This is a genomic window from Neorhizobium sp. R1-B, from assembly GCF_004368875.1.
Lineage (GTDB): Bacteria > Pseudomonadota > Alphaproteobacteria > Rhizobiales > Rhizobiaceae > Neorhizobium > Neorhizobium huautlense.
On sequence record NZ_SOEM01000016.1, the window covers coordinates 1 to 57174 of the forward strand.

General features: G+C 60.1%; 52 protein-coding genes (1 of these 52 only partly in view). 21 read left to right on the forward strand and 31 right to left on the reverse strand.

What is annotated here, in order from left to right:
* Positions 1–149: 149 nt before the first annotated feature.
* The 3 genes from EDE05_RS19300 to EDE05_RS19310 form a co-directional block, all read right to left on the reverse strand.
* Positions 150–629 (reverse strand): GNAT family N-acetyltransferase, encoded by a 480-nt coding sequence (locus tag EDE05_RS19300; protein WP_132412903.1) that lies wholly within the window; start codon positions 627–629, stop codon positions 150–152.
* A 75-nt stretch (positions 630–704) separates the two neighbouring features.
* On the reverse strand, positions 705–1289 hold the full coding sequence (locus tag EDE05_RS19305) for a J domain-containing protein (protein ID WP_105373851.1): 585 nt from the start codon (positions 1287–1289) through the stop codon (positions 705–707).
* 123 nt (positions 1290–1412) lie between these two features.
* Entirely contained in the window at positions 1413–2567 is a 1155-nt protein-coding gene (locus EDE05_RS19310) for an MFS transporter (RefSeq protein WP_165924253.1), read from the reverse strand.
* Positions 2568–2836: 269 nt separating this feature from the next.
* On the opposite strand from EDE05_RS19310, the gene EDE05_RS19315 reads away from it, so the two are divergent.
* Positions 2837–3262: a DUF4864 domain-containing protein gene (locus EDE05_RS19315; RefSeq protein WP_132412899.1), complete on the forward strand. Its 426-nt coding sequence runs from the start codon at positions 2837–2839 to the stop codon at positions 3260–3262.
* Positions 3263–3286: 24 nt separating this feature from the next.
* On the opposite strand, the gene tgt is transcribed toward EDE05_RS19315, so the two are convergent.
* The 5 genes from tgt to coaD form a co-directional block, all read right to left on the reverse strand.
* The gene (gene tgt, locus EDE05_RS19320) at positions 3287–4417 is read right to left on the reverse strand and encodes a tRNA guanosine(34) transglycosylase Tgt (protein WP_132412897.1); all 1131 of its coding nucleotides are present in this window, start codon (positions 4415–4417) and stop codon (positions 3287–3289) included.
* A complete protein-coding gene (queA, locus tag EDE05_RS19325) occupies positions 4414–5499 on the reverse strand; it encodes a tRNA preQ1(34) S-adenosylmethionine ribosyltransferase-isomerase QueA (RefSeq protein WP_132412895.1) in 1086 nt (361 codons plus the stop codon). The genes tgt and queA overlap by 4 nt, the downstream gene beginning before the upstream one ends.
* A 66-nt stretch (positions 5500–5565) precedes the next feature.
* Positions 5566–6075 carry a peptidylprolyl isomerase gene (locus tag EDE05_RS19330; protein WP_105373775.1) on the reverse strand — a complete coding sequence of 170 codons (510 nt, stop codon included), beginning with the start codon at positions 6073–6075 and terminating at the stop codon, positions 5566–5568.
* 58 nt (positions 6076–6133) lie between these two features.
* On the reverse strand, positions 6134–6706 hold the full coding sequence (locus tag EDE05_RS19335) for a peptidylprolyl isomerase (RefSeq protein ID WP_105373776.1): 573 nt from the start codon (positions 6704–6706) through the stop codon (positions 6134–6136).
* Positions 6707–6733: 27 nt separating this feature from the next.
* Positions 6734–7228 carry a pantetheine-phosphate adenylyltransferase gene (gene coaD, locus EDE05_RS19340; RefSeq protein WP_112798067.1) on the reverse strand — a complete coding sequence of 165 codons (495 nt, stop codon included), beginning with the start codon at positions 7226–7228 and terminating at the stop codon, positions 6734–6736.
* A gap of 432 nt (positions 7229–7660) precedes the next feature.
* Between coaD and EDE05_RS26935 the strand changes: the two genes are divergently transcribed.
* Together EDE05_RS26935 and EDE05_RS26940 are read left to right on the forward strand one after the other, a co-directional pair.
* Complete coding sequence (locus EDE05_RS26935; protein ID WP_157949089.1) at positions 7661–7816, forward strand: hypothetical protein; 156 nt, start codon at positions 7661–7663, stop codon at positions 7814–7816.
* Between the two features lie 21 nt (positions 7817–7837).
* Positions 7838–7987 (forward strand): hypothetical protein, encoded by a 150-nt coding sequence (locus tag EDE05_RS26940; protein ID WP_166675481.1) that lies wholly within the window; start codon positions 7838–7840, stop codon positions 7985–7987.
* Positions 7988–8105: 118 nt separating this feature from the next.
* Here EDE05_RS26940 and gyrA read toward each other — a convergent pair whose 3' ends face one another.
* Positions 8106–10922: a DNA gyrase subunit A gene (gene gyrA / locus EDE05_RS19345; protein ID WP_134102429.1), complete on the reverse strand. Its 2817-nt coding sequence runs from the start codon at positions 10920–10922 to the stop codon at positions 8106–8108.
* Positions 10923–11148: 226 nt separating this feature from the next.
* On the opposite strand from gyrA, the gene EDE05_RS19350 reads away from it, so the two are divergent.
* Together EDE05_RS19350 and EDE05_RS19355 are read left to right on the forward strand one after the other, a co-directional pair.
* Complete coding sequence (locus EDE05_RS19350; protein ID WP_105373780.1) at positions 11149–11778, forward strand: MarC family protein; 630 nt, start codon at positions 11149–11151, stop codon at positions 11776–11778.
* Between the two features lie 82 nt (positions 11779–11860).
* Positions 11861–13033, forward strand: a complete 1173-nt coding sequence (locus tag EDE05_RS19355; RefSeq protein ID WP_132412891.1) for an HPP family protein — start codon at positions 11861–11863, stop codon at positions 13031–13033.
* A 53-nt stretch (positions 13034–13086) separates the two neighbouring features.
* Here EDE05_RS19355 and EDE05_RS19360 read toward each other — a convergent pair whose 3' ends face one another.
* Positions 13087–13629 (reverse strand): single-stranded DNA-binding protein, encoded by a 543-nt coding sequence (locus tag EDE05_RS19360; RefSeq protein ID WP_105373781.1) that lies wholly within the window; start codon positions 13627–13629, stop codon positions 13087–13089.
* 245 nt (positions 13630–13874) lie between these two features.
* On the opposite strand from EDE05_RS19360, the gene uvrA reads away from it, so the two are divergent.
* On the forward strand, positions 13875–16796 hold the full coding sequence (uvrA, locus tag EDE05_RS19365) for an excinuclease ABC subunit UvrA (RefSeq protein ID WP_132412889.1): 2922 nt from the start codon (positions 13875–13877) through the stop codon (positions 16794–16796).
* Positions 16797–16822: 26 nt separating this feature from the next.
* Complete coding sequence (locus tag EDE05_RS19370) at positions 16823–17641, forward strand: DUF72 domain-containing protein (protein ID WP_132412887.1); 819 nt, start codon at positions 16823–16825, stop codon at positions 17639–17641.
* On the opposite strand, the gene EDE05_RS19375 is transcribed toward EDE05_RS19370, so the two are convergent.
* The gene (locus tag EDE05_RS19375; RefSeq protein ID WP_132412885.1) at positions 17631–19112 is read right to left on the reverse strand and encodes an NAD(P)H-hydrate dehydratase; all 1482 of its coding nucleotides are present in this window, start codon (positions 19110–19112) and stop codon (positions 17631–17633) included. The two genes, EDE05_RS19370 and EDE05_RS19375, sit on opposite strands and share 11 nt — an antisense overlap.
* Positions 19113–19454: 342 nt before the next feature.
* Between EDE05_RS19375 and EDE05_RS19380 the strand changes: the two genes are divergently transcribed.
* The 3 genes from EDE05_RS19380 to hspQ all read left to right on the forward strand — a co-directional run bounded on the left by EDE05_RS19380 (position 19455) and on the right by hspQ (position 21895).
* Positions 19455–19793 carry a P-II family nitrogen regulator gene (locus EDE05_RS19380; protein WP_003515720.1) on the forward strand — a complete coding sequence of 113 codons (339 nt, stop codon included), beginning with the start codon at positions 19455–19457 and terminating at the stop codon, positions 19791–19793.
* Between the two features lie 57 nt (positions 19794–19850).
* Positions 19851–21260, forward strand: a complete 1410-nt coding sequence (gene glnA, locus EDE05_RS19385) for a type I glutamate--ammonia ligase (RefSeq protein WP_105373783.1) — start codon at positions 19851–19853, stop codon at positions 21258–21260.
* 305 nt (positions 21261–21565) lie between these two features.
* Positions 21566–21895 carry a heat shock protein HspQ gene (hspQ, locus tag EDE05_RS19390; RefSeq protein WP_105373784.1) on the forward strand — a complete coding sequence of 110 codons (330 nt, stop codon included), beginning with the start codon at positions 21566–21568 and terminating at the stop codon, positions 21893–21895.
* Positions 21896–21997: 102 nt separating this feature from the next.
* Here the strand turns inward: hspQ and EDE05_RS19395 are convergent, their stop codons facing one another.
* On the reverse strand, positions 21998–22651 hold the full coding sequence (locus tag EDE05_RS19395; RefSeq protein WP_105373785.1) for an invasion associated locus B family protein: 654 nt from the start codon (positions 22649–22651) through the stop codon (positions 21998–22000).
* Between the two features lie 288 nt (positions 22652–22939).
* Here EDE05_RS19395 and EDE05_RS19400 point away from each other — a divergent pair, with 288 nt between their 5' ends.
* Positions 22940–24745: an extracellular solute-binding protein gene (locus tag EDE05_RS19400; protein WP_165924256.1), complete on the forward strand. Its 1806-nt coding sequence runs from the start codon at positions 22940–22942 to the stop codon at positions 24743–24745.
* A 35-nt stretch (positions 24746–24780) separates the two neighbouring features.
* On the forward strand, positions 24781–25452 hold the full coding sequence (locus EDE05_RS19405) for a DsbA family oxidoreductase (RefSeq protein ID WP_132412881.1): 672 nt from the start codon (positions 24781–24783) through the stop codon (positions 25450–25452).
* An 82-nt stretch (positions 25453–25534) separates the two neighbouring features.
* On the opposite strand, the gene mfd is transcribed toward EDE05_RS19405, so the two are convergent.
* Together mfd and EDE05_RS19415 are read right to left on the reverse strand one after the other, a co-directional pair.
* The gene (gene mfd / locus EDE05_RS19410) at positions 25535–29041 is read right to left on the reverse strand and encodes a transcription-repair coupling factor (RefSeq protein ID WP_132412879.1); all 3507 of its coding nucleotides are present in this window, start codon (positions 29039–29041) and stop codon (positions 25535–25537) included.
* Complete coding sequence (locus EDE05_RS19415) at positions 29038–29367, reverse strand: succinate dehydrogenase assembly factor 2 (protein ID WP_112798080.1); 330 nt, start codon at positions 29365–29367, stop codon at positions 29038–29040. Before EDE05_RS19415 ends, mfd begins: the two co-directional genes overlap by 4 nt.
* Before the next feature lie 90 nt (positions 29368–29457).
* On the opposite strand from EDE05_RS19415, the gene recG reads away from it, so the two are divergent.
* On the forward strand, positions 29458–31566 hold the full coding sequence (gene recG, locus EDE05_RS19420; RefSeq protein ID WP_132412877.1) for an ATP-dependent DNA helicase RecG: 2109 nt from the start codon (positions 29458–29460) through the stop codon (positions 31564–31566).
* A gap of 1 nt (position 31567) precedes the next feature.
* Here the strand turns inward: recG and EDE05_RS19425 are convergent, their stop codons facing one another.
* The 4 genes from EDE05_RS19425 to EDE05_RS19440 form a co-directional block, all read right to left on the reverse strand.
* Complete coding sequence (locus EDE05_RS19425; RefSeq protein WP_112798084.1) at positions 31568–32263, reverse strand: DUF502 domain-containing protein; 696 nt, start codon at positions 32261–32263, stop codon at positions 31568–31570.
* Between the two features lie 93 nt (positions 32264–32356).
* Positions 32357–34183, reverse strand: a complete 1827-nt coding sequence (glmS, locus tag EDE05_RS19430) for a glutamine--fructose-6-phosphate transaminase (isomerizing) (protein WP_132412875.1) — start codon at positions 34181–34183, stop codon at positions 32357–32359.
* Positions 34184–34305: 122 nt separating this feature from the next.
* Positions 34306–35667, reverse strand: a complete 1362-nt coding sequence (gene glmU, locus EDE05_RS19435) for a bifunctional UDP-N-acetylglucosamine diphosphorylase/glucosamine-1-phosphate N-acetyltransferase GlmU (protein WP_132412873.1) — start codon at positions 35665–35667, stop codon at positions 34306–34308.
* A 214-nt stretch (positions 35668–35881) separates the two neighbouring features.
* A complete protein-coding gene (locus EDE05_RS19440; RefSeq protein WP_132412871.1) occupies positions 35882–36292 on the reverse strand; it encodes a helix-turn-helix domain-containing protein in 411 nt (136 codons plus the stop codon).
* A gap of 152 nt (positions 36293–36444) precedes the next feature.
* On the opposite strand from EDE05_RS19440, the gene EDE05_RS19445 reads away from it, so the two are divergent.
* The 3 genes from EDE05_RS19445 to EDE05_RS19455 all read left to right on the forward strand — a co-directional run bounded on the left by EDE05_RS19445 (position 36445) and on the right by EDE05_RS19455 (position 39132).
* Positions 36445–37329: an SDR family oxidoreductase gene (locus EDE05_RS19445; RefSeq protein WP_132412869.1), complete on the forward strand. Its 885-nt coding sequence runs from the start codon at positions 36445–36447 to the stop codon at positions 37327–37329.
* Between the two features lie 80 nt (positions 37330–37409).
* Positions 37410–38126 (forward strand): aspartate/glutamate racemase family protein, encoded by a 717-nt coding sequence (locus EDE05_RS19450; RefSeq protein ID WP_132412867.1) that lies wholly within the window; start codon positions 37410–37412, stop codon positions 38124–38126.
* Between the two features lie 58 nt (positions 38127–38184).
* Positions 38185–39132 (forward strand): helix-turn-helix domain-containing GNAT family N-acetyltransferase, encoded by a 948-nt coding sequence (locus tag EDE05_RS19455; protein ID WP_132412865.1) that lies wholly within the window; start codon positions 38185–38187, stop codon positions 39130–39132.
* On the opposite strand, the gene EDE05_RS19460 is transcribed toward EDE05_RS19455, so the two are convergent.
* Positions 39129–39881, reverse strand: coding sequence for a pyridoxine 5'-phosphate synthase (locus tag EDE05_RS19460; RefSeq protein ID WP_132412863.1), 753 nt, complete (start codon positions 39879–39881; stop codon positions 39129–39131). The genes EDE05_RS19455 and EDE05_RS19460 overlap by 4 nt on opposite strands.
* A 333-nt stretch (positions 39882–40214) precedes the next feature.
* Between EDE05_RS19460 and EDE05_RS19465 the strand changes: the two genes are divergently transcribed.
* Positions 40215–40901, forward strand: a complete 687-nt coding sequence (locus tag EDE05_RS19465; protein WP_132412861.1) for a MerR family transcriptional regulator — start codon at positions 40215–40217, stop codon at positions 40899–40901.
* Here the strand turns inward: EDE05_RS19465 and EDE05_RS19470 are convergent, their stop codons facing one another.
* The 5 genes from EDE05_RS19470 to EDE05_RS19490 form a co-directional block, all read right to left on the reverse strand.
* Positions 40902–42026, reverse strand: a complete 1125-nt coding sequence (locus tag EDE05_RS19470) for an ATP-dependent RecD-like DNA helicase (RefSeq protein WP_105373800.1) — start codon at positions 42024–42026, stop codon at positions 40902–40904.
* A 130-nt stretch (positions 42027–42156) separates the two neighbouring features.
* Positions 42157–42528 carry a nitrile hydratase accessory protein gene (locus tag EDE05_RS19475; RefSeq protein WP_132412857.1) on the reverse strand — a complete coding sequence of 124 codons (372 nt, stop codon included), beginning with the start codon at positions 42526–42528 and terminating at the stop codon, positions 42157–42159.
* Positions 42515–43174 carry a nitrile hydratase subunit beta gene (gene nthB, locus EDE05_RS19480; RefSeq protein WP_132412855.1) on the reverse strand — a complete coding sequence of 220 codons (660 nt, stop codon included), beginning with the start codon at positions 43172–43174 and terminating at the stop codon, positions 42515–42517. Before nthB ends, EDE05_RS19475 begins: the two co-directional genes overlap by 14 nt.
* Complete coding sequence (gene nthA, locus EDE05_RS19485) at positions 43171–43797, reverse strand: nitrile hydratase subunit alpha (protein WP_132412853.1); 627 nt, start codon at positions 43795–43797, stop codon at positions 43171–43173. The genes nthB and nthA overlap by 4 nt, the downstream gene beginning before the upstream one ends.
* Positions 43798–43808: 11 nt before the next feature.
* A complete protein-coding gene (locus EDE05_RS19490) occupies positions 43809–44402 on the reverse strand; it encodes a LysE family translocator (protein ID WP_132412851.1) in 594 nt (197 codons plus the stop codon).
* Between the two features lie 170 nt (positions 44403–44572).
* Here EDE05_RS19490 and EDE05_RS19495 point away from each other — a divergent pair, with 170 nt between their 5' ends.
* Entirely contained in the window at positions 44573–45415 is an 843-nt protein-coding gene (locus EDE05_RS19495; RefSeq protein WP_132412849.1) for an aldo/keto reductase, read from the forward strand.
* A 6-nt stretch (positions 45416–45421) separates the two neighbouring features.
* On the opposite strand, the gene EDE05_RS19500 is transcribed toward EDE05_RS19495, so the two are convergent.
* Genes EDE05_RS19500 through EDE05_RS19510 form a run of 3 tightly spaced genes read right to left on the reverse strand, consistent with a single transcriptional unit; the run spans position 45422 to position 48886 of the window.
* Positions 45422–46426: a capsular biosynthesis protein gene (locus tag EDE05_RS19500; protein WP_245505217.1), complete on the reverse strand. Its 1005-nt coding sequence runs from the start codon at positions 46424–46426 to the stop codon at positions 45422–45424.
* Between the two features lie 44 nt (positions 46427–46470).
* Positions 46471–47043 carry an acetolactate synthase small subunit gene (gene ilvN, locus EDE05_RS19505; RefSeq protein WP_105373805.1) on the reverse strand — a complete coding sequence of 191 codons (573 nt, stop codon included), beginning with the start codon at positions 47041–47043 and terminating at the stop codon, positions 46471–46473.
* Between the two features lie 49 nt (positions 47044–47092).
* Positions 47093–48886, reverse strand: a complete 1794-nt coding sequence (locus tag EDE05_RS19510; protein ID WP_132412847.1) for an acetolactate synthase 3 large subunit — start codon at positions 48884–48886, stop codon at positions 47093–47095.
* A 395-nt stretch (positions 48887–49281) separates the two neighbouring features.
* Between EDE05_RS19510 and EDE05_RS19515 the strand changes: the two genes are divergently transcribed.
* Positions 49282–51375: an ATP-binding protein gene (locus tag EDE05_RS19515; RefSeq protein ID WP_132412845.1), complete on the forward strand. Its 2094-nt coding sequence runs from the start codon at positions 49282–49284 to the stop codon at positions 51373–51375.
* Here the strand turns inward: EDE05_RS19515 and miaA are convergent, their stop codons facing one another.
* Positions 51376–52266, reverse strand: a complete 891-nt coding sequence (gene miaA, locus EDE05_RS19520; protein WP_132412843.1) for a tRNA (adenosine(37)-N6)-dimethylallyltransferase MiaA — start codon at positions 52264–52266, stop codon at positions 51376–51378.
* Between miaA and serB the strand changes: the two genes are divergently transcribed.
* Both serB and EDE05_RS19530 read left to right on the forward strand, forming a co-directional pair.
* On the forward strand, positions 52267–53157 hold the full coding sequence (gene serB, locus EDE05_RS19525) for a phosphoserine phosphatase SerB (RefSeq protein ID WP_132412841.1): 891 nt from the start codon (positions 52267–52269) through the stop codon (positions 53155–53157).
* Positions 53154–53747 (forward strand): GNAT family N-acetyltransferase, encoded by a 594-nt coding sequence (locus tag EDE05_RS19530; RefSeq protein ID WP_132412839.1) that lies wholly within the window; start codon positions 53154–53156, stop codon positions 53745–53747. The genes serB and EDE05_RS19530 overlap by 4 nt, the downstream gene beginning before the upstream one ends.
* 4 nt (positions 53748–53751) lie before the next feature.
* Here EDE05_RS19530 and EDE05_RS19535 read toward each other — a convergent pair whose 3' ends face one another.
* From EDE05_RS19535 to hflK, 3 genes are all read right to left on the reverse strand, one after another.
* Positions 53752–55386: a Do family serine endopeptidase gene (locus EDE05_RS19535; RefSeq protein ID WP_132412837.1), complete on the reverse strand. Its 1635-nt coding sequence runs from the start codon at positions 55384–55386 to the stop codon at positions 53752–53754.
* 225 nt (positions 55387–55611) lie between these two features.
* Positions 55612–56550, reverse strand: a complete 939-nt coding sequence (locus EDE05_RS19540; protein ID WP_105373811.1) for a protease modulator HflC — start codon at positions 56548–56550, stop codon at positions 55612–55614.
* Positions 56547–57174, reverse strand: partial view of an FtsH protease activity modulator HflK gene (hflK, locus tag EDE05_RS19545; RefSeq protein ID WP_105373812.1) — the 3' portion only. It continues 467 nt past the right edge of the window; 628 of the gene's 1095 nt are visible here — the last part of the coding sequence; the start codon falls outside the window, past its right edge — the gene reads right to left on this strand; its stop codon occupies positions 56547–56549. The genes EDE05_RS19540 and hflK overlap by 4 nt, the downstream gene beginning before the upstream one ends.

A 57174-nucleotide genomic window follows, 5' to 3' on the forward strand; every position in this document is an offset into this window, starting at 1 on the left:
CGGCCCAGCCGGCCGGATCGGGGGCTGATCATCAGAGCCAGTGTCGCGCTTCTAACTGGATAACAGCGTCGCAGCCCTATTCAGCTTTGACATTGTATCATGCAGCGAGTGCGCGGCGAATGGCTTGCCCTCCTCGGGTTACAACGCTCTCAGCTGTTTGCGAAAGACCTCAGCCTGTCGCCGGTCAGCCGATAGCGAATCCACTCGTTCATCGGATCGGCGCCGATCGCTTCGTAGACACGGATCGCCGGCTCGTTCCAATCGAGCACGCTCCATTCGAAGCGGCCGCAGCCGTTCTCCAGTGCGATCTGCGCCAGCCGCTTCAGCATGGCCTTGCCGGCACCCAAGCCACGGGCCTTGGGCGTGACATAAAGGTCCTCGAGGTAGAGTCCGTTCCTGGCCTGCCAGGTGGAATAGCTGTAGAACCAAATGGCCATGCCGACCGGTTTGCCATGGTGTTCACATATCAAAGCGCGCGTCACCGATTTTGGTCCGAAGATCGATTCCTGGATTGTTTCGACGGTCGCGGCAACTTCGTGTTCGGCCTTCTCGTAGATCGCCAGTTCGCGAATGAAACCGAGAAGCGTCGCCGCATCTTCACGGACTGCCTCACGCAAGGTCAGCGTCATGGAAAATCCTTTGGAAATAACCAGCTAAAACTGTTTTTGGAAGCAAGGCACGATGTCAGGTCCGCCCGGCGAACATTACTCGGCGGCACTCTTGATCTCCGGCGCTTCGAGTTCGTAGGAATATCCGTCGAGCATGCCATAAGCCTGCTCGATATTCCCGATTTCCGTCTCCGCCTTGCTAATCGCATCGTCGATGGCTTCGCAGCGCGATTTCAGCATGCGCCCGAGGACGTCCGCATCCGGTTTTCTGCCGATACGGTCGATGTGGTTGCGGATTCTCGCCCTGTGCCGCTCCATTTCGAGAATATGGAAGCGCGCATTGACGATCTTGTCGGTCAGCTTTCGGCGCATGGCCGCGACCGGATCGAAACTGCCCGGTTCGCGTTCGTCCAGGATGATCTCATTGACCAGCGTCTCCAGGATCACAAGCCCCTGCAGGTCTTTGGTATCTGCAAGTTCAGGATCGTAGCCGGTATCGTCATAGACTTTGCGCCGGACCGGGTCCGACAGCAATTCATAGGACATGGTGAGCTTACTGAAGGCGTCGACGTCGCCGCCGGTATCGGGGTGGACGCTTTTCGCACGTCTGCGATAGGCCGATTTGATGGCAGCGCCATCCGCCTCGCGGGAAACACCAAGCATCTCATAAGGGTCGATCACAGTGTCACCTGCTTTCGGCAATCAATTTCATCGTCGTAACGGCTAAGGCCCACGGGCTCAACCCATTATCCATTCTTGTGGCCAATTTAGGGGCACCCGCGCCCTGCCCGCTTTTCCCACACTCTATTTGAACCGCCAAAGCCGCGATGGACGCCGGCCGTCAGAAACGGGTGCCATTAGGAAGCTTACGACAACGCAGGGCAACAGGACCAGGAATGTCGCGACGAGGCTGACGTGCTCGGCAATGAATCCCAGAAGCGGCGGGACACCGATGGTCGAGAGCATCAATGTCAGCGATAGCGCCGCGAGATTTTCCGAGGGCTTCCCCTTGCCGAGCGTGATAGTCGCCGAGACGGCCAAAGGAAAGGCGAGTGCCACACCGCAACCGATCAGAAAAAGCGCTATTCCTGCGGATATAGGGCCGAGCGCGGTCACCAGAAGCGCGATGCCCATGGCAACCAAAACAGCCGACGCCCGCACCAGGATGATGGGGCCGAAACGGTCCCTCAGCATATCCCCCGAGAGCCGGGTCAAGCCCATGCCGATCGTGAAGGCGGCGTAGAGCACGCCCGCGACTGCCGGATCGGCGCCAAGCTCCTCCCGGAGGAAGAATATCCCCCAATCGTAAATCGCGCCTTCGACGATGCAGAGACCGAACACCATCACGCAGATCAGCAGGATTGTACGGTCCGGCAGGACGTAAGCCGATCGTTTTCGGTCCGGTTGGGTTTCGGGAGAGACGTCTCTTGGCGTAACAGCGAATACCAGCAGACAGGCTACGATCACGAACCCAGCCGCCAGCGTCTGCTGGACAAAGGGCGTTATCGCCTTCTCGGCCAGAAAGCCTGAGCACAGGGAGCCGACCAGAAGCCCAACCGACCAGAAGCCGTGGGAGCGCGCCAGCACCTTCGTCCCGCTGCGCTGCTCTATACCCGCCGAAATCATGTTGGCCGCAACATCGAAAATCGTGCGAAAGAACCCGAAGAGAAAGAAGCACAGAACGAAACCGCCGACCGGCAGAATGGTCAGCGCGGGCGTCAGCAAGGCGCAAAGCGGCAAAGTGGCGAGCGCCGTCAGCCTCGGGGTGAATCTATCCGTGACGCGACCGGCGATCGGCAGCGCCAGAAACGTCCCGACGGGCGCACTCAACAAGGCAAATCCGAGAATAGCCTTGTCGATGCCCATCGAAGCCTGGATGGCCGGCAGCCGCGTAAAGAGCGAAATGAACAATATGGCGTTGCTGAAATAAAGCAGCGCGGGAGGCAAAAGAAACTTCATGAAATTGCTGTCCGGGCGAATCACAGATCCCGAACCATTCCTGCCAGCGGCGGAGGAAGCCGACAAGAACTGATAACGGAAGGCAGCCTTGCATCGGCAAGAGAAGAGGAAAATCGGCGAGAGGCTGATTAAGACTCCCTCGCCCGCAGCGGCCATCGTTTTGGGTTCGGCTGCTGTTTCCAAGGCTCTGCTTGAAAAATTTGCAGGCGCCATCTTCCCCTTCCACGGAAAGGCGCTACGCTTCTTATACCCGCACCTGGAGAGAGCCGATGTCCGTTCGATTTCTTGCCGTCGTTCTGAGTTTCGTTTTCTTTTCCTCCACCTCTCCCAGAGCGGAAGACCCAGTTGCGGAAGCTCAGGCCGTTATTTCCAACCAGATCGATGCATTGAAGAAAAATGACGCGGAGAAAGCCTATTCTTTCGCCTCACCCGGCATCCGCAGCCTTTATCCGAGCCAAGATCAGTTCCTGAATATGGTGCGCGAGACTTACGAGCCCGTCTATCACGCGGGCAACTATGCTTTCGGCCGCTCGAAAATGATCGGCGGCGGCGAGGTCGTGCTGCAGGAGGTGATGATCAGCGCCAAGGAAGGCAAGGACTGGACCGCCATCTACGAGATGCGGTTGATGGATGACGGAAGCTACAAGGTCAATGGCGTGCGGATGATCCGCAATACCGCAAGCCAGGGCATCTGATCCTTCCGTTCCTTGCCCGCAGCCTCACACCGGGTCGATATCGCCCTTTGCCCAGGTTTCCTGGGTCTCCGCATAAAAATCGCCAAAACGGCCTTCTGCAATCGACTGGCGAATGCCCTTCATCAGATCCTGGTAATAATGCAGGTTGTTCCAGGAGAGCAGCATGCCGCCGAGGGCTTCGTCGGAACGGACCAGGTGGTGCAGATAGGCGCGGGAATAGTCGCGTGCAGCCGGGCAGTCCGACTCCTCGTCCAGCGGGCGCAGGTCTTCCGCATGACGGGCATTGCGGATATTGACCTTGCCCCGCCGCGTGAATGCCAGCCCATGACGGCCGGAGCGGGTCGGCATGACACAGTCGAACATGTCGATGCCGCGGGCCACGGATTTCAGGATATCATCGGGAGTACCTACGCCCATCAGGTAACGCGGTTTTTCCGCTGGCAGCACTGGCAACGTGGTTTCCAGCATCTTCAGCATGACATCCTGTGGCTCTCCGACAGCAAGGCCGCCGACCGCATAACCCTTGAGATCCAGCTGCTTCAATCCCTCTGCAGAGCGGATGCGAAGGTCCGGCTGATCGCCGCCCTGCACAATGCCGAACATTGCCTTGCCTGGCTGGTCCCCAAAAGCGACGCGGCAACGCTCCGCCCAGCGCAGGGACAATTCCATAGCCCTTTCGATCTCCTTGGGCTCCGCCGGCAGGGCCACGCATTCGTCGAGCTGCATCTGGATGTCGGAGCCCAGCAGACCCTGGATCTCGATAGAACGCTCCGGGGACATATGATGCAGGCTGCCGTCCACATGACTCTTGAAGGTGACGCCCTTCTCATCGAGCTTGCGCAGGCCCGAAAGGGACATGACCTGAAACCCGCCGCTATCGGTCAGGATCGGATGGGACCAGCGGATAAGGTTGTGGAGGCCACCCAGACGTGCGACCCGTTCCGCGCCCGGACGCAGCATCAGGTGATAGGTATTGCCGAGTATGATATCGGCGCCGGTATCGCGTACCTGGTCCAGGTACATCGCCTTCACAGTGCCGACAGTCCCAACCGGCATGAAGGCCGGTGTCCGTATCGCGCCGCGAGGATTGGTGATCTCGCCGAGACGCGCGCCGCCATCGGTAGCCTTGAGATTGAACTGAAACGTCTCGGTCATTTTGAGGCCCGGAAAAGAAGGCTTGCGTCGCCGTAGGAATAAAAGCGGTAGCCGGATTGGATTGCGTGGGTATAGGCCGAGCGCATGGTCTCGAGCCCCGAAAAAGCCGACACCAGCATGAAAAGCGTCGACTTTGGCAGGTGGAAATTGGTCATCAGAATATCTACGGCCTTGAAGCGATAACCGGGCGTGATGAAAATATCCGTCGCTCCGCTCCAGGCGTGAATTTGGCCATCTTCACTCGCGGCGCTTTCGATGAGACGCAACGAGGTCGTGCCGACGCAGACGATCCGACCGCCCCTCGCCTTTACGGCATTCAGCCGCGCCGCCGTCTCGGCGCTTACGTGACCGATTTCCTCATGCATCTTGTGATCAGCCGTATCATCGGCTTTGACCGGCAAAAATGTACCGGCGCCGACATGGAGCGTCACGAAATGTCGCTCGATACCTGCAGCGTCCAGCACCGCAAACAGCTCCGGCGTGAAATGCAGGCCAGCGGTAGGAGCTGCTACGGCGCCTCTCTCCCTGGCATAGATGGTCTGGTAGTCCTTCCGGTCGCGATCGTCCTCGGGCCGCTTGTCAGCGATATAGGGCGGCAGCGGGATGTGCCCTACGGCCATGATCGCCTCGTCGAGCGCAGGTCCGGTGAGATCAAACAGCAAGGTGATTTCACCCCCCTCGCCCTTTGCCTCGACCGTTGCGTTCAAAGTCCCGAGCAGACAGGCATTGCCGGTATGGCCGAAGGCGATGCGGTCGCCGACCTTGATACGCTTGCCAGGTCTGGCAAATGCCTTCCAGCGTTCGGGGCCGGCACGCATGTGAAGGGTCGCAGACACCGGAAGTTCGTTGCCACCCTCCCTGATCCGCTGGCCTTCGAGCTGCGCCGGGATCACTTTCGTGTCGTTGAAAACCAGCGCGTCGCCGGCCCTGAGGAAGCGCGCCAAGTCGGACACGCAGTGATCGGCAAGCAGCGGCTCGCCATCGGGCCGGACGACGAGCAGCCGTGCACTGTCGCGAGGGCTGGCAGGCCGCAGCGCAATATTCTCCTCCGGCAGATCGAAATCGAACAGATCAACGCGCATTGAAAAATCCAGAAAAGCGAAACCCGCCCCGCCGAAAAGGCAGAGCGGGCCTTCGTTCGATTGATATCAGACGTCTGCAGCGACCCGCAGCGAAACGATCGAATCCGGATCCTTGACGGGCTCGCCCTTCTTGATCTGGTCGACGAAGTCCATGCCTTCGATAACCTGCCCCCAGACCGTGTACTGCTTGTTGAGCCACGGAGCATCCGTAAAGCAGATGAAGAACTGCGAGTTTGCCGAGTTCGGGTTTTGCGAGCGAGCCATGGAGCAGGTGCCGCGGACATGAGGCACGGCGGAAAACTCAGCCTTCAGATCCGGCTTTTCGGAGCCGCCCATGCCGGCACGTGCCGGGTTGAAGCTCTCGCCCCCCTGCTTGCCGAACTTCACGTCGCCGGTCTGGGCCATGAAATCCGGGATGACGCGGTGGAATACCACGCCGTCATAGGCATTTTCGCGAGCAAGCTCCTTGATGCGCGCGACATGGCCGGGAGCCAGATCCGGCAGGAGCGAGATGACGACCTTGCCCTTGGTCGTTTCCATGATGAGAGTGTTTTCCGGATCCTTGATCTCGGCCATGTGCCTTCTCCTTTATACGGCGCCCGGGACGTTCGTCCGCGACTGGGCGACCTTTTGCTTACTTCTTGCCGACGGTGACCTTGATCATCTTGTCGGGGTTCGTCACCTCGCCGTTGCGGCCCTGGCCACGCTTGATCTTGTCGACGAATTCCATGCCGGACACGACCTTGCCGACCACCGTGTACTGTCCGTTCAGGAACGAACCCTCATCGAACATGATAAAGAACTGCGAATTGGCGGAATTGGGATCCTGTGAACGCGCCATGCCGACGGTTCCACGCTGGAACGGCACCTTCGAGAATTCGGCCGGAAGGTCCGGAAGGTCGGAGCCGCCGGTGCCGGCGCGCGCCGGATTGAAGTTCTTGCCATCCTGCTTGCCGAACTCGACGTCGCCGGTCTGCGCCATGAATCCGTCGATCACCCGGTGGAACACGACATTGTCGTATGCTCCCTTGGCAGCAAGCGCCTTGACCTGGGCCACATGTTTGGGCGCCGTTTCCGGCATCAGCTGGATCACAACCGGCCCGTCCTTGAGTTGGACGGTCAGAAAGTCGTCAGGTGCTGCCGAAGCCGGCAGGATCATCGAAGCAAAGGCGAAAGCGCCGGCGATAGCGAGACGAAACAGTTTCATGACAAATACTCCGGATTTCGGAAACGATCAGCGTTTCAGCTTGTTGTTCAGCGCGTTAAGGACCGCCGCGGGAACGAAGGCACTCACATCGCCGCCCATGGAGGCGATCTGCCGGACCAATGTGCCGGTAATGGGGCGAGTGGCGACGCCAGCCGGCAGAAAGACGGTCTGGATATCCGGCGCCATCTGGCGGTTCATGCCGGCCATCTGCATTTCATAATCGAGATCAGTGCCATCACGAAGGCCGCGGATCAGGAGCCCCGCACCGTTGGTGCGGGCAGCATCAACGACCAGCCGGTCGAAGGAGACGATGGACAGGCTGTCGGCACGCCCCGGCAACACCTCCTCGAGTGAGGCCCGGATCAGGTCCGCTCTTTCCTCGAAGGAGAACATCGGCGCCTTGCCCGGATGAATGCCGATCGCGACAATGAGTTTATCGGCAACGTTCAACGCCTGCACAAGCACGTCCAGATGGCCGTTCGTCATCGGATCGAAGGAGCCGGGATAAAAAGCGGTCGTCATGCTTTACGTCTTGGCCTGTTTCAACAGAATTTCCTGCGCCTTTTGTCATGGAAGCGGGGCATCCGCAAGCGCCTCCCCCTTTCTGAACAGGAGATGAATGGCCCGTTCAAGCGCGTTTCACAGCGAGTATGGTCTATAGGCATCGTGACGGAGACAATCCGTCCATACCGAGGGAGAAACGAAGGGAATGCTGGCAGTCATGGTATTGACCGCGGTTGTTCTTGCCTTGGCTGCGGAAGCCATAGTCGTTGCTTACGAGACGAGCTGGGCCTGACGAACCCAATTCTGAACGCCAGATGAACAGAGCGTTCAAGGATGCTTCAGAGCGGCCTAGGTAAGTTTCTCTCAAAATGCCGTGGAACCTGTTTGCGCCAGGCGCGTTCAGGCAAACGAGAAGGACAGACGGAGATGATCGCGAAAAGGAAAACGGTCATGCCTGACAAGATCACCATGATCAACCTGGTGTGGACGGCAATGATCGCTGTAATGCTGACGGCAACAGTCACCCTTTATCAAGATAAATCCGATTTGGCAGATCTGAACTATCCGCAGGTGACCGGTCGTTACAACGACCTCTCCTATTACTGAGCGATACGCTCGCGAGAAAGGATGACCATGTTCGTGACGTTGACTGTACTTGCAGGCTTGATCAGCATCATGTTCGTGGCATCCGTGGCCTCCACGATTTCCGAGCTTCGCCGCGAGCGCGACGATATGAAGGATTTTCGGGACTTCGCAAAACGACACAGCGCGTTCTGACGATTTGACAGTAGCGAACTGAGCTTTAGCAGACTCCCGTCGCAGTCGGTTCAAAGAAAAGCCGGAGGATCCTTGATCCTCCGGCTTTTACTTTATTCACTTTCCGGGACGGGCCGGCCTATTCGGCCGCACCCTCGTCATTTGCCGGATTTTCATCCGCAGCGGAGCCGAGATCGCCGGTTTCGGCGGTTATCTCTTCCGGCAGGCCGTTGCCATTTTCGTCGTCGCTTTCCGGCTCGCTGATGCGCTCGACCGAGACGACCTTTTCATCCTTGGCGGTCGAGAAGATTGTCACGCCCTTGGTCGCACGGCTGGCGATACGGATGCCGTTGACCGGCACGCGGATCAGCACACCACCATCGGATACGAGCATGATCTGATCGGCGTCCTCGATCGGGAAGGCAGCCACGAGCTCGCCGATCTCCGCCGTCTTGGAGGTATCGGTGGCGCGGATGCCCTTGCCGCCGCGGCCCGAGGTGCGGAAGTCGTAGGAAGACGACCGCTTGCCAAAACCCCTCTCCGAGACCGTGAGCACGAACTGCTCGCGCGCCTTGAGCTCCTCATAACGCTCGTCGGAAAGCTGCCCTTCCTCAGTGACTTCCTCGCCCACGAGAGCGATATCCTCTTCATCCACACCAGCGGCGCGACGTTCGGCTGCAGAGCGCTTGAGATAGGCGGCACGCTCCCAGGGCTCTGCGTCCACATGGCCGACAATGGTCATGGAGATGATGCGGTCGTTATCGCCGAGCGTGATGCCGCGTACGCCGATCGAGTTGCGGCCGGCAAAGACGCGCACATCGCCGACGGGGAAGCGAATGCACTGGCCGAGAGCGGTGGTCAGCAGCACGTCGTCCTGATCGGTACAGGTCTCGACCGAGAGGATTTCGTCGCCCTCTTCCTCGAGCTTCATGGCGATCTTGCCGTTGCGGTTCACCTGAACAAAATCCGACAGCTTGTTGCGGCGAACGGTGCCGCGAGTCGTCGAGAACATCACATCCAGGTTATCCCAGGTGGATTCATCCTCAGGCAGCGGCATGATCGTCGTGATGCGTTCGCCGGGTTCCAGCGGCAGCATGTTGATCAGCGCCTTGCCGCGCGATTGCGGTGTACCGATCGGCAGACGCCAGACCTTTTCCTTGTACACGATGCCGCGCGAGGAGAAGAACAGAACCGGTGTATGGGTGTTCGCGACGAACAGGCGCGAGACGAAATCCTCGTCGCGCGTCGCCATGCCGGACCGGCCTTTGCCGCCGCGGCGCTGAGCACGATAAGTGCCTAGCGCCACGCGCTTGATGTAACCAAGATGGGAAACGGTCACGACCATGTCTTCACGGGCGATGAGATCCTCATCGTCCATGTCCGGACCGCCTTCCATGATTTCAGTGCGGCGCGGCGTGCCGAATTCGTCGCGCACCTCGGCCATTTCGTCCTTGACGATCTGCTGGATGCGCAGTCTCGACGACAGAATGTCCAGATAATCGCTGATCTCGGCCCCGATCTTGTTAAGTTCGTCGCCGATTTCGTCGCGGCCGAGCGCCGTCAGGCGGGCCAGACGAAGCTCGAGGATGGCGCGGGCCTGTTCCTCGGACAGATTATAGGTGCCATCGTCATTGATCCGGTGGCGCGGATCGTCGATGAGGCGTATCAGCGCCTCGACATCCTGAGCAGGCCAGCGGCGTGTCATCAACTGCTCACGCGCAGTCTGCGGATCGGGCGCGCGGCGGATCAGAAGAATGATCTCGTCTATATTGGCGACGGCAATGGCCAGACCGACCAAGACATGCGCACGTTCACGCGCCTTGCGCAGCAAATACTTCGTGCGGCGGCTGACGACCTCCTCGCGGAAGGACACGAAAGCCCTCAGCATGTCGATCAGGGTGAGCTGTTCCGGCTTGCCGCCGTTGAGAGCCACCATGTTACAGCCGAACGAGGTTTGCAGCGGCGTATAGCGATAAAGCTGATTGAGTATCACTTCCGCATTGGCGTCGCGCTTCAGCTCCACCACGACGCGATAGCCCTGGCGGTCGGACTCGTCACGCAGATCGGAAATGCCTTCGATACGCTTTTCGCGCACCAGTTCGCCGATTTTTTCGACCATCGCCGCCTTGTTCACCTGAAAGGGAACTTCGGTGATGATGATCTGCTCGCGGTCGCCGCGCATCGGCTCGATCGTGGCACGGCCGCGCATGATCACGGATCCGCGTCCGGTTTCATAGGCCGACCGGATTCCGGAGCGTCCAAGGATCATCGCGCCGGTCGGGAAATCGGGACCCGGGATGATCTGCATCAGCTCGGGTAGTTCGATCGCCGGATTGTCGATCAGCGCGATACAGCCGTCGATAACCTCGGAAAGATTGTGCGGCGGTATGTTGGTCGCCATGCCGACGGCGATGCCGCCTGCACCGTTGACCAAAAGATTCGGGAATTTCGCCGGAACCACGACAGGCTCGGAGAGCGTGCCATCGTAGTTGTCGCGGAAATCGACGGTTTCCTTGTCGAGATCGTCGAGCAGGGCGTGGGCGGCTTTCTCGAGGCGGCATTCGGTGTAACGTTCGGCCGCCGGCGGGTCGCCGTCGATCGAGCCGAAATTGCCCTGACCATCGATCAGCGGCAGGCGGAGAGACCAATCCTGCGCCATGCGCGCCAGCGCGTCATAGATCGCCGAGTTGCCGTGCGGATGGAATTTACCCATCACGTCCCCGGTCACGCGGGCGCATTTGACGTATTTCTTGTTCCAGTCGATGCCGAGTTCCGACATGCCGTAAAGGATGCGCCGGTGGACCGGTTTCAGTCCGTCGCGCACGTCTGGAAGTGCGCGGCTGACGATCACGCTCATGGCGTAATCGAGGTAGGACCGCTGCATCTCTTCCATAATGGAAATGGGTTCAATGCCTGGAGGCAGCTTTCCGCCGCCGGGTGTGCTTTGCTCAGTCAAATCGGATCACGATCTCTGTTCGGAATCAGTTTCTTTTTTATAGCGGAAAGCGGTTCCGAGCGCCAATTTCCACCGTCGTTTTGAACAGCTTTTGCGGTCTTTTCCAGGCATTTCTCCTGGGACGCGACGACGGCGGAAAGCCGTGAGGCGGGCTTTCCTAAACCGTGCGCCTGTCCTAACAATCTTCAAGTCCAACTGCAAGGATCGCAGAGGTCCAGGAGAAGATATGGCAAGCCCCGATATGCTGGTCAATGCGTTGACCACGATGCTCGTAACGCTCGATCCACCGGGGCTGGCGCCGGTCTTTCTCGGCCTGACGGTCGGCATGACGGGAATCCAGCGCCGCCACGTCGCCTTTCGCGGCTCCCTGATCGCGTTCGGCATCCTGGCGCTCTTTGCGCTGTTCGGATCGAACGTCCTGGGTCTGCTCGGAATATCGATCGGCGCCTTCCGCATTGCGGGCGGTTTGCTGCTTTTCTGGATATCCTTCGAAATGGTCTTCGAAAAGCGCCAGGAACGGAAGGAGAAGACGTCCCAGGCCGCAATCACGATCGACCACCTTCACAATATCGCTGTCTTTCCGCTGGCTCTTCCGTTGATAGCCGGGCCTGGTGCGATCTCCGCCACCGTACTGCTCGCCGGCGCCTTCCCGGGCCCACTCGACCGGACCCTGCTGATCGGCGTCATCGCACTCATTATGGGGCTCGTCTACGTGACGCTTCTGGTCGCGGAACGGCTCGACCGTTTCCTCGGCGTGACCGGCCGAGCAATTCTCACGCGCCTGCTCGGCGTCATCCTGGCCGCTCTCTCGGTGCAGTTCGTGCTCGACGGCGTTCGCTCGGCCTTCAATCTGTAATATTTCGAAAACGTCATATGGCGCGACATTGCAGGTTTTTCTGCTAAAAGCCGCGGCAAAGAGAATCAAAGAAGGTTTTGCCATGCGGCGTGTGTTGCGGCGGCTTTTTCCCGAAGCCACCTCCATCAGTGTGAAAGAACGGTTGCGCGCAGCCTCGGGAGCCCTGGCCGGGATCCTCGCAACAGGTTTGCTCGGCAGTCTGGCGCTGCGAGCCGACGCCTCTCTTCCGGCGCTGATCGCGCCGATGGGAGCCTCCGCCGTCCTTTTGTTCGCGGTCCCGTCCAGTCCCCTCGCCCAACCCTGGTCGATTCTCTGCGGCAATATCGTTGCCGCATTTGTAGGAGTCACCACGGCGCTCGCGATAGAGGACCCGTTCCTGGCGTCCGCGATCGCCATTGGCGTCGCAATCGCTGCGATGATGGCACTGCGATGCCTGCACCCGCCAAGCGGAGCCATCGCGCTGACCGCCGTTCTGGGCGGGCCTGCCATTCATGATCTGGGATACGGTTTCGTATTCTGGCCGGTCGCCGGCAACTCGCTCGCCCTGCTGCTTCTTGCCCTGGTCTTCAACAACCTGACGGGGCGCCCCTACCCTCATTCCATAAAGCCGCCGGCAACCGATCACGGTACCGCCGATCCCGCTCCGATGCAGCGGATCGGCTTTACTTCAGCCGACCTCGACGATGTCCTGAAGGAATACGATGAGTTTCTGGATATCGACCGCGAAGACCTGGAGACTATCCTCAGAAGAACCGAACTGCGATCCTACCGGAGACGCGCAACGCATCTCGACTGCGCCAGCATCATGTCTCGCGATGTAGTGGCGGTCGCGCCCGACAATTCGCTGAAAGAAGCGCAGGACGTGATGCGCAGCCACCATTTCCGGGCGTTGCCGGTCACCAACGACCGTGCCGAGGTCGTGGGCATTGTCACTCAGACGGATTTCCTGGATAAGGCGACCTGGACCACGGGGCGCCCGAGAATTGGCTTTGCTCAGCGGATTCGGCTTATGCTGTCCGGGGCAAGCGCCCCGAACGACACCGTCAAGGATATCATGACCACACCGGTCCGGACCGTTGCGCCCGACACGCCCATTGCCGACGCGATCGTCATCTTTGCAGAAGAAGGGCTGCACTATCTGCCGGTGACCGGCGGAACCAACAAGCTGGTGGGGATACTATCGCAGTCGGACGTGCTGGTGGCGATGCTCGCAGACAGCGCGAACCAGAATACGGAAACACGCCTCTCCGCCTAATGGCGGTCGGACGGTTGCCCGCGGGCATACCCGCCCGGCGAGTGCCGCTTGGATCAGAACGGAATATCGTCGTCGAGATCGCGGGAAAAATTGCCGCCGGCAGGCTGATTGCCGCCGCGGCTCGAGCCGCTGGAACCGCCCGAGGACCGGCGGTCATGATCATTTCCACCGCCATAGCCGCCGCCGAAGTCGTCACCGCCGAAGTCATTGCCGCCGCGGGCTCCGCGGTCGCCACCGCCCTCACCCCGGCCGTCCAGCATCGTCAGCGTCGAGTTGAACCCCTGCAGCACGATTTCGGTCGAATACCGGTCGTTGCCGGTCTGATCCTGCCATTTGCGGGTCTGCAGCGCGCCTTCGATATAGAGCTTTGCGCCCTTCTTCACATACTGCTCGACGACCTTGCAGAGGCCTTCGTTGAAGACCACGACGGTGTGCCATTCGGTCTTTTCCCGCCGCTCGCCGGAATTGCGGTCGCGCCAGGTCTCGGAAGTCGCGATGCGAAGATTGGCGATCGGCCGACCGTCTTGCGTGCGGCGAATTTCCGGATCGGCGCCTACATTTCCAATCAGGATCACCTTGTTCACGCTACCAGCCATAACTTTCACCTCATCCGCCGCCTGCTTTGCGGCCTTGAAACCAATCGTATCACTTTAGCCCATCGACATGCCCGGTTGGGCATTCATGAATTTTAATCCACAGGCAAATTGTTCTTTATTTGTTCTATTTTATTCCTATAGTGCTGTCAACCGACTCGGAACGGTCCGCAATCGCAGCAGTTTCGTCTCGACAGGCACGGATCAATCACTACATAAGGACCTCGATCCTCCCAAAGAGCATGATGATGAGTGAACTCAAAACCATTTCCATACGTGGCGCGCGCGAGCATAATCTTAAGGGCATCGACCTCGATCTGCCGCGCAATTCGCTGATCGTCATGACGGGCCTTTCGGGGTCGGGCAAATCGTCGCTTGCGTTCGACACGATCTATGCGGAAGGCCAACGTCGTTATGTGGAGAGCCTATCGGCCTATGCGCGCCAGTTTCTGGAAATGATGCAGAAGCCGGATGTCGATCAGATAGACGGCCTTTCGCCGGCAATTTCGATCGAGCAGAAAACGACCTCGCGCAACCCGCGCTCGACGGTCGGCACGGTCACCGAGATCTACGACTATATGCGCCTGCTTTTTGCGCGCGTCGGCGTGCCCTATTCGCCGGCAACAGGCCTGCCGATCGAAAGCCAGACCGTCAGCCAGATGGTCGACCGCATCCTCGCCTTCGAGGAGGGCACGCGCCTTTACATTCTGGCGCCGATGATCCGCGGCCGCAAGGGCGAGTACAAGAAGGAACTCGCCGATCTGATGAAAAAGGGCTTTCAGCGCGTCAAGGTTGACGGCCAGTTCTATGAGATCGCCGATGTTCCCGCGCTCGACAAGAAATATAAGCACGACATCGACGTTGTTGTGGACCGCCTCGTGGTGCGCTCCGACATTTCCGCACGCCTGGCGGACAGTCTCGAGACCTCGCTGAAACTGGCCGACGGGCTGGCGGTCGCGGAATTCGCCGACAAGCCGCTGCGCGCCGAGGATACCGCAGCCGGTGGCTCCGCCAACAAGTCGCTCAACGAGACGCACGAGCGGGTGCTGTTTTCTGAAAAATTCGCCTGCCCCGTTTCCGGTTTTACCATTCCGGAAATCGAGCCTCGGCTGTTTTCGTTCAACAATCCCTTCGGCGCCTGCCCGACCTGCGACGGCCTCGGTTCGCAGCAGAAGGTGGATGAGGCGCTGATCGTGCCGGAACCCGCCCGCACGCTGCGCGACGGCGCGATTGCGCCATGGGCGAAATCAACCTCACCCTATTACAACCAGACGCTCGAAGCGCTCGGAAAAGCCTTCGGTTTCAAGCTGTCCAGCCGTTGGAACGAGCTTTCCGAGGAGGCTCAGAAGGCCATCCTGGAGGGCACTGAGGAAAAGATCGAGTTCCACTATGCCGACGGCGCCCGTTCCTACAAGACGATCAAGAACTTCGAAGGCATCGTGCCGAACCTCGAACGCCGCTGGAAGGAAACCGACAGCGCCTGGGCGCGCGAAGAGATCGAACGCTACATGTCGGCCGCTCCCTGCCCGGCCTGCAACGGTTTTCGCCTGAAGCCGGAAGCTCTCGCGGTGAAGATCAATAAGCTGCATATCGGACAGGTCACGGATATGTCGATCCGGCTTGCGCGCGACTGGTTCGAAGTGCTGCCGGAACAGCTGAACGCCAAGCAGAACGAGATCGCCGTCCGCATCCTCAAGGAGATCCGCGAGCGTCTGCGGTTCCTCAATGACGTGGGCCTCGATTATCTCAGCCTCTCGCGCAATTCCGGCACGCTTTCGGGCGGCGAGAGCCAGCGCATTCGGCTCGCCTCGCAGATCGGTTCCGGCCTCACGGGCGTGCTTTACGTATTGGACGAACCGTCGATCGGCCTGCACCAGCGGGACAATGCGCGGCTGCTCGATACGTTGAAGCACCTGCGTGACATCGGCAATACCGTGATCGTCGTCGAGCATGACGAGGACGCTATTTTAACGGCGGACTATGTGGTCGACATCGGCCCGGCCGCCGGTATCCACGGCGGTCAGGTGGTGGCACAGGGCGCGCCGAAGGACATCATGGCCAATCCCAAGTCGCTGACCGGCAAATATCTGTCGGGCGAACTCGGCGTGCCGGTTCCCATGGAGCGCCGCAAGCCCAAGAAGGGCAAGGAGATCAAGGTTTTCGGTGCTCGCGGCAACAATCTCAAGAATGTCACCGCGGCCATTCCGCTCGGTGTCTTCACGGCCGTTACCGGCGTTTCCGGCGGAGGCAAGTCCACATTCCTCATCGAGACGCTCTACAAGGCTGCCGCGCGCCGCGTCATGGGTGCGCGCGAAATACCTGCCGAACACGACAAGATCGACGGTTTCGAGTTTATCGACAAGGTGATCGATATCGACCAATCGCCGATCGGCCGTACGCCGCGTTCCAACCCGGCGACCTATACCGGAGCCTTCACGCCGATCCGCGACTGGTTCGCGGGTCTGCCGGAAGCCAAGGCACGCGGCTACCAGCCGGGACGGTTCTCCTTCAACGTCAAGGGAGGGCGCTGCGAAGCCTGCCAGGGCGACGGCGTCATCAAGATCGAGATGCACTTCCTGCCGGATGTCTACGTCACCTGCGACGTCTGCCACGGCAAGCGCTACAATCGCGAGACGCTTGACGTGCATTTCAAGGGTAAATCGATCGCCGACGTGCTGGACATGACGGTTGAGGAAGGGGTGGAGTTCTTCTCCGCGGTGCCGGCGGTGCGCGACAAGCTGCAGTCGCTCTTCGATGTCGGCCTCGGTTATATCAAGGTGGGGCAGCAGGCCAACACGCTTTCGGGTGGCGAGGCGCAGCGTGTCAAGCTAGCCAAGGAACTGTCGAAACGCTCGACCGGACGTACGCTCTACATCCTCGACGAGCCGACGACGGGCCTGCATTTCCACGACGTGGCCAAGCTCCTAGAAATGTTGCATGAGCTGGTGAACCAGGGCAATTCCGTGGTGGTGATCGAGCACAATCTCGAGGTCATCAAGACGGCCGACTGGATCATCGATATCGGTCCCGAAGGCGGCACGGGCGGCGGTGAAGTGGTCGCGTCCGGCACGCCCGAGCAGATCGTCAAGGAAAAGCGGTCCTATACCGGCCACTTCCTCAAGGAACTGCTGGATCGCCGGCCAGCGAAGAAGGTGGAAGCGGCGGAATAGCAGTATTGCGTCATGGAGGGGAATTCATGAAGAAAGCCGGCACTATTCGCACAGGCATCGGCGGCTGGACCTTCGAGCCTTGGGAAGGCACGTTCTATCCGGAAAAACTGGCGAAGAAGAAACAGCTAGAATATGCGGCCAGCAAACTGAAGGTGATCGAGGTCAACGGAACCTATTACGGCTCGCAAAAGCCCGAGACTTTTGCCAAATGGGCTTCCGAAGTGCCGGATGGTTTCATCTTTTCGCTGAAGGCGAGCCGCTTCACCACCAATCGCAAGGTTTTAGCGGAGGCCGGAGAGTCCATCGAAAAGTTCCTGACCCAGGGTCTGACGGAACTCGGCGATCATCTCGGGCCGCTGCTGTGGCAATTCGCGCCGACCAAGAAGTTCGAGCCCGAGGATTTCGAGGCTTTCCTGAAATTGCTGCCGAACAAGCTCGATGGCTTGAAGCTGACCCATGCCGTCGAAGTCCGCAACGACACATTCAAGGTGCCGGAATTCATCGCGCTGCTGACGAAATACAATATCGCCCCGGTTTGTGCCGACCATTTCGACTATCCCATGATCGCCGATGTGACCGCCGATTTCGTTTATGCCCGGCTGCAGAAAGGGTCCGACGATATCAAGACCTGTTATCCCGAAAAGGACATGAAGGCGTGGGCGCACCGGCTTGAAATATGGGCGGAAGGCGGCGTGCCGGACGATCTGCCGCTGATCGACGAAAGCCACAAGCCGAAGAAGGAGCCGCGCGACGTCTTCGCCTTCTTTATCCATGAAGGCAAAGTCAACGCCCCCTACGGCGCAATGGCCATGAGCGAACTTCTGGAAACCAAAACTAACCGGTGAGTGTGACACTCGCATTGGCGGCCAGATCTTCAGCCGTCATGCCCCTGCCGGCGCGCTTTGCCGCCTCGGCATGGAGGTAGACGCCAGCGGCGGCCGCTTCGAAGGCGGGCATGCCTTGCGCCAAGAGGGCGCCGATCATGCCCGCCAGCACATCGCCGGAACCCGCGGTCGCCAGCCATGGCGGTCCGTTGGCGTTGATGCAGGCACGGCCGTCCGGGCCCGCTATCACCGTATCCGCCCCCTTGTAGACAATCACCGCGTGAGCGCGCTCGGCCGCTCTTAAGGCCTTCTCGACCTTGCTCTGATCCTGTTCGGGGGCGAGGTCGGGAAATAGCCGGGAGAATTCGCCCTCGTGCGGCGTCAGCACCAGGCGTGTTTCACCCCCGGCAAACGCATCGAACAATTCCGAGGGACGTTCTTTAAAGGACGTAATGCCATCGGCATCCAGCACCAATGGTCGATCCTTGAGCGCCAGGACGAATTGACGAGCCTTCTCGCCAACGCCAAAGCCGGGGCCGAGCACGAAGGCGGAGAGTTTTGCCGAAGCCGTCCAATTCTGCAGGTCGTCCAGGTCGTCGATCTGATGCAGCATGACGGCAGTGAGCGAGGAGGCATTGACGGGCAAGGCATCGGCGGGCGATCCAACGGTCACCAGTCCGGCCCCGGCTTTCAGGCCCGCTGTGGCGGCAAGCCGGGCGGCCCCCGTCTTCGTCCCCTCCCCGGAAAAGACAACCAGATGTCCGCGACGGTATTTATGCGTTGCCGCTTCCGGCGCCGGAACCAGATCCCGCCATAGAAGCGGGCTGTTTTCGCAGATCCTGCCCGCGACGGAACGGATGATCCGAACCGGAATACCGATATCGAAGACTTCGATGTCTCCGCAGAGTGACCGTCCCGGTAAAAGCAGATGTCCGGGCTTGCGGGCCATGAAGGTGACCGTATGTCGGGCTGTGAAAGACGCGCCGAGCGGCACGCCGCGGCGGCCGCAGAGGCCTGAGGGCAGATCGACCGCCAGGACCGGGACTTTGGCTCCGTCCACCTTGCCGATCACCAGTTGCACCGCTTCAGGTACGTCCCGCGCCAAGCCGGCACCGAAAAGGGCGTCAACGACGATGTCACCCTGCTCGGGTCGATAGCATTCGAGCGGCTCGGAGGGTCCGCTCCAGAGATGGCGTGCGTGGCGCGCATCTCCCTTCAGTCCCTCCGGGTCGCCAAGATGGAAGACATCGACGGAAGCACCGGCCTCTACCAGTGCGCGGGCGGCCACATAGCCGTCGCCGCCATTATTGCCCGGCCCACACAGGACGGCGAAGCGCAATGCGCCGGGAAAATTCCGCAGGGCCGACGCTGCGACAGCTCGCCCTGCCCTTTCCATCAGATCGAACGAGACAATACCGGACCGGGCAGCGGCGGTGTCGGCTGCGGTCATTTCGTTCGGCGTCAGCAGTAGATGATCGATGGGAAAGCTCATACTGCTATTGAATGGAAACGTGGTCAGAAAACAAGCGGCGATGTCGGCTCTCGATAGCATATTTAATATGCATTTGCCTAAATAATAATCTCTACGGCGCTTCTATTTACATCTGCTTACATTCCGCAAAAACGAGACAAAACGCTCATTCCTGCACCGCACCGCACAAGAATCAGAAAAAATGGAAGCATTTCGGCCACGGAACACGCCGTTCTGCGGGGATTTCGCTCAAAAACACATTATTTTTTTGAAAGTCCCTTCCGAGTTTGGCACGATAACTGCATTGGCATGGCCGAGCGGGTAAAGGCCTGCTTCAAGCGAGAAGCGGAGAGATAGTTTCTCATGAAAAAGATCGAAGCGATCATCAAACCTTTCAAGCTGGATGAAGTGAAGGAAGCCCTTCAAGAGGTCGGCTTGCAGGGAATCACCGTCACCGAGGCAAAAGGTTTCGGGCGTCAGAAAGGCCATACGGAACTCTATCGCGGTGCGGAATATGTTGTTGACTTCCTGCCGAAGGTTAAGGTGGAGGTTGTCCTGGCGGACGAGAACGCGGAAGCGGTCATCGAAGCGATTCGCAATGCCGCGCAGACTGGACGGATCGGGGATGGCAAGATATTCGTCTCCAATGTGGAGGAGGTCATCCGTATCCGCACTGGTGAAACGGGCGTAGACGCCATCTAATCCGCCCCGCGGCCGCCGGCCCGGGCTCAATCGTCATCTTACATCGAGGAAGGTCATATGACGAGCGCAAGCGAAATCATGAAACAAATCAAGGAAAACGACGTCAAGTTCGTGGACCTGCGCTTTACCGACCCGCGCGGCAAGCTGCAGCACGTCACCATGGACATTGCGTCGGTCGATGAGGACATGTTCGCCGACGGCGTCATGTTCGACGGTTCCTCGATCGGTGGCTGGAAGGCCATCAACGAGTCCGACATGGTACTCATGCCTGACCCGGCCACTGTCCATATGGACCCCTTCTTCGCGCAGTCGACGATGGTCATCTTCTGCGACATTCTCGATCCAATTTCGGGCGAAGCCTATAACCGCGACCCGCGCGGAACTGCCAAGAAGGCTGAAGCCTACCTGAAGGCATCCGGCATCGGCGACACCATCTTCGTCGGGCCCGAGCCGGAATTCTTCGTCTTCGACGACGTCAAATACAAGGCCGACCCCTATAACACCGGATTCAAGCTGGATTCGTCGGAATTGCCGTCCAACGACGATACCGACTATGAGACCGGCAACCTCGGCCACCGTCCGCGCGTCAAGGGTGGCTATTTCCCGGTTCCGCCGGTCGACAGCCTGCAGGATATGCGCTCCGAAATGCTGACCGTGCTTGCCGAAATGGGCGTGGTCGTCGAAAAGCATCACCACGAAGTCGCCTCCGCCCAGCACGAGCTCGGCGTCAAATTCGACACGCTGGTGCGCAACGCCGATAAGATCCAGATCTACAAATACGTCGTGCATCAGGTCGCCAATGCCTATGGCAAGACCGCGACCTTCATGCCAAAGCCGGTGTTTGGCGACAATGGTTCGGGCATGCACGTGCATCAGTCGATCTGGAAGGACGGGAAGCCGACCTTTGCGGGTGACGAATATGCCGGCCTCTCCGAGAGCTGCCTTTATTACATCGGCGGCATTATCAAGCATGCCAAGGCAATCAATGCCTTCACCAACCCGACGACCAACTCCTACAAGCGTCTCGTTCCGGGTTATGAAGCGCCGGTGCTGCTCGCCTATTCGGCGCGCAACCGCTCTGCTTCGTGCCGCATCCCGTTCGGGACTGGGCCGAAGTCGAAGCGGGTGGAAGTTCGCTTCCCCGATCCGCTGGCAAACCCCTATCTCGGCTTCGCCGCCATGCTGATGGCCGGTCTCGACGGCATCAAGAACAAGATCCATCCGGGCAAGGCCATGGACAAGGACCTTTACGATCTACCGCCGAAGGAGCTCAAGAAGATCCCGACTGTCTGCGGATCACTGCGCGAAGCGCTCGAAAACCTCGACCGCGACCGTAAGTTCCTGACCGCCGGCGGCGTGTTCGACGACGATCAGATCGACGCCTATATCGAACTGAAGATGACGGAAGTCATGCGCTTCGAAATGACCCCGCATCCGGTCGAATTCGACATGTACTACTCGGCCTGATCCGGCGATTCTGCCACTGGCGTTTTCGAACGGCGAGCTCAGGCCCGCCGTTCTTTTTTGGCGCGGCATCGCCTCAGCGGCAGGGAATACCGGGGCCATAGCGGCGATCCGGTTTGACGGCAGGATTCTCGATTATTGCCGGACCTTGGAATGCTCAGCCGTCGCAGGAAGTAATTTTGCGATTCCAGATCCGTCGGCCACAGATGACGCAAGTCTATCCTTGGAACAATGAAGGGCGGTGCGCATTACTCTCTTGATGTCAGAGAATTCTATTCCCACATTAGGATGCGAAAGGACATCGCACCATGAAACAACGCAACGCTAAGTTTACAATCGGAGAGGTGGTCCGCCACAAGGTCTTTCCGTTTCGGGGCGTCGTGTTCGATGTGGATCCGGAATACGCCAATTCTGAAGAATGGTGGAATGCCATTCCGGTCGAAATCCGGCCAAACAAGGACCAGCCCTTCTATCACCTGCTCGCCGAAAACGACGAGACGGAATATGTCGCATACGTTTCGGAGCAAAACCTGGAGCATGACGAGAGCGATACTCCCTTGCGCAATCCTCAGGTCTACCAGATCTTCGATCGCGGTCCATCAGGCCAGCTGAAACCCAAGGTCATCCTGGCCCACTGACTGGCGGCGACAATCAAAAAAAGACGCCTGCATCTCCCGGCGTCCTGCCTACAAAAAAGCCGGCATCTCTGCCGGCTTTTTCTCAGATGAACATCAAGACGGTTACTGGCCCTGCTTGGCCGCGTTCTGTGCGTCTTCCAGCTTCTTGCGGGTTTCTTCCGCCTTCTTCTGCAGGCCTTCTTCCAGGCTGCGCTGGCTCTGGGCGATCTGCTCCTGCGGCATTGCCGGGCCATCGAACACACCGGTAAAGCCGGAGAGCGAAACCTTGATCGGGTTCGGCGCGCGGCGGAAGTTGATTGACGTGAAGACGACGTCGTTACCCTTCTTGAGGCTGGCGATCATCGCGTCCGTCAACGGCACTTCCGCAGTGCATTTATCCGGCAGGCAGACGACATAATCCAGTTTCTGGCCCTTGCCGCCATCGATCTGCATGATGACGCCCGGCGGCACGAGGCGCGCGGTCGGAACCGAAACCTGCAGGATCTTGCGGTTTACCTTGCCTTCGACGGTGATCAGGCCGACAGCCGTGACCAACTGCCCGTTCTGGGCGGCGATGATGTTCTGCACGACGCAGATGTCGCTGTCATCCTGCTTGCTGCAAGTCTTGAACCAGCCGAGCGGCGGTGCACCCGGAGCGGCGGCGGCAGGTGCCGCGGCATCCTGTGCAAGGGCTGCAGCCGGCAGCGCACTTGCGCCAACCGAGAGAGCGAGAACGGACATTGCCGTCCGCAGAACTTGGGTTGCCTTAAGCATCATAACGAGATCCGTCTCCTGAAATCCGTGGGGCGGCAAGACGCCGTTCAAATCCCTCGGGGTGTCCTACTGCCCGTCACCTGTCGGCGAAATGAGGCATTTGAATGACCCGCCCGTCCGGCAAACCTGTTACATCGCGACGGCCACGATATCCAGCCCCCTCTTTCGTATTTTTTCACAAGGCGTTAACGCGCCTGTTCAATCTTTCGCGGGCGGTGCCGGGTTGGTCCCCCTAGGGGTATGCGTTATCTTGCCTTCGAATCAGCGAGGACATCTCCCACCATGAGCTCGATGCGACGCTTTGTTCCCCTTATCGCGGCCCTTTTGATCGGCGGGCCCGCAACAGCCGAGCCCCTGCACGGGATCGCAATGCACGGATCGCCGGCCCTGCAACGAGACTATAAGCACTTTTCTTACGTCAATCCGGAGGTCAAAAAGGGCGGCAGGGTGGCCTATGGGGTGGTCGGCACATTCGACAGCCTCAATCCGTTCGTCCTCAAAAGCATGCGCACGACCGCACGCGGCCTCTGGGACACCATCTTCGGGCATCTCCTCTACGAACCCCTGATGACTCGTTCCAGCGATGAACCATTCACGCTTTATGGTCTGCTCGCCGAGAGCGTCGAATGGGATGAAGACCGCACCTTCATACAGTTCAACATCAACCCGAAGGCAAAGTGGTCGGACGGCCAGCCGGTGACCCCGGAGGACGTGATCTTCACGTTCGAAATTCTGCGCGACAAAGGCCGAATTCCCTTTTCCAACCGGCTTGCGCCCGTGGAAAAGATGGAAAAGGTGGGCGAACGCAGCGTACGTTTTACCTTCAACGACAAGGCTGACCGCGAGTTCCCGCTCATCCTCGCTACCTCCACCCCAATCCTGCCGAAACACGTCATCGATCCTACGACTTTCGACCAGTCGACTTTGAAGCCCCCTGTGGGCTCGGGCCCCTATCTCGTCAAATCCGTGTCACCCGGCGAACGCATCGTTTATGAGCGAAATCGGGATTATTGGGGCAAGGACATTCCCTCGAAGATCGGCTTCGATAACTACGATCAGATCTCGGTAGAATATTTCCTGCAGGAAAACACTCTCTTCGAAGCCTTCAAGAAGGGTGTGATCGATGTCTATCTGGAAGGCAGCCCGACTCACTGGGCTCGTGCTTATGACTTTCCCGCTGTACAGAAAGGCGAAGTCATAAAAGACGCCTTCAAGCCGCAGCTTCCAACGGGCATGCTCGGCTTCGTGTTCAACACCCGTCGTCCAGTCTTTGCCGACGTCAACGTCCGTGCCGGCCTGTCGCTGGCCCTGGATTTCGAATGGGCCAACAAAAACCTCTTCGAAGGCGCCTATACCCGTACGGAAAGCTATTGGCAGGACTCGCCGCTCTCTTCTCTCAGCAGACCGGCAGATGAGCGCGAACTTGCCATTCTCGGACCGGCCAAGGAGAGGATCGAACCTGCGGTTCTCGACGGCACCTATCGCCTGCCGAAAACAGACGGCTCCGGCGCCGATCGGAAGGTGATGAGAGACGCTGTCGACCTTCTGAAAAAAGGCGGCTACACGATCAAGAACGGCAAGATGTCCGATGCCAACGGAAAACCGCTCGTCTTCGAGGTGATGACGCAGACCCAGGACCAGGAAAAGCTGGCGATCGCCTATCAGCGCACGCTGAAGATGATCGGCGTCGACATGGCGATCCGCACTGTCGACGACGCACAGTACCAGGCCCGCTCCGGCAGTTTCGACTACGACATGATCGTCAAATCCTATCCGTCGACGCTGTCACCCGGCATCGAGCAGGTTGGCCGCTGGGGATCCTCTTCGCGCGACCGGCCGGGCAGCTTCAATTTCGCTGGCGTCGCCGACCCGGATGTCGACAAGCTCATCGGGTCCATCCTCTCCGCCCGTAGCAAGGAGGATTTCGAAGCGGCGGTGCGCGCCTATGATCGGTTGCTGATTTCCGGTCACTACATGGTGCCGCTTTATCACATACCGGAGCAATGGCTGGCGCGCCGCAGCTATATCAGCTATCCGGAGAAACTGCCGCTTTATGGCTACCAGCTCAACACCTGGTGGGACAAACGGGCGCAATAGCCGAATTCAGGTCGATCAAGTAAAGGAAGCCCGTCATGGAGCGCGTGACCATAGACATCGTTTCGGACGTCGTTTGCCCCTGGTGCTATCTGGGAAAGGCGCGGCTGGAGCTCGCCATCGCCGAAGTGCAGGACGAGATCGGGGTGGACATCAACTGGCGCCCCTATCGGCTCAATCCGGACCATCCGCCGGAAGGCGTCGATCACCAGAGCGATCTGGCCCGCAAGCTTGGGGGTAAGGACGCGGTGGATCGCGCCCATGCCATGCTGCAAAAGCTCGGCGAGGACGTTGGCATCCGCTACAATTTCGAGGCAATCAAGATCGGGCCGAATACGCTCGATGCACATCGGATGCTGCATTGGGCGATGACCGAGGGGCGCGAAGTTCAGGACAAGGTCGCAACAGCCCTCTTCAAGGCAAATTTCGAGGAAGGACGAAATGTCGGCGATCCCGCAGTGCTGGCAGATATTGCCGAGCAATCTGGCCTTGACCGAAAGGTGATCGAAAACCTTCTGGCGACGGATGCGGACAAGGACACGGTTCTTTCCGAGATCGACGCGGCCCAGAAGATGGGCGTCACCGGCGTTCCTTTTTTCATCATCGACGGACAATATGCGGTGAGCGGGGCGCAGACACCGGATGTCTTCGTCAACGCCTTGCGCGAGATTGCCAAGCTCAAGGCCGATGCCCGCAAAGGCATGATTTGATCCAGGGTCCCCTCGCCCGCAGACCAAAGGGGCTCGCAAGGCCCGATACCCGCGACACCCGATCCATTCGTAACGTGCAGGATCAGGCTTTCGCCAGCTCCGCGAATTGTGTCATCACCTGCGCTGCAGCCGTCAGCCTTTTTTCCGGCGTGGGAAGCTCCCGCGTCAGGAATACACTCTGATCCGGCCGAATCTTCGCGAGCGTTCCCTGCTTGGCGATATATCCCACGAGCGCTGCAGGATTCGGGAACTGCTTGTCGCGGAAGGTAACGACCACGCCCTTCGGCCCTGCCTCCAGCTTCTCGACATTTGCCTTCCGGCAAAGGGACTTGATGTAGACGACCTTCAGAAGGTTCTGCACCTCCGGCGGCATCGGGCCGAAACGATCCACCATTTCCGCGCCGAAACCGTCGATCTCGGAGAGTTCGGAGACCTCACCAAGACGGCGATAGAGCCCCATGCGCAGATGCAGATCCGGCACATAAGATTCCGGGATCATCACAGTGATGCCAGCGGAAATCTGCGGTGACCAGCCGGTATCGACGATCTCGTCGTCGCCCTTCACTTCCGCCACCGCCTCCTCCAGCATCTGCTGGTAGAGCTCGAAACCGACTTCCTTGATATGACCGGATTGTTCTTCGCCGAGCAGGTTTCCGGCGCCGCGGATATCAAGGTCGTGGCTTGCAAGCTGGAATCCGGCCCCGAGAGTGTCGAGCGACTGCAGCACTTTCAGGCGACGTTCCGCCGTCGTCGTGAGCGGCTTGTTGACCGGCAGGGTGAACAGCGCGAAGGCGCGCACCTTGGAGCGGCCAACGCGGCCGCGAAGCTGATAGAGCTGCGCCAGTCCGAACATGTCGGCGCGATGCACCACCAGCGTATTGGCGGTCGGCACGTCGAGACCGGATTCGACGATGGTCGTCGAGAGAAGCACGTCGTACTTGCCGTCGTAGAAGGCATTCATGATGTCTTCAAGCTCACCGGCCGGCATCTGACCATGGGCGACGGCCACCTTCAGCTCCGGAACGTCCGACTGAAGGAAAGCTTGAATCTCCGGCAGATCGGCGACCCGGGGACAGACATAGAAACTTTGGCCGCCGCGGTAATGCTCGCGCATCAGCGTCTCGCGGATGACGAGCGGATCGAAGGGCGAGATGAAGGTGCGGACCGCCATGCGGTCGACCGGCGGGGTGGTGATGAGCGAAAGTTCGCGAACACCCGTCATAGCAAGCTGCAGCGTGCGAGGGATAGGCGTCGCCGAGAGCGTCAGAACATGCACGTCGCTCTTTAGCTCCTTCAGCCGCTCCTTGTGCTTGACGCCGAAATGCTGCTCTTCGTCGATGATCAGCAGGCTGAGATTGGCGAACTTGATGCCGGCGCCGAGCAGTGCGTGGGTGCCGACTACGATATCCACCTTGCCCTCGGTCAGAGCTTTCTTGGTTTCCGCCAGTTCCTTGGCAGATACGAGACGGGATGCCTGGGCAACGGTGATCGGCAAGCCGCGAAAACGGTCGCGGAAGGTCTTGTAGTGCTGGCGGGCAAGCAGCGTGGTCGGCACGACGACTGCGACCTGCGCGCCGTTCATCGCCGCAAAAAACGCCGCCCGCAGCGCAACCTCGGTTTTACCAAATCCCACATCCCCGCAAACCAGACGATCCATCGGCCGGCCCGCTCCCAGGTCGTCCCGCACGGCGTCGATGGCATTCGCCTGGTCGTCCGTCTCGTCGTAGGGAAAACGTGCGGCGAATTCGTCGTAGAGCCCTTCCGGCGTGGTCAATACAGGCGCACGGCGGGTGATGCGGGTCGCGGCAATGCGGATAAGCGCATCCGCCATGTCCAGCAGGCGCTTCTTGAGCTTGGCCTTGCGGGCCTGCCAGGCGCCGCCGCCGAGCTTGTCCAATTGCGCTTCGGCGGCATCCGAACCATAGCGCGACAAGAGATCGATATTTTCGACAGGCAGGAAGAGCTTAGCCTGATCGGCATAGTGCAGTTCCAGGCATGCCCGCGGCGCGCCGGCTGCCTCGATGGTCACGAGGCCGACGAAGCGGCCGATGCCGTGTTCTGCGTGGACGACCAGCGAACCTTCGTCGAGGCCCGCCACTTCCGTCAGGAAATCCGCTCCGCGCTTGCGGCGTTTGCCGCGGCGGACCATGCGGTCGCCGAGGATATCCTGCTCGCCGATGACGGCGATCTTGTCGGTTTCGAAGCCCGCCTCCAGGCTTAGCACTGCCGAGGCCGCTTCACCTTTTTCGAGTGTATCGAGATCGGAGAGCTTCTCGATCTGTTTGATACGCTTCAGGCCGCGCTCGTCGAGCACCTGCAACAGACGATCGAGCGAACCGGCCGACCAGCCCGTCACCAGCACCTTGATGCCGGCCGCCCGCTTGTCGGCAATATGCTTGACGACCAGGTCGAACACATTGATGCGCTCGTCTCGCTCCTTGTCCTCGGTCTGCGATTTGGCCCAGCGCGGCCCGGCATGCGCATCGAGCGTCACCACCCGGCGACCTTCAGTGTCCGCTTCATTGAATGGCGTAAGCCGCAGCGCGTTGACCGCAGCGAGAGCAGAGGCGAAAGCCTTGCCGTCGAGGTAGAGCTGGCCGGGAGAAACCGGCTTGTAAGGCGCGGCCTGCGCCGCGGCTCCCTTGCCCTGCGTCCCGCTGTCGCGCCGCGCGTCGTAATAGTCGAGGACAAGCTTGGAACGCTCGTTCGCAGCCTCTTTGGCCGTGTGATCGGTAACGATGCGAAAACCGTGGAGATAGTCGAAGGCCGTCTCGAGCCTCTCGTAAAAGAGAGGCAGCCAATGCTCCATGCCGGCATAACGCCGTCCTTCCGAGACCGCCTGATAGAGCGCATCGTCGCGAGTGGCTGCGCCGAAAAGGGAGAGGTAGTTCTTCCGGAAGCGGCTGATCGTGTCCGGCGTCAGCGTCACCTCGCTCATGGGATTGAGATCGAGAGAACGGGTCTGGCCGGTGGTCCGCTGGCTGGCAGGGTCGAATGAACGAATCGATTCCAACGTATCCCCGAAGAAATCCAGCCGCACAGGCTCTTCCGTGCCCGGCACGAAGACGTCCAGAATGCCGCCGCGAACGGCGAATTCGCCCACTTCGCGCACGGTCGCAACGCGCTCGAAGCCGTTGCGCTCCAACCGAGCAGCAATGTCGTCCATGCGGATCTGATTGCCAGGCCTCGCCGAAAAGGCAAGGCTCTCGATAATCTCCGAGGGAGCGATCTTCTGCAGCATCGCATTGACCGTCACCAGTACGATCGCGGCATGAGGCTTCTTGCGATGCGAGATCAGACCAGAAAGGGCCGCAAGTCTGCGGGCGGAGACATCCGCGCTTGGTGAAACCCGGTCGTAAGGCAAACAGTCCCAGGCAGGCAGCGTGAGCACCGGAATTTCCGGCGCGACGAATGACAGCATCTGCTCGAGATCGGGCATGCGCTGGCCGTCGGACATGATATAGGCTACGGGCTGGCCCGCCCTTGCCAGTTCGGCCAGCACCAGCGGCTCCATGCCGGGAGGCACATTGCCGATGCTCAGCGGAGCCTGCGCCGCCGCTATTTTCTTCGCATCAAATCCTGGAATCATTGCGTCGGCCCGCGCCTTGCTTCGAGCGAAGCTTTGGTGACAGGATCAAAATCAGGCTTATAGGCCGCAACCCGAGCAAAAAGCGGCGTCTGCCTGTGCTCCGGCAGCGGCTTGGCTCCTGTGATCCAGGCATGCAGATCATGATCGTCTTCGCCCATGATCGTCTCGAATTCGTCGAGTTCTTCCTCCGACAGCCGGGCGATCTCGGCCTCCGCAAAGCTTCCGAAAACGAGGTCCATTTCGCGGATGCCGCGATGCCAGCAGCGATAAAGGATGCGGCGGCGGCGCGGGTCGAGATCCGCGCTGGTGCGCGATAGTCCTGTCATATCGGTGTCCTTGTTCCGCGGTTCATATAGGACGGAAATACAGCCTCGTCACCTTGCCAAACGGCTAAAATTCATCGCATTTTGCGCGCCATGCGTCCTGCCGTCCTCGATCCGCTCTTCTCACCGGTCGCCTCGCTTGCGGGCGTAGGGCCGAAGCTTGCAGACCTGATCGCCCGCGTGACAGGCCGAGAGGACGCGGACGACTGCCGTGTCGTCGACCTGCTCTTCCATGCCCCCCATTCATTGATCGACCGGCGCAATCGGCCGGGAATCGCCCTTGCGCCGCAAGGCGCAATCGTGACGATCGAAGGTCGTGTCGACCGGCACCAACCGCCGCCAAGGGGCAAACCCAACCTGCCCTACCGCGTTTTTCTGCACGATGATACCGGCGAGCTGGCGCTGACATTCTTCCGCGCCAAGGGCAACTGGCTGGAGAAATCCCTGCCGATCGACGAGACGGTCATGGTGAGCGGCAAGGTCGACTGGTTCAACGGCCGGCCATCCATGGTGCATCCGGACTTCATCGTGAAATCTTCGGAAGCCGAGAACCTGCCGCTGATCGAACCCGTTTATCCGCTGACGGCAGGCCTTTCCCCGAAGCTCTTGCGCAAAGCCATCGACGGGGCGCTCGCGCGCCTGCCGATCCTGCCGGAATGGGTGGACGTCAATCTGGCGTTACGTCAGGGCTTTCCTTCCGTTACGGATTCCTTCCAAAGGCTGCACGATCCGCGCGACGAGACGGATGTCGAATCACAATCACCCGCCCGCCGGCGGCTTGCCTATGACGAATTCCTGGCGGGTCAGGTGTCGCTTGCTCTCGTCAGGCAACGCATCCGCAAAGTGCCCGGTCAACCGATCCGCGTGAAGGGTGATCTGGCGGCAGAGATCATAGCCCACCTGCCTTTCTCGCTCACCCCGAGCCAGAAGAAGGCGGTTGACGATATTCTGAAGGACATGGCGGGCGAGGACCGCATGCTGAGGCTGCTGCAAGGCGATGTCGGTGCCGGCAAGACGCTGGTCGCCCTGCTGGCCATGGCGGCTGCCGTCGAGGCCGGCGGCCAGGCGGTTCTGATGGCGCCGACGGAAATCCTCGCGCGCCAGCATTTTTCTACCATCTCGAGGCTTGCAGGCGCCGCAGGCGTGACCGTCGAAGTGCTGACAGGTCGAACGAAGGGCCGCGAACGCGATCAGATCGTCGAACGCATCGCATCCGGCGAAGCCCAGATCGTCATCGGCACCCATGCCCTTTTTCAAGATGCGATCAGCTATCATAATTTGTTGCTGGCCGTTGTGGACGAACAGCATCGCTTCGGTGTTCATCAGCGCCTGCGCCTGACCGCCAAGGGCATCTCGCCGCATATGCTGGTGATGACCGCGACGCCCATCCCGCGCACACTGGTGCTCGCCGCCTTTGGCGACATGGATGTCTCCAAGCTGACCGAAAAGCCAGCCGGCCGAAAACCTATCCAGACGGTTACCATTCCTACGGAGCGCATCGGGGAGATCGTTTCCCGCCTTAGAACGGCGATCGCCGACGGAAAGAAAGGCTACTGGATCTGCCCGCTCGTTGAAGAATCGGACGTTTCAGACCTGATGTCGGCGGAGGAACGTTATCAGGTGCTGGCGCAGGAACTTGGCCGCGACAATGTCGGTCTGGTGCACGGACGCATGAGCGGACCGGAAAAAGATGCGGTCATGAGTGCCTTCAAGAACGGCGAACTGCGGTTGCTGGTGGCGACGACGGTGGTGGAAGTCGGCGTCGACGTTCCGGATGCGACCATCATGGTGATCGAGCATGCCGAACGTTTCGGACTTGCCCAGCTCCACCAGCTTCGCGGCCGGGTCGGGCGCGGCGACGACGCATCGACCTGCATCCTTCTCTACAAGGGTCCCTTAAGCGAGACCGGCCGCGCACGGCTGTCGATATTGCGCGACAGCGAAGATGGGTTTCTGATTGCGGAAGAGGATCTGCGCCTGCGTGGCGAGGGAGAGCTTCTCGGTACGCGGCAATCCGGCACGCCCGGTTTTCGCATTGCGAGCCTCGAAGCGCACGCCGACCTATTGGACATCGCCCGCAAGGACGCAACCTATCTGCTGGAACGGGACCCGGAGCTCACCAGCGAGCGTGGGCAGAATATGCGCGTGCTACTCTACCTCCACCGCCGCGACGAGGCGATCCGCTTCCTGAGAGCCGGATAATTCACCCCTGAACGACGGGCGGCGGCAAAACCGCAGTCGGCGCTCCGGCACTCGGCCTGTAGTCCGGCGCAATCAGGCCGCCGGAAATCAGGAGCTTGGCGCCCTCTTCCGGCGTCATGTCCAGCATGATGACCTTGCTTCGCGGGACAAACATCAGAAAGCCCGCTGTCGGCACCGGCGTCGGCGGCAGGAAGACCCCGACCATTTCCTCGCCGTCCGCATTGAGCTTCGCCGCGATCTCGCCCTGCGCATCCCCGGAAATGAAGACCAGCGCCCACATGCCGGGACTGGGAAACTCGATCAGTCCGCATTTCTTGAAGGAGGTGGACTGTTCCTTCAGCACGGTCTCCAGGATCTGTTTGACGCTCCTGTAGATGGTGCGGACTAGCGGCATGCGATGCAGGATCGATTCGCCGAAATTGACGATGGAGCGGCCGATCAGGTTTTTGCCGAGAAAACCGATAATGGTAATCAGGACCACCGCCATCACCAGCCCGGTGCCGGGAATGGTGATGTTGAAATAGTATTGCGGGTCGTAGCGTTGCGGAATGTAGGGCGTGACCCAGCTATCGGCCCAGTCGATAAAGGCGAAGGTCAGCCAGATGGTAATGGCCAGAGGCGCGCAGATGATGAGCCCGGTCAGGAAGTTGTTCCGGAGGCGGCCGGCCAGCGATATTCGCTCTGGACTGTCGCTCATTCCGCTTCCTTGAATCACCTAAAGCACTGCCGCATTCATTTGAATGCGACAATGCAGGATGCGATGGTGCGATGCAAGGAAAAGCGGCGGATATCACTCGACGGTGACGGATTTCGCGAGGTTGCGCGGCTGGTCGACGTCAGTCCCCATGAAGACTGCCGTGTGATAGGCCAGCAACTGGATCGGCAGCGAAAAGATCATCGGCGCAATGATCTCATCGACATTCGGCAGCGCGATTGTCGCCATGGTCGGCAGTCGCGACGCGGCGGCGCCCTTTTCGTCGGTGATGAAAATGATCTTGCCGCCGCGGGCCGCCACTTCCTGCATGTTCGAAACGGTCTTTTCGAAGAAACGGTCATGGGGCGCAATGACGATTACCGGCATGTTCTCGTCGATCAACGCGATCGGCCCGTGCTTGAGCTCCCCGGCAGCATAACCTTCGGCATGGATATAAGAGATTTCCTTAAGCTTCAGCGCGCCTTCCATGGCAAGCGGAAAGCTCGTGCCGCGGCCGAGATAAAGCACGTCCTTGAAACGTGAGAGATCGCGCGACAGGACCTCGATCTGCGGCTGGATCTCGTTCAGCACCCGGCTCATGATGCGCGGCATCTCGGCGAGATGCTTGACCATCGCCCTTTCGTCGCCGGCCGTCACGGTGCCGCGGGCACGACCGGCGCCAATGGAAAGCGCGGCCAGCACCGCAAGTTGGCAGGTGAAGGCTTTGGTGGAGGCGACGCCGATTTCCGGCCCTGCCAGGATCGGGAAGATCGCGTCCGATTCACGCGCTATTGTCGATTCCTTGACATTGACGACCGCGCCGATCTTCAGCCCCTGGTCCTTGCAGTACCGAAGCGAGGCAAGCGTGTCCGCCGTCTCGCCGGATTGCGAGATGAAAAGCGCCGCCTGCCTTGGCGACAGCGGCAGTTCGCGGTAGCGGAATTCGGAGGCGACGTCGATCTCGACCGGCAGGCGCGCATAACGTTCGAACCAGTATTTGCCGACCAGACCGGAGAGATAGGCCGTGCCGCAGGCGGAAATGGCGAGGCCGGAGACCTTGCCGAAATCGATCGCCGTTTCATTCGACTTCACCGTATGGGAGGCGAAATCGATATAGTGGCTGAGCGCGTGGGAAATGATCTCGGGCTGCTCGTAGATCTCCTTCTCCATGAAATGGCGATGGTTGCCCTTGTCGACCATGAAGGCGGAAGCCTGCGAAATCTGGCTTGGCCGCTTCAGGGGTTTGCCCTCGTAGTCGATGATCTCGACGCCCTTGTGGGTCATGATCGCGCAGTCGCCATCGACGAGATAGGTGATCTCGTTCGTGAAGGGCGAGAGCGCTATGGCATCCGAACCCAAAAACATCTCGCCGCGACCGTGGCCGATGGCGAGCGGCGGCCCGAAGCGGGCTGCCATGATCGTGGCCGGGTCGTCCTCGAAAATCACCACCAGCGCATAGGCGCCGGAAACGCGGTTCAGCATCGCGAGCATGGCCTCGCGGTGATCGAGCCCCTGGCGGACATATTTCGCCAGAAGATGGGCAACGACTTCGGTATCCGTCTGGCTCTGGAAAACCGCGCCTTCAGCCAGCAGTTCATCCTTCAGCTCGGAAAAATTCTCGATAATTCCGTTATGGACGACGGCGACGCCTTCGACGAAATGCGGGTGGGCGTTGGTCTCGTTCGGCACGCCGTGGGTCGCCCAACGGGTATGGGCAATGCCTATGGCGCCCGGCAGAGGCTCCGCATCAAGCTTCTTTTCGAGGTTGAAGAGCTTTCCTTCGGCGCGACGGCGGTCCATTTTTCCGTCGTGGATGGTCGCGACGCCGGCGGAATCATAACCGCGATATTCGAGTCGCCGCAGCGCATCGACCAGGCGCGCCGCCACCGGTTCTTTTCCGACGATCCCGACAATCCCGCACATAAACCACCCTCTTCGTTTCGTTGGAACCCGCGCAGTCCTAGCCGATTGCCGGCCCGACGCAATCGGCCCGGCGGTCACTTTCGATGTCGGAAAGTAATGCTCGGCGGTTAAGGCGCAATTGTTTATTTCGTTGCCTTTTTAGCGGCCTTGAACGCAAGGGCGCGTTCCCGGATCACTTTGGCACGCTCGAGCTTTACTTCCTGGCGTGCCCGACCGAATGCCAATGCGTCCGCCGGCACGTTCTCGGTAATGACGCTGCCGGAGGCGACGTAAGCGCCGTCGCCGATCGACACCGGTGCGACGAGGGCCGAATTCGAGCCAATAAAGGTGTTCGCGCCGATGCGCGTTTCGTGCTTGTTCACGCCGTCGTAGTTGCAGGTGATGGTTCCTGCCCCGATATTCGCATGCGCGCCGATCACGGCATCGCCGATATAGGTCAGGTGATTGACCTTGGCCCCCTCGCCGATTTTACCGTTCTTGACCTCGCAGAAATTGCCGACCTTGGCGCCTGCCGAAAGCTCTGCTCCGGGGCGGAGGCGTGCAAACGGTCCGACAGTCGCTCCGGCACTGACATGCGCGCCTTCAAGATGCGAGAAGGCATGGATCACTGCACCAGATTCCACAGTCACGCCCGGCCCGAACACGACGTTCGGCTCGACCAGCGCGTCCTGGCCGATCTCGGTATCGTAGGAGAGGAAGACCGTCTCCGGCGCGATCATGGTGACGCCCGAGACCATCAGTTCGTGACGACGGCGCTCCTGCCAGAGCTTTTCCAGAAAGGCGAGTTCGGCGCGGTTGTTGCAGCCGGCAACTTCCGTTTCCGGAGCGTCGACGGCCACGACCCTGCCCCCGGCGGCACGGGCGATTTCCACGATATCGGTAAGGTAATACTCACCCTTTGCGTTGTGGTTGTTGATCTTTTCGAGAAAGGACAATGCCTTCCGGCCGTCTATCGCCATCAACCCGCTATTGCACCAAGTGATTTTCCGCTCTTCCTCGGTGGCGTCCTTCTCTTCGCGGATCGCGATCAGCTCGTCATTTTCCACCAGGAGGCGACCGTAGCCGGTCGGCTTGTCGGTGCGGAATCCGATGACCACGACATCGGCACCTTGCGCCAACTTTTCGCGCGCCGCAGCAAAGGGCGCCGATGTCACGAGGGGAACATCACCATAGGCAATCAGAACGTCATCGTAGCTGCGGGCAATCGCCTGCTTTGCCGTCAGCACTGCATGGCCCGTTCCAAGACGCTCGGTCTGGAGGAATGTCTCGACGGAAACACCGTCCACCGCGCCGGCCCTGGCGACCGCCTCCGCGTCCCGCCCGACGACAAGAGCAGCATCGGAAACGCCGGTCGATGCGATAGCCGCCATGACATGCGCGATCATCGGCCGGCCGGCGACCGGGTGCAGCACTTTCGACATCGACGATTTCATCCGCGTGCTGTCGCCAGCTGCGAGGATGACGGCAAGGCAAGAACGGCTCATCGGAAATCTCCTTCCATGCGATTGCACGGGCTTTTAGCAGCAAGATTGTTGAAGCGCGATAAACGGCTTGTGTGCAAGCGCAACAAAAAGAGCTAGCGCCCGGCGCGTATCGAACGTCCGAGGCTTACTGGCCAACCGAGGCTTTTCGAGAATATTCGGTAGTCTCACGCGGGCTTGGCTGTTGGTAAGGAAACATCCGCCCGCCCCTCTTAAATCAAGCCAATTCGTTCTCGTCGTACTGCACGCGGGCGGCTTTGACCAAGGAGTGATTCTCTTCGGCCCATCGGAGGACCTTGGAGAGCGGCTCGAAGAGCGAGCGACCAAGATCCGTCATCCGGTATTCGACGCTCGGCGGCTTTGTCGGAAACACTTCCCGTTCGATATAACCGTCCCGTTGCAGATCGCGCAGCGTCTGGGTGAGCATGCGCTGGGAAATATCCGGCACCAGCCGCCGTAACTCCCCGAACCGATAGGGCCGACGCGACAGCGCTTCCAGCAGCAACGTCGACCATTTGCCGGCGATGCGGTCGATCACGTCGCGCACCGGACAATTTCCTGCATCCCACCCGGACATATCGCATTCCTGACCGTCGAGGACACGCTTATGCGCCGCCTTGAACACCATGACGGTGGTTCCCTTCAGATAACCATCTCCCCCAAAACTGCCTTCTTTACAGTCAGTCGTCAATTCCTATTTTAGCGCTAGTCTCTTTTTGAGACCAACATTTACACCCGCGCTAGAGCGCCGGTTTCATCGATAGAAGGATAAGATTTGAGATGACCAGACTTCTCGTCACCGGCGCCGCCGGACAACTCGGTCGCGCCGTCCTGCGTCACCTGACGCAGACCTTCAAAGTCGCGCCTGGCGATATCGTCGCGGCAAGCCGCGATCCTCAAAAACTGGCCGGGCTTGCAGCCGAGGGAATTGAAACCCGCGCTGCCGACTTCGACGATGAGGCAGGTCTGGTAAAGGCCTTCACGGGCATCGACCGCGTGCTGATCATCTCGACGGACGAACTCGCTGTCCCGGGAAAGCGACTCAACCAGCACAGGAACGCCGTCGCTGCTGCAGCCAAGGCCGGCGTGAAGCACATCGTCTACACCTCAATGCCCAACCCGGACAAATCGCTCGTCACCTTCGCTCCGGATCACCTCGGGACCGAAGAGGCGATCAAGGCGAGCGGCGTCGCCTATACGATCCTGCGCAATTCCTGGTACAGCGACAACTACCTCATGTCGATGCCGCACAATCTGCAGGTCGGACGGTGGTATACGGCCATGGGCGCCGGCAAGGTGGCGAACATCAGCCGCGACGATTGCGCGCGCGCTGCAGCCGCTGCGCTCGCCAATCCGCCCGCCGGCAATCAGACGCTGACGCTTACCGGTCCCGAATCGCTGCCGGCCGAAGACATCGCGGCACGCGTTTCAAAGGCTGCCGGAAAGCCACTTGAGGTCGTTCACGTCACGGATGAGCAACTCTCTCACGGTCTTGCCGGCGCTGGCCTCCCGCCCTTTGTCGTAGAAATGCTGGTTTCGGCGGACGCCAACATTCGAGCCGGTAATTTCGACCTGCTGACGGACGCCTTCGAAAAGCTGACGGGAGCCGCGCCGCAACCGCTTGCCGCCTATCTGGAAACGCAGAAAGCAGCGTTATCAGGCTAGCTCAATGCCAAGGATTGCAAATCTCCAAAATTCGAGATAATTAGATGGAGTTACTAAATTCTATCTGATTTGGAGAAAAAATGCGCGCGATTGGCTTGATTGGTGGGATGAGCTTCGAAAGCACCGCGGTCTATTACCGGCTCATCAACGAGATGGTCCGCGACCGCCTCGGCGGTCTTGCGTCAGCCAACGTTTTCCTCCATTCGGTCAATTTTGCCGAAGTCGTCGACATGCAGAAAGCCGGCCGCTGGGATCTGGCGGCCGAGCATCTCGCAAACAGCGCAAGCAGCCTCCAGAGCGCTGGCGCCGAATGCGTCCTGATCTGCACCAATACCATGCACCTCGTCGCGCCAGAGGTCCAGGCAGCAGTTGACGTACCCGTCATCCATATCATCGACGAAACGGCCAAAGCGCTGAAATCGCTGGGCCTGTCGCGTCCGCTTCTGCTCGCGACCCGATACACCATGGAACATGGATTCTACGGAGAGCGCATGAAATCGCTCGGCATCGACGTCATGGTTCCGGACGCCGATGACCGCACGGATATCCATAACATCATCTTTAATGAACTGTGCGCCGGGACCGTTGCCGAGGCGTCCCGCCACCGCGCGATTGCCATGATCGAAAAGGCCAAGGCCGAGGGCGCAGACAGCATCATCCTAGGCTGTACTGAAATCTGCCTCCTTCTCGATCCGGAAAACCTGCCGCTTCCGGGCGTTGATTCCACAACAGTCCACGCAAAAGTTGCCGTGGATTTCGCTCTCGGCGACGCGACAGCAAGTCAGGCCGCAGCTTAATTAGTTGACTCAGTCAAATATTTGGTGGACAAAAATCTCTTGATCGGAGGTTTTTGCCATGACTGACCTTGCCTTCCTGGACACCGTTCGCGCCTTCAACCGATTTTACACGAACAAACTCGGCTTGCTCGCGAAGGGCTATCTCGAGTCTCCTTACACGCTGACGGAAGCGCGCATCCTTTACGAGATGGGGTCGCGCAGGCGCGTATCCGCCACGGAACTCAACCATGATCTCGGCCTCGATCCCGCCTATCTGAGCCGGGTGCTAAAAAAGTTTCGAGAGTTAGGCTTTATCGACAGCCAGCCCGACCCTGCAGACAAGCGAAGCCAAGTATTGGCTATCACAGCGAAGGGACGAGCCGAATACGAAATGCTCGCCGAGCGTTCGCGTCGGCAGATCGAAAACGATCTTGGCCATGTGGACGAGACCGACCGCGAAAAGCTGATCGACTCCATGCAGGCGATCCGGATGATCCTCGACCCGAAATCGGCGACACCCCCGCCGCCTGTGGTCATTCGGCCGCACCGGATAGGCGATATAGGATGGCTCATTGAAGCCCAGGCGACCGCCTATGCCCGCGAATACGGCTGGAACGAAAAATTCGAGGGACTGATCGCAGACGTCGCCGGCAAGTTCATCGCCAACTTCAATCCCGAGCGCGAGCGCTGCTGGATCGCGGAACGCAACGGCCGAAGGGTCGGCTCGGTGCTGGTGGCCGATGGTGGCGACGGAGTCGCGAAACTGCGCCTTCTCTATCTCGACCCGGCTGCCCGCGGCCTCGGCCTCGGCCGGACGCTGGTGGATCAATGTATCAAGTTTTCAACCTTAGCCGGCTATCGAAAACTGTCCCTCTGGACCAATGATGTGCTGTCAGCCGCCATCCACATTTATGAGAAGACAGGCTTCAAACTTGTCTCCGAGGAGAGACATGTGATGTTCGGGCCGGAATGCACCGGCCAGACCTGGGAACTCGAACTCGGCGAGGCAAAGCTCTCCGCCGCTTAATTTGTCTGTCCACATGCGCGGCGGAAACGGCGCACGGTTTCCGCCATGCCATATTCCAAGGCATCCGCGGTCAATCCGTGGCCGATCGAAACTTCGGCCAGGTGTGGGATCCGCCTCACGAGCGCGGGCAGATTGGCGACCGTCAGATCGTGGCCGGCGTTGACCCCGAGCCCTTCGCTCAATGCCGCGTCCGCAGTACGCCCGAGCATTTCAAGGATCTCTGCGCCGCGCTGCGGGTCATCGAAGCAGCCGCCGTAAGGGCCGGTATAAAGCTCGATGCGATCGGCTCCCGTCGCCTTCGCCAGCTTGATCGCCTCCACGTCTCCATCGCCATCGGCAAATAGCGAAACCCGCATTCCTTTCCTCTTGAGGCGCGCGACAATCGGCTTCAGCATTTCACCGGTGGCACGGAAGTCAAACCCGTGGTCCGACGTCGCCTGGCTCGGATCGTCCGGCACAAGGGTCACCTGTTGCGGTTCGGTCTTCTCGCAGAGCGCCAGAAAGTCTTCGCTGGGATAACCTTCGATGTTGAATTCCGCCGTGGGGAATTCGTCGTCGATCAAAGCGCGGATTACCGGCAGGTCGGAAAAACGGATGTGCCGTTGATCAGGACGCGGATGCACGGTCAGCCCGGCCGCTCCCGCCTGAAGCGCAATCCGCCCCAGTCCCTCGACGCTTGGCCAGGGAAGGTCCCGGCGGTTGCGCAACATGGCGACGGCGTTGAGATTTACGGAGAGCTTGGTCGGCATGGCAATATCCGTTTTTCAGAGGAGGTGCCGAGCTTTTAGGGCATGGATCGCGCGAACGCCACCGGCTTTGAGGAATTACACCTATAAAGAGTTTTCATCGACGAGAATCCACGTGGCTTGAGGGGCTATCATTTTCGAAAATTTTACATAATGTATTGCTAACAGAATTCGCCGGCCGGACCGAAGGCGGCGGGATACAGGGCTTGCCGGCGAATTCTGTTAGCCAATCATATCGGGTCCGCGTTTTCAGTACCGAGCGCTCAACCGAAGACGCGCCATGCGCGTGCAACTCTGGGGTGAGCTCTAGATAGACGCCATTCGCAGGGAGGCCCGATGCGAAGCGACGCCAGATACCCGACAGCCGGACTCAATGCAGTGACAGCCGGTGGACAGACCAAGTTTCTTCCCCAGGTTTCCTTGCCCTTCGAATTACCGGAGGAACCGCTGGCGATTGCCGAGATGGCAGACCTCTTCGGCGTCACCCATCGCACCTTGCACTTTTACGAGGAAAAGGGACTGATCACCGCCGAACGGTCAGGCACCATGCGGGTCTATGGCAGCGAACATATCCAGCGCATGGCGGTGATCAATGCCTGCCGGGAGATCGGCATGTCGGTCGCGGTGATCCAGGAATTGATGGATGAACTGGCCGGCGCAGCCTCCCAGGCGGAAGCGGACGAACTCTTCCAGAACATGCTGTCGCGGCGCAAGCGAGAGTTGACCGCGGACATATCCAATATCCGCCGGCAGATGCAGCAGATCGAAAGCCTTCTTTCGACGGAAGATGAGGATGACACGAGTGAGGCGGCGCGCCCCATGTCGCTGGTCTTGTCCGACATCGAGAAACGGTGTCTGGCGCTGATGGCCGAAGGTTATTCCGCACCACGCCTTGCCCGCACCCTCGATCTGCCATTCGAAGAACTCCGCGAGATGGAAGACGGCATCATCCGGAAATTTCAGGCCACCAACCGTTTCCAGGCTGTCGCGAAGGCGCTGCTGCTCGGCATGGTGCCGAATTGATCAGCGCACAATGGTCAATGTCTCGGCCGCACGGGTGATCGCGGTATAGAGCCAGCGCTCGCGCGTATCGCGGAAGGCAAAGCTCTCGTCGAACAGCACGACATTGTTCCATTGAGAGCCCTGCGCCTTGTGAACAGTCAGAGCGTAGCCGTAGTCGAACTCGTCGTAGCGCTTGCGTGTCGACCAGGGGATTTCCTCGTCGCTTTCGAACGCCTGCTTGAGGAGTTTGATCTTCGCCGCACCGCGATCCATGTCGTCGTCTTCGGGCCGGATCATGAGATTGATCCCGGGCTTTACGGTCTCCCGGGAGGAGCTCATCACCTGCCAGAGCGAACCGTTGAGCAAGCCCTTCACCTGATCGTTGCGCAGGCAGACCAGCTTGTCGCCGGATTGGGGGTAGTCTGCCGTAAAGCCCTTCAGCTCCCGGAGCCTTTGGTTGTAGCGCTTGCGGGTCTTGTTGGTGCCGACCAATACCTGGTCCGCCTCCAGCACCAGCGGCTGGGTCACCTCGTCGCGTGAGATTACCTTCGCCGTCCCATAGTCGCCATACATGATCTCCTTGCCTTCGCGCACATTCATGGCGAGCTGGATGATCGGGTTGTCGCGAGCCTGACGGTGGATATCGGTAAGCAGATAATCCGGCTCCTGCTCGGTGAAGAAACCGCCCCCTGAAACCGGCGGCAGCTGGCCTGGGTCGCCGAGCACCAGGATCGGCGTACCGAAGCTCATCAAATCCTTGCCCAAAGCCTCGTCCACCATCGAGCATTCGTCGATGATGATCAGTGCAGCCTTGGCGACCGGGCTCTGGCGATTGATCGAAAACATCGGCGCGATGGAGGTCTTGCCGGTTTCCTCATCCTCCACGGCCTCCTCGCCGCGCGGGCGGTAGATCAACGAATGGATGGTCTTTGCATTCCGCGCACCCTTGGAACGCAGCACCTGAGCGGCCTTGCCGGTGAAGGCGGCGAACAGAACGTCGCCATCGACATTTTCGGCAAAATGCTTGGCGAGCGTCGTCTTGCCTGTGCCGGCATAACCGAACAGCCGGAAAATCTGGCTACGGCCGTCCTTCAGCCAGCGGGAAACGGCTTTGAGAGCCTCGTCCTGTTGCGGTGCAAATTGCATGGGCGCGACTTGGCAGGATTCGAGGAGGAATCGCAACAGAAAAAGAACGAAAGTAGATCAAGCTGAGGCGAAGACGTTCAACTGCTAGCAGATACATGCCGCGTAGACGGAAAATTCCGAGCCTGGGCCTTCACCGCAGCGGGTCGTTCTCAAGCTCAATCGGTCGGCCATGCGGTGTCGCTTCCGCCGCCCGCTGCCAGCTTTTCTGAAGAGAAAGAATGGCATCGGCGTCCGCAATGCCTTTATCGACCAGAAGACCGGACAGCGCGGCCACCCAGCAGTCGAAATAGTCACTGCCGTCCTCGGCGCGACCGGGCTTGTGCACCTCTGTGGAAAGCGCCTCCGCCCATTCGCTCCAGGTAAAGACGCCCCTCTCGTGCAGATACACGGCCATTGCGAAGGCTTCCGCGGCCCAGGGTTCGGGAAAGGTCGGATCTCCCTCCGGCGACTTCGGCAAACCGGGCGAACGCGCAAGCGGCGACGGAATTTCACAGGCGCTCAAGGTAACTCTCCCAGGCGTCGACGGAGATGGTCAATGTCGGATCGGCGCCCTCGCCCCAGATCTCGCCAGCGTCGAAGACGACCGTATAGACCCATTGGGGGTTCTCGCCGTTACCGTGGGCGTTGTCATCCGGAAAGACGTATGATCCCTGGACCGCCTCCACGATACCGGTTTTGGCGCGGGCGTAGCGCGGCAAACGCGTATGGGTCTGCGGATTGAAATTCTTCGTCCTGACCTTTTCGCCCGGCCGGAAGAGCGGCTCGGTCTCCACCGGGCGGTCGCAAGGTCCGCCGCGGGCGAGCACTGCCGGCACCATGTCGGCCTTCAGAATACGCTTCGGCGTTGCCGGCTCCATCTGCTTTACGCCTGCGTCGATCTCGCCTCTTGTGGCAAAACCATGCCTTTCGAGCAGCACTTCCAGCGCCCGCGTCCAAATCTCGTAATAGCTGGCGGAGAGATAATCCGCCGGCGGGATGTTTTCGCGCGCATGGCGGCTTTCGTCGATAGTCCAGGCACCGAAGGCGCCACAGGAGAGCGTAATCCCGAGTGCCCGCTTTTCCCACTCGGCGTGAAAATAGGGCTCGTCCTTTTCGGGCGCTACGGGGCCGAAGCCCATCTGCCCACCAAGATCATGGGGGCCGTTCATGCCGGCACCCCCGCAATCGCCGTGCCGATCATCGCGTCGCGGCTGACGAGTTTCGCAAGCTCCTCCTCGCTCATGTTCTCGGTGCCGTCCGGCCGTTCGGGAATGACGAGATAGCGAAGTTCGGCGGTCGAATCCCACACCCGTATCTTCTTGTCGTCCGGCAGGGTCAGCCCGAATTCGGTAAGCACGCCGCGGGGATCGATGACCGCACGAGACCGGTAGGCCGGCGCCTTGTACCAAACGGGCGGAAGGCCAAGCACCGCCCAGGGATAACAGGAGCAGAGCGTGCAAACCACGAGGTTATGCGTTTCCGGCGTGTTGAACACCGCCCGCATGTGTTCGCCCTGGCGGCCGGCATAGCCCAGACTCGCGATTGCAGCTGTCGCGTCCTCTTTCAGCCACTCGGCGAATTGCGGATCGCTCCAGGCCTTGGCGACAACGTGAGCGCCATTGCGAGGCCCGACCTTTGTTTCGTAAGTCTCGACGATCACATCGATCGCCGCCGGGTCGATCAACCCCTTTTCCGTCAGGACGGTTTCCAGCGCCCTGACCCGCGCCTGCATGTCGCTATAGCGGTTGTCGTGGTGATGATCATGGTGATGGTGATGATGGTCTGCAGACATGCCCATTTCCTTCATCGCAGCATCGGCCAGAGGCTTGCGACGAGCAAGACGGCCATCGTGATATTGAACCATTTCAGCCTGACCGGCACGGACAGCCACTCCCGCAAGGCAGATCCGAAACCTGCCCATGTGGATACGCTCGGCACGTTGACGGCGGCAAATGCGAGCCCCACCAGGAGCACGGTCGGTACATAATATTCGGGATTGGTGTAGGTTGCCATGGCGGTCACTGCCATGACCCAGGCCTTCGGATTGACCCATTGAAAGGCTGCGGCACCGAAAAAGGTCATCGGCCGCGCGCCGGTCTTGCCCTCCGAGAGGCTGCGCGAAGTCCCGATCTTCCAGGCGATCCACACCAGGTACAGCCCGCCTGCGAATTTCAGCGTGGTATAGACGACCGGGACGGTCTGCAGCAGCGCCCCGAGCCCCAGCCCGACGGCGATCAGCAGCGAAAGAAAACCGACGCCGATGCCCAGCATGTGCGGGATCGTTCGCGCAAATCCGAAATTCACACCCGACGCGAAAAGCATCATGTTGTTCGGCCCTGGCGTGATCGAAGTGGTGAAGGCGAACAGGACAAGGGCCAGAAAAGTTTCCAGCGGCATAAGAACTCCCGAGCGCCAATCCGATCCCGTTATCTGCGTCGCCTCCTCTGCGGGAGGCCTTATGCCGGTGATAGGATCGTTCCGGTCGATCCGCAAGCGGAACTTGGAAGCTTGGGTTAAAGCTATATCTGAATAGCACGAACGCCCGCAATCGATAGGCCGAGGTCCCAATGCCCGATATCCCTACAGTCACTCTGCCCTCTGGCGTCTCCGTGCCGGCCCTCGGCCTTGGCACCTGGAACATGGGGGAGGACATCCGCAAGGCAAATGCCGAGATCGAAAGCCTGAAACGCGGCCTCGATCTCGGGATGACCTTGATCGACACCGCCGAAATGTATGCCGAAGGCGGAGCCGAGAAGATCACCGGCGCAGCCATTGCCGGCCGCCGCGACGAAGTATTCCTGGTCAGCAAGGTCTATCCGTGGAACGCAAGCCGCCAGGGCGTGATCGATGCCTGTGAACGCAGCCTGAAACGGCTGAGAACCGACCGTCTCGATCTTTATCTTCTGCACTGGCGCGGCGAACATCCGCTTGCCGAAACCGTCGCCGGTTTCGAGGAACTGCGCCGAGACGGCAAGATCGGCGCCTGGGGCGTCTCGAATTTCGATGTCGCGGATATGGAAGAACTGATGATCGTACCGGAGGGCAAGAATTGCGCCGCCAACCAGGTCCTCTATAATCTCTCCCGCCGGGGCATCGAATACGACCTTCTGCCCTGGTGCCAGCAACGCGGAATCGCCATCATGGCCTATTCGCCGATCGAGCAAGGGAGGCTCGTCCGCAACGACACCCTGATCCACATTTCCAAGGCCTATCAGGCGACGCCGGCGCAAGTGGCTCTAGCCTTCCTGCTGGAGCGCGAGGGTGTGATCGCCATCCCCAAATCCGCCCATCCGGATCGGGTTGCCGAAAATGCCGCCGCCGCGGAGCTGGAGATCAGCGACGAGGACTGGGCAGCCCTCGATGCCGCCTTTCCACCGCCAACGGAAAAAAGACCATTGGCGATGATCTAGACGTTCTCAGTCCAGATCGAGCGCCTTCCGCTCGGCGGCCAACGCATCCACCGCCCGGAAGACGTCGATCTCCACCCATGTCCGTGTGTCGCGGTAGCTGGGATAGAGCGCGAAGGTCGCGGCGATCAGTTGATCGATACTCGGCCGCGCCCGCCGTCGTGGCAGCATTGTCCTCGAAAATTGGCTCAACCTGTCTTCTGTCAGGCCCCAGCCGGAGTAGAAAGGCGCTCCATAACACCGCACAGGCAGGCCCCGCAGCAAGGCATCGAGCCCGAACTGACTTGAAACGGTCCAGACCTCGTCCACTGCCGCCAGTATGGAAGACACCGAGACCGCGTCCGAGAGCAGGATCACGCCCGGCGTCCGGGCTGCTTTTTCCGTCAGATAGCCCTTGCGGAAACCGGCCATCACATCCGGATGCGTACGCACCACGCATTGAGCGCCGCTTGCCACGGCATCATCGAGCATCCGTGCGAAGCTTTCCGGCGAGCCGCCGGACATCGGAACGGAAACGTCACCGAACACCTGGTCCACCAAGAGAATACGACGCTTCGTCGTCCGCTCGAGCTTAACCTCCCGGTGCGGCAGGTTGTTGTATTTCGAGAGCCTGTTTTCCACGAGCACATTGCGGATATCCGACCCAAGCGCCCCCACATCCATCTGCGCCGAACCCGCGATCAATTGCTCCAGACGAGACGCCCTGGAAGCATCCACCGGCATGCCCAGATCGTCGACAGCGATGGAAATCGGCAAGGTATTCTCCTTGCCGAGTCCCACGGAGCGAATGTACCCATCTTCGAGATACCAATAGGGCAGCCTGCGGACCAAGGCTATGCGGCGCGCCAGCTGGGCGGTGGATCGTCCACCCCAGAACACGATACCCCTGATCCCCGGCGTAAATGCAGACTCCAATTTCTGTAAGCCGAAATAGTGCTTCAGCCATGGAGCAGATCGCGTCACGTAATGGGTGGCGCCGAGGCGCATGCCGACAGGAGGGTACCAATCTTTCATGAAATCGATCCCGACCCTCTCCCCGAACATTCCTGAACGGCTGCTCACATTCCCTGGGGACCGCGGTTCATAGCGGCAATGCCGGTACGGCAGACCTCAACCAGGCCGAGCGGCTTCATGACCGCGACGAACTGATCGATCTTGGAGGACTTGCCGGTGATCTCGAGGATGAAATGCTCGACCGTGGCATCGACCACCTTGGCGTGGAAGGCGTCCGCGAGCCGCAAGGCCTCAGCACGATGCTCTCCCCGACCGACGACCTTGACCAGCGCGACCTCGCGCTCGATCGGCCGCTCCTGACCGAGTTCGCGAGCGCGCACGGTCAGATCGACGACGCGATGGACCGGCACGATCCGTTCCAGCTGTGCCTTGATCTGCTCCAGAACCGTCGGCGTGCCGCGCGTCACGATGGTGATGCGGGAAAGATGGGCCTCGTGTTCAGTTTCCGAAACCGTGAGGCTTTCGATATTGTAGCCGCGCCCGGAGAAAAGCCCGATCACCCGGGCAAGCACGCCCGGCTCATTGTTGACGAGAACGGAGAGCGTGTGGCTCTCCGCCTTAGCCGTTTCCGGCGCAATGAAATAGGCAGATCCGGTTGGTTGCTGATGCGCATTCATGGTATTGGGTCCGTTTCCTCAGAATTCAGTTTAAGGTTCGCAGCTCGCCTCAGACGAGCTGGCGGCCCTTCGCATCGATCGCATTGGCAACCGCTTCGTCACTTGCTTCGTCCGGCAGCAGCATCTCGTTATGCGCCTTGCCCGAGGGAATCATCGGGAAGCAGTTGGCGAGATTGGCAACGCGGCAGTCGAAGATGACCGGCTTCTTGACCGCTATCATCTCCTCTATCTTACCGTCCAGCCCCTTCGGATCGTCGCAATACATGCCAACGGCGCCGTAGGCTTCAGCAAGCTTCACGAAGTCCGGCATCGCTTCCGTATAGGAGTTCGACAGGCGGTTGCCGTGCAGCAGCTGCTGCCACTGGCGGACCATGCCCATATACTGGTTGTTCAGGATGAAGATCTTGACCGGCAGATTGTACTGGATCGCCGTCGACATTTCCTGGATGCACATCTGGATCGATGCGTCGCCGGCAACGTCGATGACGAGTGCATCCGGATGCGCCACCTGGACGCCGATTGCGGCGGGGAAGCCGTAGCCCATGGTGCCGAGGCCACCGGAGGTCATCCAGCGATTGGGTTCCTCGAAGTCGATGAACTGCGCCGCCCACATCTGATGCTGGCCGACCTCGGTGGTGATGTAGGTATTGCGGCCTTTCGTCAATTCATGGAGCCGCTGCAGCGCATATTGCGGCATGATGACATCGTTGGAGTTCTTATAGGAGAAGGACTTGCGGGCCCGCCAGCGGGCGATCTCCTGCCACCATTCTTCCGTCTGCGCTTTCGCCGGCTTCTTTGGCAGAGCCCGCCACAACCGAACCATGTCCTCCAGGACGCTGCCGACATCGCCGAGGACCGGGATATCGACGTGAACATTCTTGTTGATCGAGGACGGATCGATGTCGATGTGAACCTTGCGCGAGTTCGGCGAGAATGCGTTGAGGCGGCCGGTGATGCGATCGTCGAAACGGGCGCCGATGCAGACCATCACGTCGCAATCGTGCATCGCCATGTTGGCCTCGTAGGAGCCATGCATGCCGAGCATGCCGAGCCAGTTCGTGCCGGACGCAGGATAGGCGCCCAGTCCCATCAGCGTGGAGGTGATCGGGAAACCGGTGAGCTCGACCAGTTCGCGCAGCAGGCGCGAGGCCTCCGGTCCGGAATTGATGACGCCGCCGCCGGTATAGAGGATCGGGCGGCGCGCTGTGGCCATCAGATCGATCGCGGCCTGGATGGCCTTCAGATCGCCCTGCGTCCTCGGCTGATAGCTGATATTGGCAGCCATTTCGGGCTTCGGCGTATAGGTGCCCGTCGCGAACTGGATGTCTTTCGGGATATCGACGACGACCGGACCCGGACGGCCGGTCTGGGCGATCCGGAAGGCTTCGTGGATGATGCCGGCGAGTTCGTTGACATCCTTGACCAGCCAGTTGTGCTTGGTGCAGGGGCGCGTAATGCCGACCGTATCGCATTCCTGGAAAGCATCCGAACCGATGAGCGTGGTCGGTACCTGGCCGGTCAGGCAGACCAGCGGCACAGAATCCATCAGTGCGTCCTGAAGCGGCGTGACTGCATTCGTCGCACCCGGGCCTGACGTCACCAGCATGACGCCGACCTTGCCGGTGGAGCGGGCGTAACCTTCAGCCGCGTGGCCGGCGCCCTGCTCGTGACGCACGAGAATGTGCTGAACCTCCTCCTGCTGAAAGATCTCGTCATAGATCGGCAGAACGGCACCGCCGGGATATCCGAAAATGTGCTCGACGCCGTTGTCCTTCAGCGCTCTCAGAACGATCTCTGCGCCAGTCATCCGGTTATCTGGCATCTGGTTATTGCTGTCCGTCATTGTCTTGGTCCATTCGCTGCTGGATTTTTACCGGCGGCTCCTCCGAGCCGGATTTAAGGCACAAAAAAAGGCCCCTTGAGGAGCCTGTCTTTCCGCGCATGGGTGGCTGTCGCCGGATGGTTACACCATCCTGCCCATGCGCGTTCCCACCACAATAAGAGCGATCGATATTTTCATGGCGCGAAGTGTTAGCCAGATAAATTGCTTTCGTCAACGCCACCTTGCACCAAAAAAAGCCATCCGCCTGATTTTGCTGACCGTTACGCATTCGAGGCGACATCCCCCTATACCAGTTGTTAAGCCGGGACACCTATATTCGACATGTTGGAGGGTTACGACCCGGCCGACGGATGAGTCATGACCCAACCTGCCACCCCAATGATAGGGGGTTACGTTTGCCGAACAATGATCCCCTCCGTTCCTCCTCTGCGGGAGAGCAGGATCGCCGCGATCTCCATAAACCGGGCAATCGCTTGCTCGGCCGTGTGGTCGCGTGCAACGGCGCTCATGCCACTATTTCAGCGATCGCCGAAGGTGGTGAGACCGACCTTACCAAGCTCTGGTCAGTGGGCCGGCTGATCTCGATCAGCGTTGGCGAAAACCGCGTCGTGGCATTGGCCTATGCCATGGAAACTGGCAGTCGTGGCTGGCGCGAGGGGGAAGACACAGGGTTCCAGATCGAAGCCGAACTGCTGGGCGAAGTCCGCAAGGGACCGAACGGCCGGGATGAGTTCTCCCGCGGCATCTCCCGTTATCCCTATCTCGGCGCCGTAGCGCACCGCATCCGGGCTGCCGATCTCCTGCGCATCTACGATACCGGCAAGGACGACACCTGCGCGATCGGCAAGCTCACGCAGGACGAGAACATCGACGCTGCAATCCACATCCCCTCGATGTTGTCGAAACACTTCGCTATTGTCGGCTCCACCGGGGTGGGCAAGTCGACGGCAGTCTCGCTGCTTCTCCACAAGGCGATCGAGGTGGACCCGAAGCTGCGCGTCCTGATTCTCGATCCGCATAACGAATTCGCCTCTGCCTTTCCCGAGCACGCCGTCGTCATCGACACGGATACGCTCGACCTGCCCTTCTGGCTGATGCGGCTTGAAGAGTTTTCCGAAGTAGTCTTCCGTGGCCGCCCCGCCGTGCCTGAAGAGCTCGACATCCTCCGCGACCTCATTCCGGACGCCAAGCGGGCCTTTCGCGGAAGCGATTCGTCGCTGATGCGGCGCACGACCGAAAAGAGTTCCGTGACCGCCGATACCCCCGTGCCTTACCGCATGGCGGATCTTCTGGCGCTGATAGACGAACGCATAGGACGCCTGGAAGGCCGGAACGAGAAGCCGTACCTGCGTTCACTGAAGATGCGCGTCATGTCGGCCATCAACGACCCGCGCTACCACTTCATGTTCTCCAACAACACGATCCATGACACGATCATGGAGACGATCGCGCATATCTTCCGCATTCCAGGCGGGGATAAGCCGATCTCCACCTTCCAGCTTGCGGGCATCCCCTCGGAAGTGGTCAATTCCGTCGCCTCGATTCTGTGCCGCATGGCGTTCGAACTGGCGCTCTGGAGCAACGGCGCCATTCATATGCTGGTCGTCTGCGAGGAAGCGCACCGCTACGTGCCAGCCGATCGCGAGCTCGGTTTCTTCCCGACGCGCCAGGCTATTTCCCGCATTGCCAAGGAAGGCCGAAAATACGGGGTCTCGCTCGGGATCATCACCCAGCGCCCCGGCGAACTTGATCAGACGATCCTGTCGCAGTGCTCGACCCTCTTCGCCATGCGCCTTTCCAACGACCGGGACCAGGAAATTATCAAGTCGGCCATTCCGAACTCGTCGATTTCGACCACCAGCTTCCTTTCCTCGATCGGAAACGGCGAGGCGATCGCCTTCGGTGAGGCCATAGCCGTGCCGATGCGCATGAAGTTCGCGCGTGTCGAGGAAAGATATCTGCCGAAGGCCAATGGCGTTGCCGACAAGGGCTGCGAAGACACACCTGATACGGTCGATCTGCGCGCCGTGGTCGCGCGCCTGCGGTCCGTCAGCGGACCTGATATCGCCGCGTTCCAGCAGAGCTACGCTGCCGCCAACCCTGCATTCGGCGACAACGCACCGGCGCCCGACGACGAAACGGATACCGACTTCCCGCCGGCAGATGAAGCCGAACTGGAACGATGGGCGCAGGAAATCCGGACCAACGGCCACGTCGTGATAAACCGCACGCCGCCTCTCGACGACCCGCAGCCCGAACCCTACAGGCCGGATATGCTGCCGCGCCCGACTTTGTCGGAGCCACCGATGCCGCGCCCGGATCGTTTCGCCGATCTGCGCCGTGAACGCGGCGGCGAGCCTCCGCAGCCGATATTTCAACGCCCGCCCGCATCGGAAAACCCGCGTCCAAATCCGCTTCTCCGACGCGAAGGATCGCTCCGCGAGAGTTTGCTGAAGAAACCGCTCAGCAGCCTCTACGATAAAGACTAGTCAACAGATCCTCTCCCAGCTTTCGTCCATCTGGTTGCGGAACCAGGTCATTTGCCGCTTGGCATACTGGCGCGTCAAAGCAGAGCCGCGTTCTATAACCTCCTCCCGGCTCATTCGGCCTTCGAGCATCTCCGCGACCTGTGCCACGCCGATCGCCTTCATGACCGGCGCGTCAGGAGCGGGATGGAGCGCCATCAGCTCCCTCACCTCATCGACGGCGCCGCTATGGAGCATCTTCTCGAAGCGTCTGTCGATCCTTTCATGGAGGATGTTGCGGTCCGGCAGGACCACGAGCTTTTTCGCCCGTGCAGGGTCGATCACCTTCGGCCCCTGCTTTCCCTGAAACTTGGAAATCGACTGCCCGGTTTCTTCCAGCACTTCCAGCGCCCGGACAATTCGCTGGCCATCCCTTGGCTCAAGGCTTTCAGCAACCGGCAGGTCGCGGCGCGAAAGTTCCATGTAGAGCGGTTCCGGTCCCTCGTCCTTCAGCCGCAGCCGCAGCCGGCAACGGACGTCCTGGGAAATGTCAGGCATATCGGAGAGGCCACCCGTCAGCGCCTTGAAATAAAGACCGGTGCCGCCCACGAAAACCGGCAGGCGTCCCTCGGCTCTGAGCTTTGACAGAAGTGCCGTTACGTCGCGCAGCCATTCCCCGGTCGAATAGGTGCTCGTCGCCGGCACGTGCCCGTAAAGCAGATGCGGCACTCCCTCCATCTCTTCTTCCGAAGGCCGAGCGGTCAGGACCCTTAGAGTATCGTAGACCTGCATGCTGTCGGCATTGACGACGGCACCATTCGCCTCTCGCGCCAGCCGAAGAGCAAGGGCCGACTTGCCGCTCGCCGTCGGCCCGGTTATCAGGATCGCGTCCAAATCATCCATAAGGTCTGTCATATGGCTTTCGTTGCCACGCTCATTGCCCATCCGTCAAACCCTGTTCTTACGTCGAAGCTCGGAGAGCAGGCGGCCGAGGCGGCGAAAGCCTCCGGTCTCTACTGGCTGGCGGATGGCGTCGCCTGCGATATCGCGCTTCGTGACGATACCGACCCGCGGGCCGCCGAGGCTAATCTGCGCGCCGTGATTACCGGCGCGCCCATCGATGTCGTCGTGCAGGAGGCCGAGACCCGGCGGAAGAAGTTTCTGATCGCCGACATGGATTCCACGATGATCGGCCAGGAATGCATCGATGAGCTCGCCGATGTGGTTGGCTTGAAGGATAAGGTCTCTGCGATCACTGCTCGGGCCATGAACGGCGAAATCGCCTTCGAGCCGGCATTGCGGGAGCGCGTGGCGCTTTTGAAGGGCTTACCGATCACAGTGGTGGACGATGTCATCGCCCAACGCATCACTCTTACATCCGGTGGACCGCAGCTGATCGCCACGATGAAAGCCAAAGGGTTCTATACGGCGCTGGTTTCCGGCGGATTCACCGTCTTCACAAGCCGCATCGCGGAAACATTGGGTTTCGACGAGAATCAGGCGAATATCCTCATTGAAAGAGACGGCATTCTCACCGGCGAAGTCGCCGAACCCATTCTCGGCAAGCAGGCCAAAGTCGATGCACTTCTGGTGATCAGCGAGAAACTCGGCATTTCGCCGGACGAAGCCCTAGCCGTCGGTGACGGCGCAAATGATCTCGGCATGCTCGGCATCGCCGGTTCGGGTGTTGCGCTGCATGCCAAGCCGACCGTTGCGGCCCAGGCAAAAATGCGGATCGACCATGGCGACCTCACCGCCCTTCTCTATATCCAGGGCTATCGCAAAACGGATTTCGTGATGCCGTGAAAGAAGCAAAGATCATCCTCGAAACGGAACGCCTCCGGCTGCGGAGTTGGCTCGACACGGACCGCGACCTGTTTCGCGAGATCAATGCCGATTCCAAGGTCATGGAGTTCTTTCCGTTTCGACGAACCCATGAGGAGGCGGATGCGCTTCTCAAACGGCTGAACGCGTCGATCATCGAAACCGGCCTCGGCTTTTATGCGCTGGAACTGAAGGCGACCGGCGAGCCGATCGGCTTCTGCGGCCTGTCGCTTGCCAACATGCCGGAGATCTTTCCGGCGGAAACAGTGGAAATCGGCTGGAGGCTTGCCACGCGTTTCTGGGGCAAAGGCTATATTTCGGAAGCCGCTTGCGCGCTCCTCGATTTCGCCTTCGACAAGAAGCATCTGGACGCCGTCGTGTCCTTCGCAGTCGCCGAAAATCACCGGTCGACCGCGGTCATGAAGCGGCTTGGCTTACACCGTGTCGCAAGCCTCGACTTCGATCACCCACGCGTGCCCGACACCCATCCGCACTTGAAGCGCCACATCGTCTACGCTGTGACGCTGGACGAGTGGCAACGCCAGAAGCAGCATAGGCGTAGAAACCCGTAGCGGGCTATTCCAGCGGCAAGGCCACGAAACGGAGGTTGCCGGCAGAATCTGCGATCATCACATGCGCGTTCCGGCGGCCTTCCGCCTTCAGTGCATTGATCCTCTTGACGACATCGGCGGGGTTCTCAACGAAGTCCTGCCCCACTTCCACGACAACTTCGCCGACCTTCAGGCCTTTCTGTGCCGCAGGCGAATTGGGTTCGACAGCGGTAATCACCACGCCCTCGACGCTTTCGGCGATGCTGAAAGCCTTACGGCGTTCCTCGTCCAGCGCCGCAAGCGTCATCCCGAAGGTCGCCGCAGGTTTTTCAGCTGTCTCGCCGCCCTTCTGATCCCCCGGCGTGCCGTTGTCGGGTTCGAGGTTCTCGCCCTGTCCCTCGGGCAGGCTGGGTTGCTCGGCATTCTCCTCAGGCTCGGCGCTGTCCTCCAGGCGTCCAAGCGTCACCTTGACGGTCTCTTCCTTTCCGTCCCGCATGATGACGACGTCGACTTCCTTGGCGACGGGGCTTTCGGCCACGATGCGTGGCAGGTCGCGCATCTCGTTGACCGGGTGGCCGTCGAAGGTCAGGATCACGTCGCCCGCCTTGATCTCGCCCTTCTGAATCGGTCCGCCGTTGACAACGCCAGAAATCAGCGCGCCGCGTGCGCGATCGAGACCGAGGCTCGCCGCCACGTCGTCGGTTACCGGCTGGATGCGCACACCGAGCCAGCCGCGGCGCGTTTCGCCGAATTCTATGAGCTGGTGGACGATATTTTCCGCGAGTTCCGTCGGCACGGCAAAGCCGATGCCGATCGAGCCGCCGGATGGAGAGATGATGGCGGTATTGATGCCGATGACCTCGCCGCTCATGTTGAACAACGGGCCGCCCGAATTGCCTTTGTTGATCGCCGCGTCCGTCTGGATGAAATTGTCATAAGGCCCGGCGTTGATGTTGCGGCCCCGGGCCGAAATGATGCCGAGCGTCACCGAGCCGCCGAGACCGAAGGGATTGCCGATCGCCATGACCCAATCCCCGATGCGCATCTTTCGGGAATCGCCGAAACGCGCGGCCTTCAACGGTGTCTTCGGCTCGACCTTCAGGACGGACAGATCGGTCTTTGTATCGGTTCCGACCAATCTTGCTTTGAGCTTGCTGCCGTTCGGGAAGATCACTTCGATGTCGTCGGCGCCTTCGATGACGTGGTTGTTGGTTACCACATAGCCGCTCGGATCGATCACGAAGCCGGAACCGAGCGAAGAAACCTTCTGATTTCCGCCCTGGTTGCCCGGGCCGTCGAAGAAATCCTCGAAGAACTCCTGGAAAGGCGAGCCTTCCTGGATTTGCGGCTGCGGGCCTGCGCCTTGATCCTTGACGCTCTGCGAGGTCGAAATGTTGACCACCGCATCGAGCAGCCCTTCAGCCATATCGGCGATCGACGCCGGTCCTGCCGGGGCTATCGGGCTCGGCGGCGGTGGCGGATTGATCGTCGGAGACGCTGTCGGCGGAGCTGGCAGCATCGGGCCGGGCGAATTTCCATTTTGCTCGGGTGCCGGAGGTGTCGGCGCCTGCGCGACCGCCTGCAGAGGGTTCGCCAATACGGCAAGAGAGGCCGTCAACGTGACGAAGCGCGTGAAGGACGATCGAACCGTCTGGGCCATCTGGCATCCTCGCTATTGGATTTGCTGCATCGCCCCCGACGAGCGACACTCACCCGGGAAGATCATTGGAGCCTTTGAATCGGGCAGAGTTTCGACAAAGCATAAGGCGGAATGCATGCCGGGGAAATTACCTTTTCGTGAGCATACTGCGACCGAGCGGGTGTCGCCTGCCGATCATCCCGAAACAAGAGGGGCACCTCGCCGCCGCCCCTCTTGCGCAGGATGTCAGTTGGCAGGTGCTGCGGGTACTGCAGGTGCCGCCGGCGCTTGCTGCTCCGGCCGCGTTCCCGTCGGAGAATTGAAGAAGCGCAGGAACTCCGAATTTGGCGACAGGACCATGGTCGTCCCGGTATCGGCAAGCGAAGCCACATAGGCCCGCATCGAGCGGTAGAATTCGAAGAAGGCCGGGTCGCGCTTAAAGGCTTCGCCGAAGATCCGGTTGCGTTCCGCGTCGCCTTCACCGCGCAGGATTTCCGAATCCCTTTGCGCCTCGGAGACCAGTTCGACGACCTGACGATCGGCAATCGCCCGCCGACGCTGCCCCTGTTCATTGCCGCGCGCACGGATCAGTTCCGCCTCCGCAAGTCGCTCCGCCTTCATGCGCTGGAAGGTCTGCGCCGAGACTTCCTGCGTGAGATCGGTGCGACGGATCCGCACGTCCCGGATGGTGAGGCCCAAGGTCTCGGCCGCCGCGTTGAGATCGGTGTGAACCTCCTGCATCATCGAGGAGCGTTCGTCAGATAGCGCAGCATCGAAGTTGCGCAGGCCGTAGACTCGGCGAAGCGCCGCATCGAGACGAGTGCGCAGCCGAGATTCCGCCGATTCCCTGTCGCCGGACACCGTTTCACGGAACCGGCGTGGATCGGTGATCGAATAGACGACGAAGGCGTCGACCTCATAGAAGGCGCCGCCGCGCACCTGCACGCGGATATTGTCGAGATCGAAACGCAGCGCGCGGTCTTCGAGATACTGAACGCGGTCCGCATCCATGAAGGCGAAGGGCAGCTTGAAATAGATGCCCGGCTCGCGCTTGACGTCTTGAATCTGGCCGAACCGGACCACGATCGCCTGTTCCCGTTCGTTGACCACGAAGACGGATGAATAGAGCAGGACAAGAATGACGGCGAGGCCGATCAGAATTGCCGGAAGTCGATTGGAGTTCATCGTGCAGCTCCCGGCTGGGCCTGGGGCCGGTTGATCTCGTTGAGCGGCAGGTAAGGAATGACGCCCTCCTTGTTCTCCAGGATGATCTTGTTTGAGCTCTTCAGCACCGCTTCCATCGTTTCGAGGAAGATGCGTTGACGGGTGACGTCGGGCGCATTGGCATATTCCTGATAGATGGAGATGAAGCGTTGCGCCTCACCCTGAGCCTCGTTCACGACACGGTCCTTGTAGGCGGACGCTTCTTCGCGAACCTGGGCGGCCTGTCCGCGGGCTTGGCCGAGCTTCTGGTTGGCGTATTGGTTCGCCTCTTCCACGAAACGGTCTTCGTCCTGTTCGGCGCGCTGCACTTCTTCGAAGGCATCGGCCACTTCACGCGGCGGCGCCGCATCCTCGATCGGCACCGCATTGATGGAAATGCCGGAACCGTAGGTGTCCATCGTGCCCTGGATGATGCCTCGCACCTCGGTCGAGATGTCTTCGCGGTTGTCGCGGAAAATGTCCTGCGCCGGACGGCGGCCGACAACTTCGCGCATGGCGCTTTCTGCGACCTGCTGCAGCGTCGAAGCGGGGCTTTCCAGGTTGAAGAGATAGGCCTTGGGGTCGGTCACCGTGAACAGCACGGAA

Excerpts from the sequence above, each read along its gene's own strand:
- EDE05_RS19300 (WP_132412903.1), bottom strand. The coding sequence starts at position 629 with ATGACGCTGACCTTGCGTGAGGCAGTCCGTGAAGATGCGGCGACGCTT.
- EDE05_RS19310 (WP_165924253.1), bottom strand. The coding sequence starts at position 2,567 with ATGAAGTTTCTTTTGCCTCCCGCGCTGCTTTATTTCAGCAACGCCATA.
- EDE05_RS19315 (WP_132412899.1), top strand. The coding sequence starts at position 2,837 with ATGTCCGTTCGATTTCTTGCCGTCGTTCTGAGTTTCGTTTTCTTTTCC.
- tgt (WP_132412897.1), bottom strand. The coding sequence starts at position 4,417 with ATGACCGAGACGTTTCAGTTCAATCTCAAGGCTACCGATGGCGGCGCG.
- queA (WP_132412895.1), bottom strand. The coding sequence starts at position 5,499 with ATGCGCGTTGATCTGTTCGATTTCGATCTGCCGGAGGAGAATATTGCG.
- EDE05_RS19330 (WP_105373775.1), bottom strand. The coding sequence starts at position 6,075 with ATGGCCGAGATCAAGGATCCGGAAAACACTCTCATCATGGAAACGACC.
- EDE05_RS19335 (WP_105373776.1), bottom strand. The coding sequence starts at position 6,706 with ATGAAACTGTTTCGTCTCGCTATCGCCGGCGCTTTCGCCTTTGCTTCG.
- coaD (WP_112798067.1), bottom strand. The coding sequence starts at position 7,228 with ATGACGACCGCTTTTTATCCCGGCTCCTTCGATCCGATGACGAACGGC.
- EDE05_RS26935 (WP_157949089.1), top strand. The coding sequence starts at position 7,661 with ATGCCTGACAAGATCACCATGATCAACCTGGTGTGGACGGCAATGATC.
- EDE05_RS26940 (WP_166675481.1), top strand. The coding sequence starts at position 7,838 with ATGACCATGTTCGTGACGTTGACTGTACTTGCAGGCTTGATCAGCATC.
- EDE05_RS19350 (WP_105373780.1), top strand. The coding sequence starts at position 11,149 with ATGGCAAGCCCCGATATGCTGGTCAATGCGTTGACCACGATGCTCGTA.
- EDE05_RS19355 (WP_132412891.1), top strand. The coding sequence starts at position 11,861 with ATGCGGCGTGTGTTGCGGCGGCTTTTTCCCGAAGCCACCTCCATCAGT.
- EDE05_RS19360 (WP_105373781.1), bottom strand. The coding sequence starts at position 13,629 with ATGGCTGGTAGCGTGAACAAGGTGATCCTGATTGGAAATGTAGGCGCC.
- uvrA (WP_132412889.1), top strand. The coding sequence starts at position 13,875 with ATGAGTGAACTCAAAACCATTTCCATACGTGGCGCGCGCGAGCATAAT.
- EDE05_RS19370 (WP_132412887.1), top strand. The coding sequence starts at position 16,823 with ATGAAGAAAGCCGGCACTATTCGCACAGGCATCGGCGGCTGGACCTTC.
- EDE05_RS19375 (WP_132412885.1), bottom strand. The coding sequence starts at position 19,112 with ATGAGCTTTCCCATCGATCATCTACTGCTGACGCCGAACGAAATGACC.
- EDE05_RS19380 (WP_003515720.1), top strand. The coding sequence starts at position 19,455 with ATGAAAAAGATCGAAGCGATCATCAAACCTTTCAAGCTGGATGAAGTG.
- glnA (WP_105373783.1), top strand. The coding sequence starts at position 19,851 with ATGACGAGCGCAAGCGAAATCATGAAACAAATCAAGGAAAACGACGTC.
- hspQ (WP_105373784.1), top strand. The coding sequence starts at position 21,566 with ATGAAACAACGCAACGCTAAGTTTACAATCGGAGAGGTGGTCCGCCAC.
- EDE05_RS19395 (WP_105373785.1), bottom strand. The coding sequence starts at position 22,651 with ATGATGCTTAAGGCAACCCAAGTTCTGCGGACGGCAATGTCCGTTCTC.
- EDE05_RS19400 (WP_165924256.1), top strand. The coding sequence starts at position 22,940 with ATGCGACGCTTTGTTCCCCTTATCGCGGCCCTTTTGATCGGCGGGCCC.
- EDE05_RS19405 (WP_132412881.1), top strand. The coding sequence starts at position 24,781 with ATGGAGCGCGTGACCATAGACATCGTTTCGGACGTCGTTTGCCCCTGG.
- mfd (WP_132412879.1), bottom strand. The coding sequence starts at position 29,041 with ATGATTCCAGGATTTGATGCGAAGAAAATAGCGGCGGCGCAGGCTCCG.
- EDE05_RS19415 (WP_112798080.1), bottom strand. The coding sequence starts at position 29,367 with ATGACAGGACTATCGCGCACCAGCGCGGATCTCGACCCGCGCCGCCGC.
- recG (WP_132412877.1), top strand. The coding sequence starts at position 29,458 with ATGCGTCCTGCCGTCCTCGATCCGCTCTTCTCACCGGTCGCCTCGCTT.
- EDE05_RS19425 (WP_112798084.1), bottom strand. The coding sequence starts at position 32,263 with ATGAGCGACAGTCCAGAGCGAATATCGCTGGCCGGCCGCCTCCGGAAC.
- glmS (WP_132412875.1), bottom strand. The coding sequence starts at position 34,183 with ATGTGCGGGATTGTCGGGATCGTCGGAAAAGAACCGGTGGCGGCGCGC.
- glmU (WP_132412873.1), bottom strand. The coding sequence starts at position 35,667 with ATGAGCCGTTCTTGCCTTGCCGTCATCCTCGCAGCTGGCGACAGCACG.
- EDE05_RS19440 (WP_132412871.1), bottom strand. The coding sequence starts at position 36,292 with ATGGTGTTCAAGGCGGCGCATAAGCGTGTCCTCGACGGTCAGGAATGC.
- EDE05_RS19445 (WP_132412869.1), top strand. The coding sequence starts at position 36,445 with ATGACCAGACTTCTCGTCACCGGCGCCGCCGGACAACTCGGTCGCGCC.
- EDE05_RS19450 (WP_132412867.1), top strand. The coding sequence starts at position 37,410 with ATGCGCGCGATTGGCTTGATTGGTGGGATGAGCTTCGAAAGCACCGCG.
- EDE05_RS19455 (WP_132412865.1), top strand. The coding sequence starts at position 38,185 with ATGACTGACCTTGCCTTCCTGGACACCGTTCGCGCCTTCAACCGATTT.
- EDE05_RS19460 (WP_132412863.1), bottom strand. The coding sequence starts at position 39,881 with ATGCCGACCAAGCTCTCCGTAAATCTCAACGCCGTCGCCATGTTGCGC.
- EDE05_RS19465 (WP_132412861.1), top strand. The coding sequence starts at position 40,215 with ATGCGAAGCGACGCCAGATACCCGACAGCCGGACTCAATGCAGTGACA.
- EDE05_RS19470 (WP_105373800.1), bottom strand. The coding sequence starts at position 42,026 with ATGCAATTTGCACCGCAACAGGACGAGGCTCTCAAAGCCGTTTCCCGC.
- nthB (WP_132412855.1), bottom strand. The coding sequence starts at position 43,174 with ATGAACGGCCCCCATGATCTTGGTGGGCAGATGGGCTTCGGCCCCGTA.
- nthA (WP_132412853.1), bottom strand. The coding sequence starts at position 43,797 with ATGTCTGCAGACCATCATCACCATCACCATGATCATCACCACGACAAC.
- EDE05_RS19490 (WP_132412851.1), bottom strand. The coding sequence starts at position 44,402 with ATGCCGCTGGAAACTTTTCTGGCCCTTGTCCTGTTCGCCTTCACCACT.
- EDE05_RS19495 (WP_132412849.1), top strand. The coding sequence starts at position 44,573 with ATGCCCGATATCCCTACAGTCACTCTGCCCTCTGGCGTCTCCGTGCCG.
- EDE05_RS19500 (WP_245505217.1), bottom strand. The coding sequence starts at position 46,426 with ATGAAAGATTGGTACCCTCCTGTCGGCATGCGCCTCGGCGCCACCCAT.
- ilvN (WP_105373805.1), bottom strand. The coding sequence starts at position 47,043 with ATGAATGCGCATCAGCAACCAACCGGATCTGCCTATTTCATTGCGCCG.
- EDE05_RS19510 (WP_132412847.1), bottom strand. The coding sequence starts at position 48,886 with ATGACGGACAGCAATAACCAGATGCCAGATAACCGGATGACTGGCGCA.
- miaA (WP_132412843.1), bottom strand. The coding sequence starts at position 52,266 with ATGACAGACCTTATGGATGATTTGGACGCGATCCTGATAACCGGGCCG.
- serB (WP_132412841.1), top strand. The coding sequence starts at position 52,267 with ATGGCTTTCGTTGCCACGCTCATTGCCCATCCGTCAAACCCTGTTCTT.
- EDE05_RS19535 (WP_132412837.1), bottom strand. The coding sequence starts at position 55,386 with ATGGCCCAGACGGTTCGATCGTCCTTCACGCGCTTCGTCACGTTGACG.
- EDE05_RS19540 (WP_105373811.1), bottom strand. The coding sequence starts at position 56,550 with ATGAACTCCAATCGACTTCCGGCAATTCTGATCGGCCTCGCCGTCATT.